A 57,671-nucleotide genomic window follows, 5' to 3' on the forward strand; every position below is an offset into this window, starting at 1 on the left:
CGCCGCGGGCCTGATCGCTTTCGGCGCCGGACTCCTGGTCTCGTCCCTGATCCCGGCCAGCGAGAAGGAACGCGAAGCCGCGGACCAACTCAAAACAGCCGCCGAACCCCTCACCAACCAACTCACCGACGCCGCCAAGGACATGGCCGAGGACCTCAAGCAACCCGCCCAGGACGCCATGGAAAGCCTCAAATCCACGGCCACCGACGCCGCCGAACACGTCAAAGCCGAAGGCCAAGGCGCCGTCGCAGACGTCAAGGACCGCAGCACCGAAGCCAAAGACAACGTCCAAAACGCCTGACGCACACCATGAAGCGCCGCGACAACGCGCCAGCCCCGACGCTGGCGTCGGTGCGCGCCAAAAACACCTCGACCGCCCCGGAAACGGACCTCCGATGGTCCGTTTTCTATCCGAAGTACAACATGGAGAACAACATGATCAGCAGTGAGAACCTTGCTTCCCTCAGCTCAGCTGGCGGCAACGTCATCGGATCCGACGGCGGCAAAATCGGCTCCATCGGTCAGATCTACGCGGACGATGAAACCAACGAACCCACCTGGGTGACCGTTAAAACCGGTTTCTTCGGAAGCAATGAATCCTTCGTCCCGCTGGACTCCGCCTCCCAGGACGGACACGACCTCGTCGTCCCCTACACCAAGGACAAGGTCAAAGACGCCCCGAACGTAGCACCCGACGGACACCTGACCCCCCAGGAAGAAGACGAGCTCTACAGCTATTACGAGCTCCCCTCCGGCGCAGGGTACACCGGCACCAATACCGATGCCCGCACCAACACCGGCAACAGCATTGACGCCGATGCCGGCACTGCCGACCGCGATGTGGTGGGCCATGACACCTCCGGCCCGACCACCGACGATGCCATGACCCGCTCCGAAGAGCAGCTGCACGTTGGCACCCGCACGGAAGAAACCGGCCGGGCACGACTGCGCAAATATGTTGTCACGGAGAATGTGACCACTACAGTTCCCGTGCAGCGCGAAGAGGTTCGCCTCGAACGCGAGCCCATCACCGATGCCAACGTTGGAGATGCCAAGGCCGGCCCGGCCATCAGCGAGGAAGAACACGAAGTCATACTCCACGAAGAGCGCCCCGTCGTGGAAAAGGAAACCGTGCCCGTCGAACGCGTGCGGCTCGAAAAGGACACCGTGACCGAACAGCACAACGTCACCAAGGAAGTACGCAAAGAAGAAATCGAACTCGACGACGACAGCTCCACCGAACGGCGCAACGACCGCTAACTCTGCGCTCCTTGGCCAGCGCCGGTCAGCCCGGCACCACACCGGAGGTCCGTCTCCCCATGGGGAGGCGGACCTCCGTTCGTACTGAACGGCGCGAAAGCCGGGAGGCCGGGGGGTGGGTGTTGCTATGGGGTGAGCCTGACGTCGTCACCCCGGAGAGTTGCGCGGAAGCCGTCGCTCTGGACAACAACGTCTTGGAGCCCGAGCCCATCCGGCAGGCCCTCGATGTTGTGTTCGATTGTGACGAGCCTTCGCACGACGGCAGCCGTAGCGGCGGAGAGAAAGTCCGGCCCGCCAACGTCGATGGAGCGTGGCTCAACAACGATCCTTCCGGCCTTCACCTCGACAGTGCCCGTTGCAACGACCCGCACTTCCCGGCCGAGGACCTCAACGTCGCGGACCACCGTGGCCTGCCCGTCGTCGGCGGCGCGAACCACTGTGCCATCCCCGAGTTCCCCGGCGACGACCTCGAACGGGACGGTCGCGTCGACATCGAGCCGGTCAGCAACCAGCCCATCCGGGCCGGTAACAACGCCCTGCCCCACGGCTTCGACATCCCTGAGCGTCGAACCGGCGGTCACTACGGTCCCCGCGTCAAGCGCAAGATCGGAGAACCACACGTCATCCTCCCGCAGGCCTGCGGGCGCCTCCCTGCCTGGCTGATGTGCCGAGCCCTTGGACGGCGACGTTTCGGGCCCGGACTGGCTCCCGCCGGCCGGGGAACTCACCACCCACCAGAGGATTACGGCTGCGACGCCGAGCATCAAAACCATACACACAGCACCGATGAACCAGTCTTTCGCGCGTTTCCACTCCATGGAAACATTCTGACGGCTGACCACCTCCACATGCGACGGCTTGTGAGGGCACTCGGCGCTGACTCCCCCGAACATGTACTAAGTTTGCTTAGTATGCGAGGTTTCGGCCTAGACTGGCACGATGGATTCGATATCGGCCATTGGCCTCGTGTTCCTTGCAGCCATCGTGTGGACGGGCATCACGGCAGTGCTCTTATGGGGCGGGGATCATCAAAAGCAACGCCTACAGGGGCTCACAGAAGGAGCCAAAGCCGGAATGCGTGCCACCCCGTGATCAGCGCTTAGCCGCCGTCCGCCGGCGTCGATCTGCTCAATCTCGTTGTTCGGTCCTTGCTGCGCCCACGCGAGTGCCGACGATCTGCGCCAGCAGGGATCGGCGATTGTGCGTGCGTGATTTCGCGAAAATGGTTTTGAGGTGGTCTTGCACGGTCAACTCTGAAAGCGTCATCGCCGCGGCAATCGTTTTCGTGTCGCTTCCCGCTACAAGCATTCCCAGGAGCTCCGCCTCGCGTGGGGTCATACCGTAGGCCAGGGCGTAGACCTCAAGCCGCTCGTCGGGAGCGGCAGCCTCCAGAGTCACAGCTATCTGCGAACCCATTCTTGCGGCGCGAACGGTGATCCACGTGCCCTCCATGAGATGCACACGCGCGCTGGCCTCGTGCGAGTCGACATCCTGTTCAACCGCAAGTAACTGCGCTGCAGCATTGTAGACACTCGCGGGCACCGGCGGCAGGGTGCCGGCAGTTGGCAGGAGTGTTCGAAGCCACTCTCCGGCCGCCCCGGTCTGGCTGACCACTTCGAGGTTCTCGCTGAGAATAAGGACTACGGGCCCTCTTCCGAGGCGCAGCGCCGGCGGAATCGTCGAAAATGTACCCGCCTGCCGCATCCGAAGCGCTCGTGTCAGCGACGGCGCGAGATCACTCAGAAACGCGAGTTCATGGCTGCCGAATGCCTTTGGACTCGTTCGCCATAGGTCAAGAAAACCCCAGCAACCATGGCTGTCTGCCATCACGATCGAGGCCACATCCTTGACCCGGTAATTTTGCAGCATTTCCGTCCAGAGAAGGCTTTCCGCTAGCTCTGCACCCGTCGCCTCGAGCAGCGACGCCGCCGCCACCCGGCGGGTGATCAAATCAGTCCATCGATTGACCTTGGTTAGGTACTTAAACTTGATAAGGGACGGCAGCTGACCGAATGCCGGGACATCCGCGTGCGGGTCAGAACCGACTGTGGTCACCGGATCCGTGAGCAGCCAAACGTGGGCATCGAAGTCGAGAGCACGATGCAATTCGCGAAGCGCGTCAGTTCGGAACGTTCTGGCATCTGAAGGCACTGCGCTGATGGACTCTATTCGCTCCCGAACGTTGGCCAGTGTCAGTTGCGTGACCATATCTCGACAGTACGCCCAAAAAGCCCCGTTCCTCCGCCTTGAGATTGCAGCTGCCCGCTGGAAGAAAGATCCCAGAAAGTTGGGATGGTTACCGAGAGCGACGAACCCTACGCTCAGGGCACACCCCAACGAGAAAGTACGGGACATGCCTATTCTCAGGATTGAACACCGCACTCACGACTTCGCGACATGGAAGGCCGCGTTCGACCGGGACCCGGCCGGGCGAGGCAAAGCAGGCGTGCAGAGGTACTCCATTTACCAGCCCGTCGATAACCCCCGGTATGTTCTGATCGACCTTGAGTTCCCGACGGTCTCCCAAGCCGAACGCCTCCTGGCGTCGATGAGACAGATCTGGAGTTCCGGGGCCGCAGGGCCCGCCTTCGGGGGCGAGCCACGGACGCAGATCCTCGACACCAAGGAAGTCGTTCAACTCGAAGCCTGACGGCGGGTATTTACGTGCGGCAATGCCCGGACAGTCATACAGCGGGCCAGCCGGGATTGGCGCTTACCCGCTGGCGGCCTAACCATCAGCTCAGAGATAATCACTGCCACGTTCACGGGCGATCTCCAGAAGGGTTGAATGGAAAGCTACCTCGGCGGGTGCGTATACCTTGTCTTGGCGTTGGGCCAGAAGAACCCGGCGCAGGGGGGCGTCAGCGCCGAGGCTTAGGACCCTGACATCGGGATGCTGCAAGGCCACTGCTGTTTTGGGGACCATCGCCACACCCATGCCCACGCTGACCATGGCTTGAGCCTCTTGGTAATCGTTGGCCAGGAACCCGATATTCGGCTCAAAGCCGGCGTCGTGGGCGGATCGTTGAAGTACCTCAACCACAGGGTGCGCCTCTGCACGGACTATCCACGACTCCTTTCGGAGGTCTTTCATGGACACTTCATCACGATCCGCCAAGGGGTGCCCCTTGGCCACAAGGACCACCGTGCTCTCCTGGAACACCTCCGTGATCCGAATGGATTCGTCGTTGAAGCGGTTCCAAGGGTAATCCCAGAGCAGGCACAGTCCAGTCACTCCGGACTCCAGGTCCGAAACCAGTTCATCGAAGCGGGCGCTGCGCACAGACAGGCCAATTGCCGGGTAGCGCTTCTTGAATGCGCGGATCACCAGCGGCAAAAATGAACCGGCCAACGTGGGAAACGTACCCACGGTCAACGAGCCCCGGCCCAACCCGGCAATCTGACCCAAGTCGGACCGGGCCGCACGCATCTGTCCTACGATCCTCCGTGCGTGTCCAGCCAGCACCTGACCGGCCTCCGTGGGAACCACCCCGCGGGATCGGCGATTGAGGAGGGGCTGCCCTACTTCCTGCTCCAACTTCCGCAACTGCTGGGAGACGGCAGACGGTGAGTACATCATGATGTCAGCCGCCGCCGTGATGGATCCTTGCTCAACCACCTCCACCAGGAGGGCGAGCCGCCGAATATCAAATAAATCCATGTTCTCATCGTTAAGCATTGCTTCAGCCTTCCCCGTATTTTGTTCATTCTACGCAGGACTGCGATTCCCGGTGCCTGCCGGAGGGTGATAATCCGGGACCAGGCAATTCTTCAGCTCCGCCTCGTCCTGCCGCAGCAATGAGTGAAGCATCCCTACACTCCCCTTCATATATCCAACATTGTCTTCATATGTGATTCGCATCATCCTCGTAACAGGCCGCAAAATTTGCAGGATGCCACGAGAGGCAGGGAAGCACAATGAAGATCGAAGCCGAATGGATGCGCGGAGGCACCAGCAAGTGCTGGGTCTTTGAAACCGAAGACCTGGACAGGGCCAACGCCAATCTGGACGATCTCCTGCCCCGACTCTTCGGAAGCCCGGATTCCCGGCAGATCGACGGCGTAGGCGGGGCCACTTCAACCACCAGCAAGGCAATGCTCCTAAGCCGCCCGGCGGACAAGGAAGTGGATGTCGAATTCACTTTCGCCCAGGTGGGCATCGAAGAAGCATCTGTTGACTGGGGCAGCAACTGCGGAAACTGCTCGGCGGTTGTGGGTCTTTATGCCATCGAGAAAGGGTGGGTAGTTCCTTCCGGCGACTCCACGCGGATCGTCACGCGGAACACCAACACGGGACAGATCATCATTCAGCGGGTTTCAACACCCGCCGGCGCCCTGCCGATCGTCCCGGACGCACAGATGCCCGGCGTTGTGTTTCCCGGCTACAGAGTGGGGCTCGGCTTCCAGAATCCGGCCGGCAAGACCACCGGACAACTGCTGCCCACGGGCTCGGCATCTGACACGATCGTTGCCGGCGGAACCCGCTGGACGGTTTCCATGGTGGACGCCGGCGCACCCGTAGTCATGGTGCGGGCTGAGGAACTTGGCCTGGATACTGCCCGCTACGACACATGGAAAGCCGAAGTTGAACTTCAACTCGACACACTGGACGTAATACGCCGCCAGGCTGCGGTCCGGATGGGAATGGCAGCAACTCCCGCCCAGGCCGCGCGGGCTGTTCCCAAACTTGCAATCGTCGGCCCGCCCGAAGGGCCTGACGCCGCAGGTGACGTAAACGTCATGATGCTCTCCATGGGGAAACCGCATCCCGCACTGGCGATCACCGGCAGCATCGCGCTGACGCTCGCTGCCCGTACGCCGGGCACCGTGCTGAACACCATCACCGGCAACACATCCATAGCAGTTCTGAAGCTCAGGACGCCCGCGGGCGTCATCGAAACCTGGAGCGAGGAACAAGACGGATCCCTGCTGGTCGGCGTCGACCGGACGGCGCGCACCATCGCCTCCAGCATCATCCACCTTCCGGAGACTCTCGGCAACGCCGTCGAAGCCTCACTAGCAACAGCCACTCGATGAGGAGAAAACACCATGGCTAAGACTATTTTCAAACCAGCTCCCGAGGCTGAGAGCGACATCCGGGAAGAACGTTCCCAGCAGCCCAACAACCGCCGCCGTATCCTGCTGGTAACGGTTGCCGCTTCTGCCATTCTGGGCCTGGTCGCCATCCTGTTCGGGGGTGCCCTCTTCAACCCGGCGGCCACCCCGGAATCGGAGCCGACCATGACCGCCACCCAGATCATCCCGCTGGTAATCCTCGTGGTGATGTTCGTTGTCGCCACCAAGTGGCCCTTGAACATCGGCGTCATGGGACTCGTGGCCTCCTTCGGCGTCGGCTACTTCATGCTCGGCATGACCGACAAGGAAATCCTTGCCGACTTCCCCGCCAATATCGTGATCACGATCATCGGAGTCACGTACTTCTTCAGCATGGCCCAGAGGAACGGGACCATCGACATCATCGTCCAGAACTGTGTGCGGCTGGTGCGGGGCAAGACAATGCTTCTGCCGTGGGTATTCTTCCTTCTGGCAGCATCGCTCACCGCGCTTGGAACCTTCTCCCCTGCCGCCGTCGCACTCCTGGCCCCCGCCGCCATCGGACTGGCCTACGAATCGCGCATCCACCCCGTGCTCATGGGCGCTTTCATCATCAACGGAGCTCACGCCGGCGGCTTCTCGCCGCTGTCCGTGGCAGGCGTCCTGGTCCATGACATCGCGGTGAAGAACGGCTTTCCGATCTCCCAAGGCGCGCTTTTCGGAGCGAGCTTTGCCCTGAATCTGATCCTGTCCGTGCTGACGGTAGTGGTGTTCGCCCTCCTGGGTAAGCTTCGCGACGGCGCTGCCGGCCAGCACGCCGACCTTGAGACCCGCACCACCCGGCCACGCGGCCAGCAAATCCTCACCTTGGGACTCATTGTGGCCATGCTCGTCTGCGCTTTGGGCTTCCACATGCCGATCGGCTTTGTCGCCCTCTCAGCAGGACTCCTGCTGGCACTGGTCAACATCAAGGAACACCAGACCTTCATCGGCGGAGTCTCCTGGTCAACTGTGCTGCTCGTCGCAGGGATGATCACCTACGTCTCCCTGCTCCAGCACGTCGGGGTCATCGATACCCTCGCCGAGCAGGCCCTGGCCCTTGGAGCACCGCTCCTCATCGCCCTCGTGCTCTGCTACGTCATCGGTGTCGGCTCAGCCTTCGCATCATCCACCGCACTGCTGACGGCCTTCATCCCCTTGGCTGGTCCCCTCCTGGCAACCAGCTCACTGAGCGCGTCGGGGACAGTGGCTGCCCTCGCCATCGCCGCGACTGTCGTGGATGTATCGCCCTTCTCCACCGACGGTGCCCTGGTGGTCGCCAACGCCCGCGAAGACGACCGCCAGCGCGTTTACAAGCAGCTGATGATGTACGCCGGCGGAGTAGTCCTGGTAGCACCCGCACTTGCCTGGGCCTTGCTGGTACCAACCGGCATCATGTAGGCCGCAAGGCCATGAAGACTGCCGGCATCAACGATCGGCCGGCGTGGGGATTGCGCCTTGCACACCATCGCAACAGGTAGCCCGAGAGACGGGCGCAAAAGCGCAAACCCCGTGCACCTGAGGCAGGGCCGCCACACCGGCGGGCCCTGCCTTAGGTTTTACAGTCCGGCCTTGTGCACTCCAGGCAGGAGCGGGCTACGGTGAGACCGCGATCTCACGGATGGTCAGGTCGCGGAACAAGGCCGCTCCTTCATGGGCGTACAGCCGGATACCGTCATCGCCTTCAAGGGGGAAGACCCGGTGCGAGTGCACCACGCGTCCATCTCCGACGAACATCTCCACGCTGGTGCGATCCACGAGGATACGAAGAGCGAGGCGGCCTGCGGAGGGGTCCACCGCGGTTTGGGTTTCACCGGCAGTGGGGTTGATCGTGGGGCCGCGGTTGACGTACGTGAACGGGCCACGCAGATAGGCGCCTGCGGCGACATGCCGGCCGCCACCCGGGGCGCGGCACACCTCAAGACCGAGATTGGCCGGTGGTGCGGCTGGGTCCCACACCACCTCGCACGACAGGTCATATGCCAGCGACCGGACCTTCAGATCCTTTGTACCCGTAACCGCCAGATCGCCCAGACGATGCGTGCGCTTCACGTGGTTACCCAGCGCAGACGTGGGCGCGGAGGTGAGGTAATAGGCACCGGTCCCACGTTTGAGCCGGACATCGCGCACGATCATGTCATCGCCGTTGTAACCGTCAGTTGCCAGGGTTGGCGTGTTGTGAGGGTAGTCCCAGAAGTTCGCCCATCCGATGGCCCGTCGGAGGCCAGGGTCTACAGCCCCCGATGCATCGTGATGTGGGTAGGTCACCGCGCCGTAGAAGTCGAAGCCGTAATCGAGCCATTCCGGTTCGGGATGGTCGGGCGTGAAGGAACTGCCGTCAAAAACCCCCGTCCAGTAGGCATACGTCGCGGGCAGTCCGCGGCCTTTGCCGTTCGCACTGGTGCCCAGGACCCAATGCGGGGTGCCGTCGTCGGCGGTCATCAGAAAGAGGTCAGGGCATTCCAGAAGCCCCAGGTCGCTCCGGACAAATTCGCCAACACGCTGCCAGGACTGCAGGTCAGGGGAGGCGTAAAAACCCAGCTTCTGCCCCTCCGCGTTGGCCATGAACCACCGCTGCCGGTCCTCATCCCAGATCACCTTGGGATCGCGGAAATCGTGCACACCAGGGTTGGGCAGCACCGGCTCCGTGCCGCCCGGCTGAAATGAGCGTCCCCGGTCCGTTGAGTACCAAAGATACTGGGCCTGGCGCCCTTCCGGCGCTTGGGTAACCAAGGCGATGACCGCACCGGCACCGTATCCCGAGGTGTTTCGCTCATCCACCACCAGGCATCCGGACCAGCAGTCGCCGTTGTTGTTGCTGAATTTCGGTATCGAGACACCGCGGTCCCGGAAGGCAACGTGATCGGTGGTGGTGGCACGGCGCCATGACGTGCCACCGCCGCCAGTGATGTAGTCGGCGTTGTACAAGTAGTAGTAGTGGTACTCGCCATCCAGGTAGATGGGCCGTTGGGGATCGTTCTTCCAGTTGTCGGCCACGCTGAAGTGATAGACGGGGCGCATCCTGGATGGTCCTTTCGAGGGGCTGCCTGCCGCGGACGCGGGGTTGGACTGCGCGATGGACCCACCCAACGCAACCGCGCCGGCGCCCGTCAGAAGTCCGCGGCGAGAGACTGAAGAGTTTTCCATGGGTTTCACTTCCGTTCCGGCAGGAGGCTACGGGTCTCGGTAAACACCCCAGCCATGGTCCACGCGTCGAGTGAAAGGAGCCGCACCGAGGCTTCACTGGCGGCCAGTCTCACGCGCTCGCCGCCCAGGGTGGGATAGACACGGGCCGTGAGCGGCTTGCCGTTGGCGAAAATTTCGACGGCGGACCGGTCCACCAGGACGCGCAGGCGGACTCGACCGTCGGTCATCGGAATGGCGCCGGACTTTTCCACCAGATCGACGGCGGGGTCGAGGCTGCTGCGGGTACGGTCGAGATGCAGCATGCCGGTGGGGGTGCCGTCAGCGGGCCGGCTAAGAACGATCACCGTCTCCTCAGCACCCTCCGCGGATCCAAGCAGTCCGAGCCGCAGCTCTGCACCGGCAGCAAGCTGCACGTCCAGCTCCAGGTCCAGCTGGTTGCCCGACACACCGGTATCCATTGATGTCCCGGCCACCAGCACCTGGGCAGGCACACCGGCATGTTTCCGGCGCAGCTTCTCAATCTCGGGAACGGGTTCGAACTCGAGGGTTCCGTCGTTCGCCAACGTGGTGACCCGCGGCAGGCTCATGACCCCGGACCAGCCGGCTTCCACCATCGCTGCGTCACTGCGGCCTTCCTGCATCCAGCCAAACATGACACGCCGGCCGGACTCATCCTGGAAGGACTGCGGTGCATAGAAGAAGCGGCCTCCGTAGTCCAAACGGTGCAGCGAATCCGGTTCAAAGGCGTCGCCGGCATACCGTCCGGTCCAATACAGCGGGTGCCGGGTTTCGCCGTCATTCCACGCGGAGAAGACCAGCACATCTGGTGAGCCGTCGGCAGGTGCAGACCCCAACGAGCCCTGCCCTGCACGGAACAGGTCAACGCATTCCCACATGGTTCCGGTCCAGTCAGAGTCCGTGGGATCTCCCAGGGAGGCATCCCCGATGAACAGGGGTCCGAGGTAGTCCCAGGACCGCAGATCCGAAGATTCATACAGGAAGGCCGTGCCGCCGACGTGCCGGATTCCTGAACCCACCAGCTGCCGCCATTTGCTTCCCTCTTGCCATACGCAATGATCCCGAAACGCGGTGGTGTTTACGCCGGCGGGCGGGGCGCCAATGACCGGATTCCCGGGATCTTTGGTCCAGTCCAGCAGGTCAGGGGTTCCTACGGCGACGCAGGGCAACTCCTTGTCCGCGAACCGGCCGGAGTACACCAAGGTGGGAGTGCCGCCGTCGTTAACCAGCACCCCGGACCAACAGCCCTCGGCGTCCGGTCCTGCGGAAGGTTCCAAGGCGACGGGCTGGTCACTCCAGGTGACCAGGTCGGTGCTGGTGGCGTGACCCCATTGGATGCGGTGGTGGAAAGCGCCCTCGGGGTTGTACTGATAGAAGAGGTGGTAGGTGCCGTTCCATTGGCTGACCCCGTTGGGATCGTTGAGCCAACCGGCCGGTGAGACAAAGTGGAAGCGCGGCCGCAGCGGATCGGCTTCCGCGCGGGCCACCAACTCATCCTGCGGAGTGGTGGCGAGCGGGTGGGTCAGTTCAGTCATGCGGAGGCCTCTTCTTGAGCGTTCGACGCCGGGTGGCCGGGTTGGATCGGTTCACTCGCCAGGGCATGGCCGCCGGCAGCAGCCCACGGGCGATAGAGGTGGCAGCGCACCCAGTGGCGGTTTTCGGGGTTGCCCACCCGGTGGCGGACAGGTTCTTCGGCCGAGCAGGCCTGGTTCGGGTCGCCGTCGAACGCGCAGTGCGTCGAGGCCATAACAGCCTGCCGCAGTTCAGCCCGGCGGACGGGATCGTACGAGCCTGCCCGGGAGGGATCCGGCACGGCCGAAACAAGGAGCTGCGTGTACGGGTGCGCCGGGGTGGCCAGGAGGTCCAAAGACTCGCCTTCCTCCACCAGTTCACCGGCAAACATCACCGCTGTACGGTCCGCCAGGTACCGTGCGGATGCGAGGTCGTGGGTGATGTAGAGCATGGAGATACCTTGCTCATCGCGGAGCTTGCGCATCAGGTTCAGCACGCCGATCCGAACGGAAACGTCCAGCATGGACGTCGGCTCATCGGCCAGGATGACCTGCGGTTCAACGGCTAGCGCCCGGGCAATCGCAATGCGTTGGCGCTGGCCGCCGGAGAGCTCGTGCGGGTACGAGTTCAGCATGTCGGCCTCCAGGCCAACAGTGGTCATAAGCTTTTCGAGCCGCTGCCGAGTCTCCTTCTCCGTACCGCCGGTCTTGCCGTGGATCGCCAAGGAACGCCGGAGGAAGTGCTCGACCCTGTGCGCCGGGTTCAATGAGCCGAAGGGGTCCTGGAAAACCATCTGCAGCTGGGACCGGAAGGCCCGGGATGCTTGGAAACGATCCCGCCTCAGCACATCGACGCCGTCAATGAGGATCTCCCCGGAGCTCGGCTTTTCGAGTCTGGCGACACAGCGGGCCAGGGTGCTTTTGCCGGAACCGGACTCCCCCACGAGGGCTACGATTTCGCCCCGGCCAATGGACAGATCGACGCCGTGCAAGGCGCGGACGGAATCGCGGGAGAAGAGCCCCCCAACGGCGAATGACTTGCCCAGGCCCCGGATTTCCAAGGCCGGACCGCCGGACGTGGTTCCCGGCTGCCGGGTCGTGACGGAGTGGCTCATGGCGTGGCTCCTTCCAGGTTTGCGGACTCAATAACTGGAGCATCGGCACCGAACGGTGCCACGAAGTGGCCGGGTGACACCTCGCTGAGGTCCGGGATGTTGCGGAATTTCACGCCGTCGGGCAGGCCCGTCAGCGGAACCCGGGGACCGGTGAGGGGCGGAAAAGCGCCCATCAGTGCCTGGGTGTAGGGGTGTCGGGGGGTGGCGTAAACGTCCTGGGCCTTCGCGGTTTCCACGATCCGCCCGCCGTACATCACTGCCATGCGGTGCGAGAGTTCCACCATGAGGGACATGTCGTGCGTGATGAAGAGGACGGAGAAGCCGAGCTCGCGCTGGAGCTCCTTGATTTGCGCCATGATCTCCTGCTGCACCACCACGTCCAGCGCGGTGGTGGGTTCATCCAGGATCAACAGTGAGGGCTTGAGTGCCACTGCCATGGCAATCACGGCACGTTGACGCATACCGCCCGAGAGTTGGTGCGGATACGACCTGAGGCGTGCGGGGTCGATCCTGACGAGTTCCAGCAGTTCACCGGCACGCCGCAGCGATTCCTTGCGGGAGTAGCCGGCGTGGGTGGTGAAGATGTCCACGATCTGCTCGCCGATGGTCAGCACCGGATTGAGCGAGTTCATGGCTGACTGGAAGACCATCGCCACGTCCTGCCAGCGGAAGCGCCGCAACTCCTCAGGGCTCATGGCCAGGACATCCTTGCCGCCGAAGGAAATGCTGCCGCCTGCGATCTTCGCTGGATCCTTCAGGAGCCTCATGATCGAGTTGGCGATAGTGGACTTCCCACAGCCGGACTCTCCCGCGAGCCCGAACACCTCGCCGGTGCCGATGCTGAAGGAAACGCGGTCGACGGCGGTGGTGGAGCGGGTGTCGCCGATGTATTTGACGGTGAGGTCCTTGACGTCCAGGACGGGTTCGTGGGAGCCGAAGGAAACTTGGGAGATTGTCACTTGGCAGCGCTCCTTTCGATGTCTTTCGGAGTTTTGATCTTCCGGAGCCGCGGGTTGGTGACCTCGTCCACGGCGTAGTTGATGAGGGCAAGGGCGAAGGCAACCAGCGCGATGCACAGGCCTGAGGGGACGAAGACCCACCAACTGCCCGTCAGCAGTGCACCTTCGTTGCCGGCCCAGAACAGGTTGTTGCCCCAGGAGACGGTGCTGACATCGCCCAGGCCAAGGAACTCGAGGCCCGCTTGGGCGCCGATACCGTAAATCACACAGGCCAGCAGGGTGCCCATGACGATTGAGGCCATGTTGGGCAGGATCTCGCGGAACATGATCCGGCCGGCCCGTTCGCCGGAGACCACGGCAGCGGCGACAAAGTCCTTGGAGCGGATGGACAAGGCTTGTGAGCGCAGGACGCGTGCTGAGCCGGCCCACCCTGTGACCACCAGGACCAGGATCACGGTGCCCAGGCCAGGCGGAAGGAAGGCAGCCAGGATGACCAGCAGCGGCAATCCGGGCAGTAGCAGGAACACGTTGGTGACCAGGGACAGCGCTTCGTCAATGAACTTGCCGAAGTACGCCGAGGCAAGTCCCACCAGGATTCCGATGAAGGTGGACAGCAAGCCCACGGTCAGCCCCACGAACAACGAACTGCGTGAGCCGTGGACAGTCAGCGCGAGGACGTCCTGTCCTTTGGCCGTGGTGCCAAGCCAGTGCTCAGCCGATGGTTCCAGGGACGCCAGGGCGGTGATCCTGGACGGGTCGCCCGGAAACAGTACCGGCGCCAGCAAGGCCAGGGCAATGAAGATGACCATCACGGCCATCCCCGTCAGCGCTTTTTTGTTGCTGGTGAGGCCGTGGATGAAGCTACGGTTTGGTTTGCGGGCAGCTGGTGTTGGCGTGGGCTGCTTCAGGAGTGCGGTTGTCATGATCGGTCCTCTAGTTGCTGCGCACGCGCGGGTCGAGGCGGACGTACAGGATGTCCACCAGGAAGTTGGCCAGCAGAACAGCGGCAGTGATGGTCAGGAACAGGCCCTGCATCAGTGGATAGTCGAGCCCTTGGACGGCGTTAAGGAGCTGGTAACCGACTCCGGGGTAGGCGAACACCACTTCCGTGAGCAGCGCACCACCCACAACGAATCCAAGGCCCATGCCGAAGCTCGTTACGGAGGGAAGCATGGCGTTGCGGGCGGCGTAGCGGAGCATGATGCGGCCCGGGCGGAGGCCCTTGGCTTCAGCCATGGTGATGTAATCCTCGGAGTTGGTGGCGATCATGGTGTTGCGCATACCGAGCATCCAGCCGCCGATCGAGACCAAGACAATCGTCAGCGCCGGCAGCACCAGGTGCGCACCGACGTCGCCGATGAATTCCCAGGTGAAGGCAGGCTCCAGACCGTCCGTGAATGCATGCCGGATCGGGAACCAGTCCAACACCACGCCGAACAGGTACAGCGCACCCATCGCAAGCCAGAAGTATGGAAATGAGCCAATAAAAACCAGCAGCGGCGGGAGCGCGGAGTCGATCGTTCCGCCGCGCCGCCAGGCGGCCAGGATTCCCAGCAGGTTACCCACGACGGCGGCAATCACCAGCGCGGTTCCCCCCAGCAGGAGTGTCCAGCCAATTTGGGATGAGATGACCTCGGTGACCGGGGTGGGGAAACGGGAGATGGAAACACCCATCTGCCCGGTGAAGACGTTGTGCAGGTAGTCGATGTATTGCTCCCAGATGGGCCGATCGTCAACACCCAGTAACTTGCGCAGGGCCTCGATCTGTTCGGGCTGCATCCGGTCCTGGGAACGGGCAAACATGCGGGACACGGGGTCCCCCGGCATGAACCGCGGGAGCATAAAATTCAAGGTGATGGATGCCATGAAGGCGATCAGGTAGAAACCCAGGCGGCGCAGGATGAAGCGCACGGTTTCCCTCCATTCGGGAATTGCGTAAAGGTGGGGCACGCCCGGCAGTATGGGCCGGTTCAGACGGTGTTCTGCCGGGCGTGCGGTGTGGGGGCGGCGGTGGTTGGGCCCACGCCGCCCGGGTTCCCTGGCCGAAGCGCAGCGAGGTTAGGGCGGCGGTGGTTGGGCCCACGCCGCCCGGGTTCCCTGGCCGAAGCGCAGCGAGGTAAGGGCGGCGGTGGTTGGGCCCACGCCGCCCGGGTTCCCTGGCCGAAGCGCAGCGAGGTTAGGGCGGCGGTGGGGACTACTTGCGCGGTTCCAGGGTGGTCAGGACGAGCACCGTTGTAGGTGACCGGACGGAGAGGGTGGCGTACGGGTTGTCCTCGGTGGGCCATCCGGTGAATCGGGTGTCGTTGAAGGCGCCCCATTCCGGGCCTGAGAACAGCGGCACGAGCGGTGCGGCGTCGTTGTACTCTTCCTGGAGCTTGTTGGCGATGTCCTTTTGTTTGGCTTCGTCAGCTTCAGCTGCGAAGTCGGCCAACAGCGCATCGGCTTTCGTGTCGCCGAAGCGGTGGTAGTTATCAAACGTTTTGGTGCCTACCGGCTTGACCGTGGCGCTGCCCATGGAGGTGTTGAAGTACTTGTAGGGGCTGGGATCGTTGGCGCTCCAGACGATGCCGGAGTCGAAGTCGCCGGTCTCGTACCCGGCCATCACTGCAGCCCAGTCAGGGGACTCCACCTTGGCAGTGACGCCCACCTCGGCCAGGTTCTGCGCGATCACGTTGGCCACGGACAGCCAATCAGAGGACGTCGCACCCACTGAGATCTTGAATTCGAAGGGTTTGCCGTCCTTGAGCGTGCGCTTCCCGTCGGCACCCTTGGGGTAGCCTGCCTTGTCCAGCAGGTCGTTGGCTTTTTGCACCTCGTGGTTGGTCCACGTGCAGTTGTCCTTGACCTGGCTGTTCTTCCAGGTTTCATAGTTGCCGGAGAGGCCGGTGCAGTCCGCCGGCTTGGCGTAGCCGCTCATGCCGATTTTGGTGACCTGGTCGCGGTCCACGGCCATGCTCAGTGCCTTGCGGACGTCAAGATCATTGAACGGCGCTTTGGTGGTATTGAGCTGCCAGTTGATCATGGCGCCGGTGGCAGGGAACCAGTACTGGCGGTGCTCCTTGTCCTTGGAAACAAACGTCTTCTCAATGTTGGGGATGTACTGCGGAGCCCAGTCAACGTCCCCGTTTGCTGCGGCAAGGTTGGCGCCGTCGTTCCCTGCGAAAGCGAGCATCTTGATGCCGGCAATCTTCTGCTTCCCAGGCTGCCAGTAGTTGGGGTTCTTCTTCAGGACGAAGGATTGGGCCTGGAACGTATCCACCTCGGTGTAGGGTCCGGTACCCACCGGCTTGGCGTTTGCGTCCTTTTCCGGGTCCGGCAAAGCAGACCAGATGTGCTTTGGCAGAATGATCAGTTGGCCCACGTCATGGAGAGCCGGCGACCAGGGCTTGTTGAAGTTGAACGTGACGTTATTCCCCTCGGCGGTCACGGTGTCCAGGTACTCAAAGCCGCCCTTGATCTTCTTCTGAAGTTCGAAAGTGAACGCAACGTCGTCAGCCACGAGAGGCTGCCCGTCGGACCACTTGACCCCGTCACGAAGCGTGAACGTTACTGATTTGCCGTCCTCTGCTGCCTTCCACTCGGTGGCCAGCCACGGCACTGTTTCTCCCTTTGCCGGGTTGAAGATCAGGAGCGATTCGTAGATGGACTGCTGAACCATCGGGTTGACCGTGGGGGCGAACGGGTTGAAGTTCTGCACGAACGTACCCATGTCCTCGCGTGGAATGGTGAGGAACGCGCTGGCGTTCGCTTCGGCGTCGGAGGTGCCTGTTTTGCCAACGTTGGCGGTGCAGCCGGTGAGAAGCATCGCGCCCATAGCAAGGCTTGCTGCCGTCATCCGGGCAGCCCGGAAGTATCGGGGTTGTGTCATGATGGTTGTCTCTTTCCTATCTTCATCAGCAAAGTGAAGGGGTGGGTAAGGGTTTGCTCTTCGACGTTGATTTCGCGGTCAGACCGAAGAGCGTTCTAGCAGCGGACAGCCGACCAATTGCTGGTTGGCAAGAATCGGCTGTCCGGCTGTAAGGGCAGCGAGCGTTTGGACGCCCAGGGCCCCCATTTTTTCGAAGGGCAACGCAACCGTGGTCAGTTTTGGCCGCAGGTAGGCCGCAATGAGTTCCTGGTTGTCGAAGCCGATCACGGCGATGTCGCCGGGGATGGTCAAGCCCCGTTCCTTGATGGCGTCGTAAGCACCCATCGCCATTCGGTCATTGAGACAGAACAGTGCGGTGGGCCGGTCAGCCGGTGGGTACCGGTCCAGGATCCGGCACGCGGCTTCGTAGCCACCATCGGCCGTTGCGTATCCGGACACCACCAGTTCCGGGTCCAACTCCAGTCCGGCAAGTGCGAGTGCTTCGCGGGCACCCTCCAATCGCCCCACTGCGGCGGGAATGTCCGGGTCGAGGTTGATCACTCCAATCCGGGTGTGGCCGGCCTGGAGCAGGCGTTCGACGGCGACGCGGCCACCGGCACGCTCGTCGGGGACGATCGACGGCAACTTTCCGTCCGCGTCAAAGCAATTGATCAGGACGGTGGGTACTTCCTTGGCGCTTTCCGGGACGTGGACACCCCGGTGAAAGGTGGCTGCGTAGAGAAGTCCCTCCACTCGTTGTTCCAGCAGCTTTTCAGTTGCAGCATCTTCCAGTCCGTCGTTGGGTCCTACGGCATCGGCCTGGTCGGAGGGCGCGATGAGCAGGAACCTGCGGTCAAGCCAGGCCTGGTCCTGGGCGCCTTTAATGATGTCGACGGCGAAGGGGGCCGTGACGATCTCCGTCACGATTCCGTACCAGTCGCTGCGCCGTGCTGCCAGCGCACGGGCGCCGGCATTAGGGCGGTAGCCCAGTTCCTGCACGGCGTCGCTAATGCGGGCGCGGGTTTCTTCGGAAATACTGGCGTTTTCGCGGTTACTCAGGACAAATGAGACTGCAGTCCGGGAAACGCCGGCGTGGTTGGCGACGTCCTTCATGGTGACTCCCCGCTGCCGCACAGGAACGGACTCGTCGGGGGTGGTTTTCGCCATTGAATACTCCGGGTGCTCTTGGTTGATGCAGGGATGTTGCCAGCGCCTCATTGTCTGGCAGCCCGGAGGCAACGCTGTTGGTAACGCGCGTTACCTGCCGGGCATGTGACTTAGGTTACCCGCGTTACTTCCCGTCTGTCAACAGCTCGGAACGGGCCGCCCGCCACCTTGCGGGGACGCGCGGCAGCGGGCTGCCTCGCCGGGCCCCGGGGGACGCAACGGTGCCAGGACTCCCCCGCCGTTGGAAGCCGGCGTTGTGGTTCGAATGACCGTGGACGGTATCGGGAGCATTTGAAATGCCCGGGTCCACGCCACGAGGCTGTAACCCGGGTCCCCGCCCGGAACAGGCCACGCAAGCATTCCGTCCCTAGGGAGATCCAGGCCTCGGGCTGATCCAGGAGCCTGCCGGTAGGTTCTGCAGGCAAACGCTTCCGGCCGGAGCCTGCCAGCACGTAGACTTCACCAATCGCGAGCGTCCCAATCTGTGGAGTGCTGCTGTAGAAAGGCCTGCCATGAAAGAAAACCTGCGGATCACTCCTGCCGACGTTTTTCCTGAGGACCTGGGAAAAATGAAAGACAAAAATTTGCAGGTTCTCGATAGCCAGGTTCAACGGCAACTGGACCATGAAATCGTCACTGATGGCGAAACAAACCCGGAAACCGACTCTCGCCACGAAGAGCTTGACCTGGAATTCGAACAGCGCGGCAACTAAGCCTGGCAGTGCCCAGGGCCTGCACTCACCGTGCAGGCCCTGGGCAGGCGGTTGAACTCCGCGGGCACTAGAGCAAAGGCCCCGCTCAGTCCTTAAACGCTCGGTAGGTGAAGTTCCGGAACCGCACTTCCCCTGTTCCGGCTGCAAACAGTGCCGGGCGCAGGCTGAGGAGTTCGTCAGCCGTATTTGTGTTGTAGCCCGCCACGTTGAAACGCAATCCATGCCTGGTCCAGTCGGTCCCGTTCAGGCTGTAGTACTGGGTGACTATGTGGTTGTCGTTGACAATGCGCAAATGCATTGTCCGGGCCGCAGGCGCAGCTTCACGCCAGTACGGGATGGCCCTGCCGGCGCGGTAGCTGGTCATGCGGTCACCGTCGTGGCCCATGCCGCAGAACAAGCGGTCGCTGTAGTACAGCAGCAGCCCGCCTTGGGCACCGTCGCGGACCTCCATCTCCACGGTGATCTCATATCGCCGGTCGCCAACGATGCACGTCAACGGTGAGCTGTCCGACGGGCCCGATCCCCGGGCCTGCAGGACCAGCCCGGCGTCAAAGGACGCCCGAAGATACTCGTTTCGGGACGGGGCGTGGAACGACCATTGGGTTCCAAAGCGCTCAGTTGAAAAATTGTCTGACAACGGCAAGCCATGGAACTGATTGGCTGCCTGGGACGCAGCGGGCAGGGGTGCCGGCAGCGGCGCCGAAAGGTCCTGCCCGACTGCCCTTGGCCAGCCGTCCCCGTCCCATTCGATGGGTTCCAGGAGCGTTTGCCGGCCCAGCGTGGCGAACCCGTTTTCGTAGCCGTGATAGATGCTCCACCATTGGCCGTTGGGGCCCTCAAACAAGGTGGCATGGCCCTTGCTCCACCATGGTTCGTCCGCGTTCCATGTCCTGATGATGGGATTGCGGGGACAGTCCTCCCACGGTCCGTCAATGGAGCGGGACCGGGCGACAACGACCATGTGCCCGGTGGGCGGACCGGAGGTGCCGCCAACCGCCGTCGTGAGATAAAACCATTCGCCGCGGCGGGTGAGCTTGGGCCCCTCCAGTGCGTAGGCCTCAACCACCCAGTCATCGGGGTAGCGCCAGCCGTCGTAGACGTGCTCCACTGGTCCGTCCGTAGCCAGTCCGTCGTCGGTGAGCCGGACGCGGCTGACTCCGCTGAGGAACAGATAGCGGCTGCCGTCCTCTCCCACCGCGTGCCCTGGATCGATATGCCCTTCGATGCCCAGATTGATGGGCTCACTCCAAGGTCCCGCCATGTTCTCGGCATGGATGACATAGGTCAGCACAGGCGCAGTTGGGTCCGGTGAGATGGCGGTGGGGATGATCGGTATGTAAATAAAGTACCGGCCGTCCACTTTGCACATGTCGACGGCAAACACGCAGCCGATGGGCGTGGAGAGGGCGGGCCCGAGCGGTTGCCAGTTCAAAAGATCCCGTGAGTGCCAGATGATGAGTCCGGGCGTGGACTCAAACGACGAGAAGGTCAAGTAGTAATCATCCCCGTCACGCAGGATGGCCGGGTCCGGGTGGTCCCCCGCAAACACCGGGTTCAGGTATGTTCCATCGCCGAGGTCGGACCGTCGCTGCCCCTCCTGGCTCACAGCGGCGGTCGTCGATTGGTGGTTCATACATCCAGTCCTTTCAATGGTGGAGTAGACGGGCGGCGGTGATGGACCAGGCTCAGTGGCCCCAACAATCCTGCCGGCAGGATTGCGGCTGCGTCGGTGAAGACGCCCGTCATGGGTGGGTAGAGCGTGCCGGTGGTGCTGCGGCCTTCACCAATCAGCCGGTTGCGCCACGGATTGGTGACACTGACTTCGATCCGGTTCCGTCCTGGCCTCAGTGCGCTGGTGGACACCCGGTATGGCGCAGTCCAGAGGATTCCCGCCTCCACACCGTTGACGCTGATCCTTGCGACATCAGCAATATCGGCGAATTGTATTGCGTGCGGCAGCTCGGGGCCGTCGAGCTGGATCTCAGCCACGTAGGTCGCCGTTCCGGAGAAGTGCTCGGCCCCGATTTCCGGGTCGGTCCAATGGGTGGCGTGGGTTAGCTGCAGCGGATCGGAGCCCGGGATGGTGAGTGTCCATTCACCGGCAACTTCGGTCAACCACTCCTTGTCGGGAAGTCGATCCGCCTCGCCCCTGAGAATAAAGAGCGAACCGTAAGGGGGAAGTCGCACGTCCAAGCCATCGCCACCCTCCGCGGGTACCAGGGCATGCCGTTGCAGTGTCACCGGGTCCCAGGCAACGAATCCGCCGTGCATGGTCGGCAGCGTCACGGTGGTGCGCAGCGTTTCGTTGACAGGGTTGGCGATAAAAAGCAGGGGCTGATCGCCGTCCACCCACCGGGCGATCCGCCGGACCCGTGAGTCCCCCACGATGATTCGTGGTGGGAAATGCCCCCGAAGCACGGCTGCCAGATCGGAGGTGGCGAAAACGGTGCCCGTTGGTCGATTGCCCCAGATCAAGTCGCAGAGACGTTGATGTTGCTGGTTGTCGTCAGCCTGTGAACGCCGTGCCGTTGGACGTTCGCCCACGACGGTTGCGCCCTGCTCCACCAATCGCAGAATGGCTTCGAGGGCTGCCGTGCTCATCCTCTGGCTGGCACCGCCCAGATAGAGCAGCCTGTATCGGGATGTGCCGGCCTGCAGCTCGCCCGCCTGAACGTTCAAGACGGTACCAAGCGCATCCGGGCCGATGTAGTCGTAGTCGTAGTCAGCGGGAACGTCGTCGTTGCATGCGTTGCCGAAAAGCGCGGTGACCGGCGCTTCCTCGCCGATGAAGTAGGCGATATCCACTGCTGGACGGCCAAGGGAAAGAAGATGAGAGCACCGGGCCAGATAGTCCACCCATGGCTTGGCAGTGGACGCCCAGGTCTCATTGCGGCTGAAGGATTGGCCGAGCGAGGGTGCCAGGGCCATTCCGGGCAGCGGAACCTGCGTGGGTTGGTGCGGGGAAGTATGGATGCAGAAACGCGTCACACCGAGTGCCAGCTGGAGGTCCGCGACGTGTTTCAGGGACTTCGGCGAATCAGACCAAGGGTTGCGCCCCGAAGTAAAGGCTTCAGAGCCGGTGTGGCTGCGCCCGTAGGCATGTGCCACGGACGAGGCACCTTTGAGGTCAGCGACGTAGGTGGGTGCGGGCCCCGCCCCAGGGCTGAACGTCCACATGGCCCCCATGGGGACGTCTGCATGCGAGCGCATGGCCAGATCGTCGCCAAGCTGCGGCCTGCGGTCCTCCAAGGCCTCCGCGTAGTAGGTCGCGCCGCGCTTACGTGCTTCTTCGGACAAGGTGCCGTAGTAGGACTCTGCGAAGACTTCGGCGAGTGTGCGCCGGAAATCGGCGAGGAAGAGGTCGCTGGTGGAAGCGTCCTCCACCAGGAAACCGGCTGTGGTGAGCATCCACGGGATCATGTCGTAACCCCGAAGACGGAAGAAGGCGTCGCTGAGGCGATCTGTGATGTTCTGCAGTCCGGCCTCAATGCTGTCGCTGAGCAGGCCGTCGATCGGTGCGTCACCGAACTGGGCCAGGTGGGTTGCAATGTAGCGGCGGACTCTTTCGCTGTCGAGTTTGTCCACCTCGAGTCCTGTTGCTTCGGGGAGGGCCGGGCCGTTGGTCTGCCCGGTAAGTGAGGCCCCAAAGCGAACGACTCGCCATTTGCCCTCAGGAAGCGGACTGATCAGCCTTCCTTTCGACAGCTGACTGCTGATGTCAAGGATGCTGGTCAGCGGCACAGCCGCGAATGCTGCGCATGGGTCTGTATCAAGCTGGTCGTAGTCGAGTGCGGTGGCGAAGCCGCTCTTGGCCTCCCTGTGCGCGGGCATACCGGCTTCATAGAGGGCGAATCCACTGACGGCATATTCGCTGAGCGGCCGAAATACCGGCGGGGGCACCACCCCTTTCTCGAACGCCGCCAGGATGGACGATATCCCGTCAGCCTCCAGCCGCAACCTGAAGTGCGTGCCGCTGACCGGGGCAAAAGACATGCTCCGCGAAGGGCATTGTGTCGCCGGCAGGGAGCAGACGGTGACGTAATCGCCGTCGTCGCCTTGGACCTGCAGCGTAGCCGCAGCTGGCGGCGCCGCGCCGAAACCATGCGGGCCGGGCAGCTCGATGACGCAGGAACGCACGGTCACAGGACTGGCAAAGGACTGTTCAATCCAGGCCACCGAGTGGTTGTCCGGGTCACGGGTCAACCGGAAGTGTTCGACGGCGGTCACACGGTTAACGGCCACCGCTTCAGTGGGCGAGTCGGAGGTGCGGACAAACGCCGGCTCCACAGCATCGTGGGTGTCGTGGAACGGGATGGCAAGGACGAAGAGGTCTTTGGCATCACCTGAACCTTCACGCGTCCCGGCTCCCCACGTGGGGATGTCCTGATACGGTCCCGCGACGTCGGGAAGCCTGTCGAGTCTTGCCAGTACACCGCCTTCGACCACAGTCTGCGACCACACCAACTTGCGCATGGCATCAGCCTTTTGCACCCACGGAGCTCCCGATGCGCTCCACCCCGCAGAAGTGGCAACAGTGAAGTCCAGGCCGAGGCCGTGGGCTGTCTCCACGGCAACGGCAATCGCTTCCCGCCACGGCTCGGTGCCGGGGATCACAGCCTCTTCCACAACAAGCGGATTACCCAGCGCACCGTCGAAGGCCTGAACGCCCCGGACGCCCACTGAATGGAGCCAGCGAAGGTCCGCGCGGATGCCTTCGAGGTCCACATTTCCGTCCATCCAGTGCCACCAGGCACGTGGCCGCGCCGAATCCGGAGGACTAACGAACTCGTTCCAGAGAACTTCGCTCGAATCCTTCATTCCGGCTGCTTCATTCACGTCGGCGCCTGGGGTGTCCATGTGGCTACTCACGTCAGGCTGAGCCCCGCACCATAGGGGTAGAGCGGATCTTCAGTGTTGTTGGGTACGTCTGGATGGGAGGCTTCGACGGCGGACATGGAGCGAGGGAGCTCGATTGGCAGCCGGCCCCGCGGAGGGATGGCACCAGTCAACGCATCGAACAGGGCAGCGTCAGATGCACCGAAATTCGCGGTGATGGCCGATGCGATGTCATCGAACGGGGTAAGGATTGCGGCCCGCTCAAGATAGATGTCCAGGATCACGGGAAGTTCTGCAGCGATTGCCTGCACCCGTTCGATCTCCTCGTCCGGGAAGTCGAGGCTTCCCTGGTGCGTCATGGCATCGAGGAAATACTCGTTGCGCGGCTCGTAAGGCGCCGTGATGCGGATAAGAGCCACGTCGGCGTCCTTTTTGTCATCGACGATGACCACCCTGTCGCCGACGACCGTTGCGTCGACTCCTTCCACGTAGACGCGGGTATCCGCTCGCAGAGGCAGCACTCCGTGGTTCTTAAGGACCGTAACGGATTCCGCCTGGGCGCGGTGTCCAGCCGTCCGGAAGGACTCAGAGCCCACAATGACCGCAACTTCGTTCTCGTCGACGTACGGATTATCGAACAGGCCAAGTTCGAATTTGACGTGCAACACTCTCAGGGCGGAGGCGTCCAGGCGCTCCTCGGATAGCCGTCCGCTGGTCAGCAGTTCGAGGACCAGGTCTGTGCAGGACTCGCCACCAAGCTGATCTGAACCGGCATCAAAGAGCTTCTCCACGCGCTCGATACGACTGAGATGCTCAACACCCCAAGCTTTTGCAGGAAACGGCAAGCCAAAGACTTCGAGGTCGGTGACCAGCTGCCAGTCCGTGAGTACCACACCATCGAAACCAAGCTCTTCGCGGAGAAGTGTCGTGATCAGGTACTTGTTGTACGCGAAACCCACCTCGTCCACCGCGACGCCGTCGATGACAAGGTCTTTCGCGAGCGAGTAGTAGGGCATGATGGCGCTTGTGCCGGCGGCGATGGCCGCGCGGAACGGCGCGAGGTGTTCATGAAAATTCCCCCCCGGGTAAATCTGGGCTTTCCCTTGAGGGAAGTGAGGGTCTTCCCCGTTTTCCTGGGCGCCGCCTCCGGGGAAGTGTTTCGCCGTACAGGCGACGCTTGTCGATGACAGCGTCTCGCCCTGCAGCCCGGATATGAGAAGTGAACCGTACAGCGACGTCACGTCGGGGTCGGAGCTGAAGCTCTGAAGCTGACGGGCCCAGCGTGGATCCGAGGCCAGATCGATCTGCGGGTGGATAGCTGCGCGGAGCCCCACAGCGACGTACTCGCTACGGGCCGTCTCGGCGAAGTCACTGACCACGGAAGTATCACCGATAGCCGCAAGACCCAGCGGTTCGGGCCACTGTGAGAACGAACCCGTCGAGAACACCATGCCATCGTTCTGCGCGAAACCGTGCCGTGGATCGGTAGCGAAAGTGATCGGGATCCCGTGGGGAGCTTGCTCGGCCAGTTCCTGCATAGCGTTCTGCCACCGGGCCATGTGTTCCGCCGAAGGAAAGCGCCCGATGTTGAAATGGTTGATGAATTGCCCAACCACGAAATCCCGGGGGGACTGCGGCCCAAACGGGCCGGCCGTATCGTGGTCACCGGGATCGCTTACATGCATCACAGTGTTGAAGAGCAGCCCGACCTTTTCCTCGATCGACAGGCGTCCGAGAAGGTCTTTGGCGCGCGTTTCAGCGTCTATACGCGGATCCTCGTACGGATCGAGTACTCCGTTTCCGTTGAGATCGCGGTACTGCACGCCATCTTCGGTCGTACTGATTGATCGTCGCATGACGCCTCCTTGTGTGATGAGTTTCATAGAGTTTATCCGATAGTCGGTAAAAGTACCTAGACTTCGGTGTGTGAAGTCTTTTTTGACAGATGATGGTTTGTGAAGACCCACCATCCACTGAGGTGGATTCATGCAGATCGTTGCTGTGGCATGGTCGCCGCAGAATGGCAGGGAGGAAATATCAATGGCCGCAGAGCGATACACGGGACTGGCATCGGTGCTGGAGACAATCCGCTGGCAGGATGGCATCACGCAGGCCGCCCTTACCGATCAGGTAGGACTGGGTCGAAGTGTCGTCGCGGAACGAGTAGCGGAACTCGAACAGATCGGGCTTGTCCACTCCCCAGGGCGCGCTCCCTCCACAGGGGGGCGGACGGCCCGGCTGCTTTCTCTCAATGCCGGGGCTGGCTTCGTTGTGGGCGTGGACATCGCCTCGAATGAACTGGTAGTTAGTGCTTCCGATCTCGCCGGCACCCTGCTCGGCACGAGGCACAGGGAGCTGTGTGACGTTGGCGAGGGGCCCGAGCGTGTACTCGCCCGCGCCAGCGCGATCATCGCGGAAGTCACCAAGGAGCAAGGCAACAACGCCATGCTGGGTATAGGAGTGGGCCTGCCCGCCCCTGTAAATTTCGACACCGGCGTGCCCGTCGGAGTACCGGTCCTGCCCGGGTGGGGTGACTATCCAGTACGGGAAGAGTTCACTGCGCGCTGGCCGGTTCCGGCCTGGGTGGACAACCGTATTAACCTACTGGCGCTGGCTGAAATTGTAGGGAATCCGCGGGCTGCACAAGCGAAACATCTTCTGTACTTCGGCGCGGGAGCAGGAGTTGGAGCGGCGCTCATTGCCGACGGCAGGCTCTACCGTGGCTCCCATGGCCTGGCCGGCTCAATCGGCCATGTAGCTGTACCCGAGGCCGGAGTGGTTGCCTGCAGGTGCGGGCGCACAGGCTGCCTTGAGGCAGTCACCAGCGGTTGGGCGATTGAGCGGGACGGCTTGATGCTGGCCGAAACGGGACGCAGCCCCTACCTCGCGCAAGTCCTCAAGGAGACCGGACGTGTTCGCGCCTATGACGTGACGCTGGCCGCTGAGCACGAAGATGCGGCCGCGAAGGAGCTACTCAGCCGAACAGCGGCACTCCTCGGAAGCAGCCTCGCAACACTGGTGAGTTTCTTCGCCCCTCACATGCTGGTTGTTGGCGGTGGCATTGCCCGGGCAAAAGACATCGTCCTGAAGCCCATCCAGCAGGCCGTCCTGGACCGGCTGCCATCCGCGGCCGCCCCTGACCTGATCGTCGAACTGTCGGCAATCGATGAGCAAGTGGGCGGAGTCGTTGGTGCCGCCCAGCTGGCGATAGGGGAGCTGCTTTCCAAACAGCATCTTTCTGTCCTCCTTTCGCGCCTCAACTCGCCTCGGATAGCGGCACAGGAAGTTAGGCCCGAATAAACCGGAAACCGGATTAAGTCTTGACTTCGTCCGGTGCCCGGATTATCGTTTTCCCAAGGGGTGTCGGCGCTCACACGCGGACACAGCCTCAACGACGAGGGGAGCACCAGATGAAAACACCCACAGCAGCGGTTATCCCCGTCCTTCTTCCGGGGCCGGTTACACTGCCGGCCCTGAAGCGAGGCGTACCCCGCACCCCGTCCGGCGTTCACCCCGCCACAACGCACCACTGATCCACCTCCGTTGCGTCGTCGCGCGGAGAATCATTCGAACGACTCAAAGCTGAGCGTTCGCCGCCATGTCTAGGAGAAACATGCGCAAAATGATCGGCACCGCCGCCGTTACGGCCGTATTGGCGCTCACCGCCTGTACCGGCGCTTCCCAAAATGATCCTGCCGCTACCGCCGAGCTGGACATCGCAGCCATCGGAACCCCCGAATCTTTTTCACCGGGAAACTTTGGTACCGGGCCAACGACAATGTTCCTCCAGCCGGTGTATGACACTTTGTTCCGCAACGACAATGAGGGCGAGCCCACCGAGAATATCGTGACGAAGTGGAGCTATGACGAAGCCCGGACGGCCTTGTCCCTGACCATTCGGGAGGGGGTCAAATTCACCGACGGCGCTTCCCTGGATGCAGAGGCTGTGAAGGCGAATCTGGACTCCGCTCGCAAGGGAACAGGCGAAGCTGGCGGGCAACTCCGCTTTATTCAAGATGTCGTGGTGAAGGACGCCACTAACCTCGTAGTTACCCTCTCAGCCCCGGATCCCTCGCTCGTACCCAATTTGGGCGGCACCGCAGGTGTACTTGCGAGCCCCAAGGCGCTGGGAACACCCGAGCTGGACAACACCCCTGTCGGTTCTGGTCCGTACGTCCTTGATGCCGCTAAGTCCCAGGCCGGCATCAAATACGCCTACACAAGAAACGCTGACTACTGGAACGCCGGAGATTTCCCCTTCGACACCATCGAAGTCACGGTCTTCAACGACAACAATGCAATCCTTAATGCGCTGCGTGCGGGCGAAACGGACTTCGCTGTGGTCACCGATAAAGACTCGGCCAGCCTCGAGTCTGCAGGCCTGAAGATCCAGTCAAACCCTGCCTACACCACCAGCGGACTTTACTTGTTTGACCGCGACGGAACGCTCGTCCCGGCGCTCAAAGAACCCAAGGTACGCCAGGCCATCAACATGGCACTGGATCGCGAGGCAATTTTTACCCAAGTTTTTGGGGGCAAGGGAAAAGCGACCAGCCAGGTATTCAGCGGTTCCAGCGACGCGTATGTACCTGACCTGGACAAGAAGTACCCCTTCGATGTCGCCGCCGCCAAGCGACTCCTCGCAGAGGCCGGCTACCCCAACGGGTTCGACCTCCCCATGCCTGATGTATCACCTGTCTACCCCGACCAGCAGGCGGCGGTGACCGAGGCATTGACAGCTATCGGAGTTAAGCCCCAGTATCAGCCTGTCAACGGCCAGTCGTTTATCTCGGACCTGCTGGCTGGCAAATACCCTGCAGCGATCTTCGGGCTCAACAGTCCCCGACCGTGGGACTTCGCCCAGCTCGCACTCACGCCCCAGTCACTGTGGAACCCGTTCCACGTTGCTGACCAGACCATTGTTGATCTTGTCAACAAGGCACAGGGCGAAACCGGCGAGGCGCAGGCAGCAACGTTCAAGGAACTCAATACCTACCTCGTCGACCAGGCATGGTTTGCGCCGTATATCCAGGCGGACAACGTCTTTGCAGGCAACGCCGATATCACTGTCACACCGCAGCGCTATGCGACGGTCCCCCCGATCTGGGGCTTCACACCGTCCAAGTGACCTGGTTGGGCTGGCCCATTTGCGGCCAGCCCAACTAGTCCTCGTTCCTTCATCACCGAAGCCAAAGGAGCTGCCGTGTTGATGTTTATCCTTCGCCGCCTGGCCGCAGGACTGGTGCTCATGTTTGTCATCTCGACAGCTACTTTCTTTCTCCTGAACCTCACCGGTCAGGATCCTGTTCGCCAGGTCCTTGGTCCGGTGGCTTCAGCCGAGCAGGTTGAGGCAAAGCGTCAGCAGCTCGGGCTGGATCAGCCGCTTTTCGCCCAGTACTTTGAGTGGCTTGGGTCTGCAGTCCAAGGAGACCTTGGCCGGTCCTGGTTCACTAACCAGCCAGTCGGAGAACTACTCGGCGCGGCGCTCCCCCCGACTCTCTCAATGGTGGTCGGTTCGCTGCTCCTGGCTTGTTTCTTTGGGACTGTCATCGGAATCATTGCGGCTGTGCGACGCGGCGCTCTTGACCGTGGCCTTCAAGCAATCTCGACCTTTGTCCAGGCTGTACCCGGGTTCCTGGTTGCACTCGTTCTGGCACTGGTCTTCGCAGTGCAGCTCCGCATGTTGCCCGCCACGGGGTTCACGTCGTTCAACGACTCCCCTGTCCGCTGGCTCGCCTCCATCACCCTCCCGGTTATCGCTCTGGCGGTAGGATCACTTGCCTCAATTGCGTTGCAGGTGCGCGGTTCGGTGATCGACGTGCTTCAGCAGGATTTTGTCCGCACACTCCGCAGTCGTGGTCTTCCTGACCAGAGCATCGTGGTCAAGCATGTTTTGCGGAACGCAGCGGGACCGACGCTGACAACCGTATCGCTGATGTTCATTGTGGCCATCTCAAGTTCAGTGATCGTTGAGAAAGTTTTTAATATCCCAGGGATCGGGACACAGGCAAACAACGCCGCCAGCCGAGGTGACCTGCCCGTTGTGCTCGGAATCGTCCTGGTCACCGTGGTGCTCGTCGTCGTCGTCAATCTTCTCGTCGATCTGGCACAAGGCTGGATCAATCCGAAAGTTCGTGTCTCATGACCGATAACCTTGTCACCGGCACCCGCAAGTCACTGGAGGTGGTCAGCTCCGCACCCCAGGGCGACAGGCTGATCAAGAAGTTCCTTCGTGAACCGGCCGCAGTGATGTCGCTCGTGTTCCTTGGCTTGCTCGTTGTGGTGGCGGTCCTCGCGCCCTTCATCTCCTCCTACGACCCCACTGCCACCCGCCTCGCTGATGTCCTGGCACCCCCCTTCACAGCTGAGCATCCGCTGGGCGCAGACGGAGTGGGCCGCGACGTGCTGGCAAACCTCGTATACGGCGCCCAAACCAGCCTTTCCAGCGCCGCGATCGTCATCGCAGTGAGCCTGCTTATTGGTGTTCCTACCGGGCTCCTGGCAGGTTACCGCCAGGGCTGGATCGACGGCGTCAGCATGTGGATCAGTGGCGCCCTGCTGTCGCTGCCGGCAATAGTTGTGCTCCTTGTAGTGCTGGCCCGGGTAGGACGCAGTACCTCCCTTGCGCTGGTGGTGTTCGGCATCCTGATCGCCCCGTCGGTTTTTCTTCTCATCCGCGGCTCGGTCCGGGCAGTGCGGGAGGAGCTGTACGTGGACGCAGCCCGGGTCTCCGGCTTGAACGATATCCGCATCATGGCTCGCCATATCCTTCCGGTGGTCATCACCCCCACCATCATCCAGGCGGCACTGCTGGCAGGTGCCGGCATCGGAATCGAAGCAGGCATCGCCTTCCTTGGTCTTGGCTCGTCCGACAAAGCCAGCTGGGGCCTGATGCTCAACGACGCATCGCAAAACATCTTCAACGCACCCGGACTGCTCATCTGGCCAAGCGCTGCACTGGTCTTGACGGTCATGGCCTGCACCTTGGTTGGTAACGGCGTCCGGGACGCGCTGGCGAACTACGGATCCTCTGCCGGCCCCGCCCGGAAAGTAAAAGCTGCAAAGCACGCCAGTACAACTCCTGAACCTGCACGGCCAATGCAGAAAGTGCTTGTGGATCCCAGCGACGCACTCCTGGTCATCGACGACCTCAGGGTTTCCTACCCCCGCCCCAACGGTGAGAAGTCCGACGTCGTCAAAGGCATTTCCCTGAAAGTGGAACGGGGCCAGATCCTTGGCCTGGTAGGGGAATCCGGTTCGGGCAAATCGCAAACCGCGTTCTCGGTGCTGGGCCTCCTGCCGGGGCAAGCCGAAATGACTGCCGGCACCCTCAGTTTCGCGGGCGTGGATCTGCTCGGCATGAGTCCAAAGGAGCGCAATCGACTGCGTGGCGCCCGGATCGGCTACATCCCCCAGGAGCCCATGAGCAACCTCGATCCCGCGTTCCGCATCGGGTCCCAGCTCACCGAACCCATGCGGCACCATCTGGGAATCCCGGCGAAGGCTGCAAGGGATGAAGCCCTCAAGCTCCTCGCCCGTGTGGGCATCCCTGATCCTGAGAGGGTGTTCAATTCCTACCCGCACCAGGTCTCAGGCGGCATGGCGCAGCGCGTGCTGATTGCCGGGGCAGTCTCCTGCAACCCGGAACTTCTTATCGCCGACGAACCCACCACCGCCCTGGACGTCACCGTTCAGGCCGACGTGCTGGACCTCATCCGCAGCCTCCAGGCCGAACGCGGCATGGGTGTCGTCCTGGTGACCCACAACTTCGGCGTCGTTGCGGATCTTTGCGACCAAGTGGCCGTGATGCGCGACGGAGAAATTGTGGAGGTAGCTGCCGTGAATGACCTGTTCACGAACCCCCGGGACGAATACACACGGCTCCTCCTGGACTCTGCGCTGGATTCAACCGCGAAAACACCGGCCAACCGCGTCGGCTCTGACATGGACACTGAGACAGAAGGTGCACAATGACTTCCGTCAACCAGACCCCCTCGCCCGAATCAGAGCCCCTCCTGCGGATCTCTGACCTGACGGTCGACTACAGGATTGGCGGCGGCTTGGGCCGAAAACGGTCGTTTCGGGCCTTGCAGGGTGTCAGCCTTGAGATCAAGGCTGGCGAAACCCTGGGACTCGTGGGCGAGTCCGGTTCTGGAAAATCAACCATCGGCCGTGCCGTGCTTGGTCTCGCCCCGGTGACCGGCGGCGATATCCGGTTCGATGGCAGGTCAATCACCAAGCTCAGCAAGAAGGAGCGAAGGGCGCTGAGCAGCGACCTTCAGGTGGTTTTTCAGGACCCTTACACCTCCCTGAATCCGTCCATGACCATCAGCGACATTCTGTCTGAGCCGATGCAGGTATCGGGCACATCCCGGTCTGATGCCCAACGCCGGGTCCGGGAGCTCCTCGATGTAGTCAACCTGCCCGCCAACGCCAGCACCCGCTACCCTCGCGAGTTCTCCGGAGGCCAGCGGCAACGCATCGCCATTGCCCGTTCCCTCTGCAGGAATCCCAAGCTCATTGTGTGTGACGAGCCGGTCAGTGCCTTGGACTTGTCCACCCAGGCGCGGGTCCTCCAACTGTTCTCCGACATACAGGAGCAAACCGGCGTTTCGCTCCTGTTCGTCACCCACGATCTGGATGTGGTGCGGCACATCAGCCAGCGCGTGGCAGTCATGCGACGCGGAGAAATCGTGGAAACAGGCATCACGGAACAGGTTATTGCCAAGCCGCACCATGCCTACACCAAGGCGCTTCTCCTGGCCTCCCCTATCGCCAACCCGGCGCTGCAGGCCGAACGGCGCCGGGAACGACGACTTTTTCTTGACGCTCAACCCGCACTGTCCACAGCCGCCAGCTGAGCAAACCACCAGGGCATTAGGCCCTCCCTTCCACAGACTCCCGGAGACCAGCATGACCACCACAGCAGTACCTTCAGCGCGCCCTTATCCGGCCGCCGTTGACGTCGCCATCATCGGCAGCGGCCCCGCCGGCGCCACCTATGCACGGATACTTTCCGAACTCAGCCCCCAGGCGAACATTGCCATCTTCGAGGCCGGACCGACCATCAGTGATCCGCCCGGTTCCCACGTGAAAAACATCGCTGGTGTGCAGGACCGCGAAGTTGCCCAGCGCCGTTCGGAGGGAAAAGTGAGCGCTCTGCCAACCGGCGGGAACCTCGCAGAGTACGCACGCGACGTCGCCCGCCCGGTCCGGCCCGGCACCTTCCTGCTCGATGACGGTTGGCAGCAGCCCGGCGAGGCTGGACTGCCGGGTCTTGCCTTCTCCAGCAATGTTGGCGGGATGGCGGCCCACTGGACCGGAGCCTGCCCGCGTCCAGGTGGCAGCGAGCGCATCGCGTTCCTTCCGGACATGGATGAGCTTCTGAGCGAGGCCGAACGCCTACTCTCCGTCAGCGCGGAGGCCCTGGCTGACGCTCCCCTGGCCGACCTGGTCCGCTCACGCCTGGCGACGGCGCTCGACGGCGGCCGGGCACCTGACCGCCGTGTCCAGCCCATGCCGCTGGCGGTCCGCCGCACTGGCGACGGCCGCTTCATTTGGTCCGGAGCTGACGTGGTGTTCGGTGACGAGACGCGGAACAACCCCCGGGCCCGCCTGTTCGACGAAAGCGTGGTGGTTCGGGTGCTGACCGACGGAGATCGGGTCAGCGGTGTGCGGGTGCGGGACGACAGGACGGGTGACGAGCACAAAATTGCGGCCCGGTACGTCGTCGTTGCCGCCGACGCCCTCCGCGGTCCGCAGCTGCTCTTCGCGTCCGGTATCCGCCCCGAAGCACTCGGCCGGTACCTGAACGACCAGCCTCAGATCGTCCACGCCGTCCGGTTGACCGGCGTCGCGGATGATGTTCCCGCTGCCTCGTCACACGACACCACCATCACCGCCCAAAGCGGTGTGAGCTGGGTGCCCTTCACCGACGAGCAGCCCTTTCATGGACAGGTCATGCAACTCGATGCGTCGCCGGTACCCATTTCAGGGGACGTCATCCCTGGTTCGATCGTGGGGCTGGGGTGGTTCTGCGCCAAGGACCTCCAAGCGTCGGACCGCGTTGTCTTCTCCGAAGACACCACGGATGCCTATGGGCTGCCGGCAATGAACATCCACTACACCTTCACCGAACGTGACGAGCAGACACTGTCCGCAGCGCGCCAATCAGTGGTTGCCGCTGCCCGGTCCTTGGGCGAGCCACTGGGCGATGAACCGCTCACCTTCCCTGCTGGCGCCTCACTGCACTACCAAGGCACCCTGCGGATGGGGACATCCAACGACGGCACCGCTGTGTGCGATCCCACCGGACAGGTGTGGGACGTCAGCGGGTTGTTCGTTGCCGGAAACGGTGTTATTCCCACCCCTACAGCCTGCAACCCCACGTTGACCGGGGTGGCCCTGGCCGTCGCCGGTGCACGCCACATCGCAGAATCAATCAACTCCACGTCCACAGAGAAGTGAGGAAAAAATGGTCCTCGAACGAGAACTGATCCAAAGCCGGGGCTTTCGCAACGTCCAGGAAGGAGCCGACACTGTCGGTTTCGAGATAGCCCTGCGCATGCCCAACTACCGAGGCGTCTGGGGAAGCCTCATCGATGGGGTGGCTGTCACCGTGGACGGTCAGGAATGGACCCGGGAAGTACCCCGCTGGACACTCCAGGGACGCACTTTCAGCATCCAGGAACTGCGCCAATCCACCAATGTCCGCTGGCAGCTCGATGAAGTGGCCACCGTCATGGTGCCGCTTGCAGGTGGCCTGGCCGTAGGTGTCCATGATGTCCGCGTTGATATTGCGCTGCACGCACCCTACATTCCGGCTGAATTCCAACCGTCCATTTTCACGTCCCAGCGAAAGGTCACGGTCCTCGCATGAGCAACCTCAAGTACGGCGTCTCCCTCTACAGCTACACCGGTGATATCAACACCGTCCTCACCCTCGAAGACGCCATGGCACAAATAGCTGACATCGGCGCCACCGGGATTGAGATCCTGGGTGAAGGTCATGTGCCCAACTATCCGGAACCGTCCACGGCATGGATCGACCAATGGTACGGGCTGCTCGAAAAATACCAGCTGGAGCCCACCAACTACGGGTCGTGGATCGACTCGAGCATGTGGCGTGACCGCGACCTCACCGCCGATGAGGGCACCGGGATGCTGGCCCGTGACCTTCGCCTGGCCCATCGCCTTGGATTCACCTCAATCCGCCCCAAGATCGGTGTGGTGTCCATGGACCTGCGCCCCCACCCGATCTGGGAGGAAGTGATCGAGCGCAACCTCGATCTCGCAGCCGAGCTGGATCTCATCATTTGCCCGGAAATCCATGCGCCCACTCCCATCAAGCACCCGGTGGTGGACGAGTACATCGCTTTCATCGAGCGAACCGGATCAAAGAACTTCCGCCTGCTCATCGACACCGGTATCTTCCAAAAGGCAATCACCACCGCCAAGCACGACGGCCTCAGCGAAGAAGCCCAGGAAGAAGGCTGGCGTAAACCCCTCGCCGTTCCCATGTCGGACCTGGTGGATGTCCTCCCCTACGTGTCCTTCATTCAGGCCAAGTTCTTCGACATCGACGATGACCTTGTTGACGGCCAGATACCCTGGCGCGAGATCCTTCAAACCCTGAAGAAGAACGAATGGTCGGGTTACCTTTCCAGCGAATACGAGGGCGATCGACTGCCTTACCGATCCATCGAACAGGTGCGCCGGCAGCATGCTCTCCTGCATCGCCTGGAGGCCGAGATCGCCGGGACGCTGTGACCCAAGCCCTCCACAGCGGAACGGTCCCGGTTTCTCCCGCCCGCCTCCGGCTCCTCATGGCAGCACTCCTGGCGGTCTCGTTCCTTGGCGCCCTCGACCACACCATCGTTTCGACATCACTGGCAACTGTCGCCGGCGAACTGGGAGCCCTCCAGCACATGAGCTGGGTGGTGGTGGGTTACACACTCGCCAGTACCGTCCTGCTCCCGGTCCTCGGAGGGCTGGGCGACCGGGTCGGTCCGCGGATGGTCTTTCTTATTGCGCTCGTCGGATTTGTTGCAGCCTCGTTCGGGTGTGGCCTCGCGCAGGACATGACCCAGCTCGTTGTTGCGCGGGTCGTCCAGGGGATGAGCGCGGCGGGTCTGCAACTGATGTCGCAGACGATCGTTGCCGAGGTCACCACGCCGCGGCAGCGTCCGCAGTACCTGTCACTCATCGGGGCCGCCTTTCCGGTCGCGATTCTGATCGGGCCGCTCCTGGGGGGCCTGATCACAGACCACTGGGGGTGGCCCTGGGTCTTTTGGATCAACGTCCCGGTGGGGCTGGCCGCGCTTCTCCTGGCGGTCATCGCCGTTCCGCACATCGAACCAGCGGGCAGAAAACGGTTCGACGTCGTTGGAGCACTGCTGCTCACCGCTGTCCTTGTGGCGGTGGTGCTGGCAGTTGCGTGGTTCAGTTCAGCAAGCTCAACAGCGTGGATAGCCGTGGGAGCCGGCGCAGCGGCGCTGGGCGGACTTGTCGCCGTCGAGCGGGGGCAACAGAACCCCATCATCCCGGTTCAGCTGTTCCGCAACCGGACCTTCAGTGCAGGCGTGGGACTTTCAGCAGTCATGGGTGCAGGGCTCATCTCAGCTACGGCGTACCTGCCAACGTATTTCCAAATGGCATTTGGCGTCAGTGCCACCATCTCAGGACTGGTACCCATCGCAACCGTGCTGGGAATGTTGGTGGGCAACCTCGTGACGGGCTGGCTCGCTTCGCGGACAGGCCGCTACCGCGTGTTTCCGATCGTCGGCACGGTGATGGGAGCACTCGGGCTCGGAGCCATGTCTTTGCTCCCGGAGGGTGTGCCGCTGTGGCTCCCGGCGCTGATCATGGCGGTCGTCGGCCTCGGCACGGGAGCGTTCATGAGCCTCGCCATTGCCATCGTGCAAAGCGCTGCACCCCGCAGTGAACTCGGCACCGCCACCGCAACCGCCGGGCTGAGCGGCCAGGTCGGATCCACCATCGGCTCAGCCGTAGTGGGCGGCGTGGTGGGGTTCGGCGTCGCGTCCCTGTTGCCAGCCGGACTCGATTCCCGCACCCTCACACCTGCTGTGGTCCACGCCGCCGGCCCGGCCTTGCAGGCAGAAATCGCCGCGATCTACCACAACGTGTTTTCCCCCGTTTTCCTGGCACTGGCCGGGGTCTACCTTCTGGGATTCATTGCGGCGTTAATGCTGCCCGACGGACGCCTTTCGGATGAAGCCAGCGCCCCCGCAGAGGACACTGCCGATCCCGATACCCAGGCCAACCCTGCCAATCTTGTACTGCAAGCAGAGGATTAATTATGCCCAACGAAATTACCGCCGATTTCCTCCCAGCGTTCCTTCCACCGGAGGCACTGGTGGACCCGCCGCGCAACGCGGTCGCCCACAGAGGGCTGATCTATGCCTCTATCGACGGCTACCGGGCCCTGGAACTCGACCTCTACCTGCCAGCGGACGCCTCCGCCCCTGCGCCGCTGGTCGTCTGGATCCACGGCGGCGCATGGATTTTCGGTGCGCGGAGCCAACCCCCCGGCGACTGGGACCCCAACCTCGTCTTCCAATCGGCAATCGACGCTGGCATGGCCGTAGCAACCATCGACTACCGGCATTCGCGCGAAGCGCCCTTCCCAGCGCAACTGCACGACTCGAAAGCCGCCGTCCGCTACCTGCGGACGTTCGCACCCCAACTCGGCATCGATCCCGACCGCATCGCGGTCTGGGGCGAATCCTCCGGCGGGCACCTCGCGGCGCTCGTGGCCCTCGTCAACGACCCTGAACTTGAGGGGAATGTCGGAGCCACCGATGTGCCGAGCCATGTCAGCGCCGCTGTGTGCTTCTATCCCATAACGGATGCTGTCGCGATGCCGTCGTTCTCTGAGTCCCTGGCCGAAGGTGTCCGGCTTCCATCTCCGATCGAAATGATTCTCGAAGGATCACCCTGGCCGTATGAGGAAGGGCTCCGGCAGATGTCCCCGGTGTCCTATGTCCGTTCCGACGCACCCCCGATGCTCCTCATCCACGGGGAGGCGGACCGGCTGGTACCAGTCAGCCAAAGTCAGCAGCTGGCTCGGGCCCTCGAACAAGTGAACGCAGACGTACACCTGATTACTGTTCCTGGACTTCACCATGTCTTCTACGCGGGCGATCCTGAAGTCCACGTTGGCACGGCAATCGAGTTCCTGGCCCGGATACTCAAGGCGCCGTCTCCGGCTTTGGGGACGAAGTGACTGCACCAGCCGTCAGGTGGGGGCTTGCAGGCACGGGAACAATTGCCAGGGAATTCGTACGGGCAATAGGTGAAGTACCCGGTGCCTCGATCGCCGCTGCCGCGTCCCGTACCGTCGCAGCCTCGGGCAAGTTCTGTTCCGACTTCGACATACCCAAACAACTCCTGTCGTTCCAGGACCTTGCCAGTGACGACGGGATAGACGCCGTCTACCTTTCCACGCCGGCAGGACTGCATCACGAGCACGCAAAGCTCTTCCTGGAGGCGGGCAAACACGTCCTGGTCGAAAAACCCTTTACTTCCAACCACGCCGAGGCCCTCGACCTGGCTCGAACCGCCCAAAGCAAGGGCGCGGTCCTGATGGAGGCCATGTGGTCCAGGTTCCTTCCCGCCTACGTTGAGCTGAAGCGTCTGGTGGATGACGGTGCCATCGGCGAGGTGCGGAAAGTCGAAGCGTCCTTCGGTTTCCCGATACCGGAGTCAGGTCCGGGCGCACGGCCAGCACTCTATGACCCCGCGCTGGGCGGAGGAAGCGTCCTGGAGCTTGGCGTGTATCCCGTTCAGCTCTCGCACTGGCTCCTCGGCAGCGAGCCAACCGTCGCCGCGTTCGGCAGCATCAGTTCCAGCGGTGTGGACCTGGACACAACGGCGCTCCTGCTTTTCGGTGACGGGGGCACCGGAACCATCAGCTCCTCCATACGAACAGTTCTGCCCAACGACGCACGGATACTGGGAACGGAAGGCTACATCCAGTTGCAGGCCCCGCACCATTGTCCAAACGGGCTGGCCGTTTCACGCTACAACCCGTCGGGGCCCGGAACGATGGAGCCCCACATCATCCGGGCGCCCATAATCGGCGGCGGGCTCAAATACGAAATTCTCGAGTTTCACCGCCTTATTGAAACCGGCAGGTTGCAGAGCTCCGTGATGCCACTGAGCGACACCCTCGCCATCATGCGAACGCTTGACCTGATACGAGGCGAAGTCCGCGTCAACCAGGCCCGGACAGCAACCCTGGAAGGAACACTCAGTTGAAACCACTGTCAACTCCGGAGCAGATCCTGGCAGCCATGACCTATGCAGAGAAGCTGGCTCAGCTCCAGATCGTCTGGCGGCCGGACTCCACCGAAGCGGGCGCCCTTGCCCGTAACGGTGCCGGTGCCCTTTTCTGGCCTGCAACGGCGAAGGCCACCAATGCACTTCAGCGGACCGCAGTTGAGGAAAGCCCACACGGCATCCCCCTCCTGATCGGCCTCGACGTAGTCCACGGCCAATTCACCATCTTCCCCACTCCCCTGGCACAAGCCGCCAGCTTCGACACGGAGGTGGCGGCGGCCGATGCCCGCCTCTCAGCCAGGGAAGCCCGGTCCACCGGAGTCAACTGGACCTTCTCGCCCATGATCGATGTGTCCCGGGACCCGCGCTGGGGACGCGTGGTGGAAGGGTTCGGTGAGGACCCATACCTCAACGCCGTCTTCGGGGAGGCCAAGATCCGCGGCTACCAAGGCGATGACCTCTCCTCGCGCACGTCTATCGCCGCCTGCGCCAAGCACTTTGTTGGCTACAGTGCCGCTGAGGGAGGCCGCGATTACAACAGCACAGACATTTCCATCCAACGGCTTCGCAACATCTACCTGGAGCCCTTCAAGGTGGCGGTCACAGCAGGGGTCGCCAGCGTGATGGCAAGCTTCAACGCAGTCTCCGGCGTGCCCATGCACGCCAACCGGGAGATGCTCACCGATGTCCTCAAGAATGAGTGGGGACATAACGGCATCGTCGTCGCAGATGCCGGTGGGGTGGGAGAACTTGTGGAGCATGGCGTCGCCGCCAACGCGTCCGACGCCGGGCGGTTGGCTCTGTCAGCAGGGCTCGACGTCGAAATGGGCGGCTCTTTGCTCAGCGGAAATGAACCCATCATCCGTGAGGGCGTGCTGGACCCTGCACGCCTGGACGACGCCGTACTTCGTGTGCTCCGTCTTAAGCAGGCACTGGGCCTGTTCGAAAACCCTTATGTGGACGAGTCGGCAGCCGCTACCGGCCCTGATGAAGCCTCGCTGTCAGCGGCAAGGGCCACTGCCGCACGCTGCGCTGTCCTGCTGAAGAACGAGGCAGCCGTCCTGCCGCTGAAGCCACGGGGACAACGCGTTCTGGTGGTGGGTCCCTATGCTGAAAGCAAGGACCACCTCGGCGCCTGGGTACAGTATTTCGCCTCGCCCACCACCACCTCAATTGTCGAATCCCTCACCGCGGCCCTGCCTGGCTCTGTGGTGACGGCACTTCCCGGCGCCACCTTTTTTGACTCCGATCCTGGCCTCCAGGCTGAAGCCGCTGCCGCCGCGGCGGAAGCGGATCTTGTGATTGTGGCCGTAGGGGAACCCAGTACCCTCTCCGGGGAGGCAAGCTCACGAAGTTCATTGAACCTCCCCGGAGACCAGGAAGAACTGATCAGGGCCATTGCTGGTTCAGGCACCCCTTTTGCCGTAGTGCTCATGACAGGCCGGCCGCTGGTGGTCAGCGAATGGATTGATCAGTGTCCTGCCCTCCTGGTGGCATGGCACCTGGGCACTGAGGCGGGAAAAGCGATCTCTGACGTCCTCACCGGCATTGTCAACCCCGGCGGCAAGCTGCCCATGTCCTTTCCGCGTTCGGTGGGTCAGGTACCCATCTACTACAACCACGAGTCAACCGGGAGGCCCGCCCGCACAGGAGGATCCCTTGCCCACCAGCGGCCGGACGTTGGACTGACCGGCCCCAACAACACCGATGATTACTTCAAGTCGAAGTATCTGGACTTGGAGCTGGGGCCGCAGTTCGGTTTCGGCTACGGGCTCAGCTACACCTCCTTTGAGCTGGAATCATCGCAGGACCAGGCACTGTCGGTCGCCTTGGACGGGCTCAGAGCTGGAACAAGGCTTTCTTTCACCACGATCGTTCGCAACACCGGAACGAGGGACGGGGATGAAGTTGTCCAGTTGTATGTCTCTGACCTTCTGGCAAGTGTGACCCGGCCTGTCAGGCAGTTGCGGGGCTTCCACCGCGTGTTCGTGCCGGCTGGCGAAGAGCGGCGGGTAACACTGACCGTCGGCTTCGATGACCTGGGATTCTGGACCAACGATGCCCAGGCCGGTTACATCGTGGAGCCAGGCGAATTCCGGATCCGGGTCGGCGACGGTCTGTCCTTCCAGGAATTCAGGCTGAAGGTCACTCCCCCTTCCTCCTAAGACACCGAAACCACGCCCAACAAGCAATGAGGACCATTACCATGCCACACCAGAACTTCCCGCGGCTCGAGCGGACAGGCAACCACACCCGGCTCATCGTTGAAGACAGGCCATTCCTCTGCGTTGGAGGCGAGCTGCACAATTCGAGTGCTTCGAACCGGAATTACATGTCGCCCATCTGGGACAAGCTGGTAAAGGCGGGGATCAATACTGTCATCGCTCCTGTGTCATGGGAACAAGTGGAACCGGTCGAGGGGCACCTCGACTTTTCGATCGTGGACGGATTGTTGGAAGACGCCCGGTCCGCGGGAGTCCGCCTGGTGATGATCTGGTTTGGCGCATTCAAGAACGCTTCCTCCACCTATGCCCCCAGCTGGGTCCGCGCCGATCGCCAACGGTTTCCACGCGCGGACAGGGGCACCAAACCTCTGAAGACCCCCTTCTCCTATCCCGGATCAATGCCGCGGCCAAGCCTGTCCGTCTTCTCGGACAATCTTTTCGAAGCGGACCGGACTGCCTACGCTGCCTTGTTGAAGCACGTCGCCCTGATCGATCCAGACCATACGGTCATCATGGTCCAGGTTGAGAATGAAGTGGGACTGCTGGGCGCAGGAAGGGACCACAGCGCAGTGGCGGAAGCCGCTTGGAATGCACCCCTCCCACAGCAGTTGATTACTGCGGTTTCCGAGGAACCGGATTCCTTCGCCCTTGGGTTTGTGCAGGCTCTCGGCACGAATCCGGACCGCACCATGAGTTGGGGGGACCACTTCGGCGATGACAACCCCCTTGCTGAGGAAACTTTTATGGCGTGGGGGTTCGCATCCTTTGTGGGCGGTTTGGCGGCTGCGGGAAAAGAGGTACTGCCGCTCCCCGCTTACGCCAACGCCTGGATCGGGCCACAACGTGGGCAGGACCTCCCCGGCCAATACCCAAGTGGTGGGCCGACGGCCGGCATGATCCCGGTATGGAGGGCCGCGGCGCCGGCCATCGACTTCCTGGCGCCGGATATCTATGTTCCCAACACGGCAGAAGTCATGCGCCAGTACGCCTCGGATTCGAACCCCTTGTTCATTCCTGAAGCACGTTTCCGCGCCGGGGATGCGTTTTTGGCAATTGGCGGCTTTGGAGGTTTCGGCTACAGCGTCTTCGGGGTGGAGGAGGGCAGGGAAGGCAACCAATTCAGCACAGCGTGCAACATCATTAACTGCCTTACTCCCGAGATAGTGGACGCGCAGCGAGACGGTCGAATTTTTGGGTTCGCCCTTGAACAGGACGAGGAATCCTTCAGCAACGACCTGGTGGGTACGACAATTACTGTTCGGAATTCCAGGAAGCTCCTCGAGGGTATGCTCCTGGACGCAGGCGTGCGGGTTCCGCCGGCCCCGGAACTCGCGGAAGAAACGGTTGCCGCCACCCACGGCCCTACACCAGGAGACGTCCGTCCTTTCGGGATGGTGCTGGCGATCAACCCCGCGGAGTTCATCGTTGTGGGCCAGGGGGCGCAAGTGGACTTCCACAAGCCCGGCTGTGACGTTGAGCTGGATTCGGTGAGGGAGTTGGTGGTGACCGATGCGGGGTTGCGGGAGGGACGATTCATCAATGGGGACGAGCGACTTGAGATCCTTTCAGATAAGCACATCACTGCCGTGAGGGTCCGGCTCCTCATCACCGCCAGCTGAAGGCCGTTAACCTCGAAAGGAACCCAGTGCCGTTTCACCCCGACATCGCCGTCCGGCTGCCCTTGCTGGCGGGCATTCCGTCCCTGGAAGCAGGCCTTAGCGAGCCGCTCATGAGGGCACAGATGGAAGCATTTGATGCCTACCCGGACGCTCCTCCCCCGCCGGCTGCCGCCACCCGTATGGTGTCAGTGCCCGGCCCGCATGGCCCGGTACCGCTGCGCATTTACACCCCTGTAGAACCGAACAAGGAAGCCGATTCCCCGCACGCTTTGGTGTGGATGCACGGCGGAGCCTTCCAGTTCGGAGATCTGGACACGAAAGAGGCCGACTGGACTGCCCGGCAGTTGGTTCAGCGGGCGTCGGCAACAATCGTGAGTGTGGACTACCGGCTGGCCGTCAACGGTGTGCAGTACCCGGTACCCCTTGACGACGTCGTTGCCGCTATCCGGTGGGTGCAGGCAAACATGCTGGAGTTGGGCATCACATCGGTTTCTGCGGGTGGCGTCAGCGCTGGTGCAAATCTGGCCGCTGCCGCCGCGCTGCGGCTCCGGGACGAGGACGGATGGGTGCCGGACCAGCTGGTGCTGGTCTATCCGATGATGCACGCCGAACCTCCTCATCCTTCGGAGTCACTCCGGCGCGCATTGACGGAACTGCCGGATGCCATGAGGCTGACACCGCAGATGATCCGGTCGGCAACAGAGAACTACGTGGGATCTTCAAGCGGCGTTCCCATTTCGGGATACGCGATGCCCGCCAACGCAGAACTGGCCGGCCTCGGGCCAACACTGGTACTGAATGCCGAATACGACGAGTTGCGAGCCTCAGGCGAAGCATTCAGCGCCTTGCTCGCAGCCCGCGGTGTTGATGTCAAGCAGGTCACTGTTCAGGGAATGCTTCATGGTTTCCTGAACCTGCCCGCAACCTTGGCTCCCGTCAACGACGCACTGGAGCGCATCGCAGTGAGGCTACGGCCGAAGATTTCCTGACCACCAAAGGCTGCGCTAATGATGCCCGTCAGGGCCGGCACCTGGGGTACTTCTGCCAGCACCCCACACCAGTCTCCCCCGGCTGATAGTCTGTAATTAATAAGTAGCCTTCCTTCTTGGCGGGTGCTGCCGGAATTGAGATGATCCCCGAAGCAGGCGCCAGTACCAACTGCTGCCACCGCCTAAGGCCAGTCCTCAGGCTTCTCCGGGAACCCAGACCATCGAACGCGACAACGCCCGGGCCTGCGCACGCCGGCATTGTTATACGGAGATCCCTTGACAGGTGTGATGCCACCAACCGACAGCAGGCAGTTGCTGGGCGGCCGGTTCCGGTTGCGCGAGCTGGTGGGCCGGGGGGCTGCCGCCGCGGTGTACAGGGGCGTGGACGAGTCGCTGGGGCGGGAGGTGGCCCTGAAAGTCTTCACCCGCGACGGCGGGGATCCTGAACTGCTCGCCCGTCAGGACGCTGAGATACGGATCCTCGCTTCCCTGGCCCACCCAGGGCTGGTGACGTTGTTCGACGCCGGCAGCGACGCCGTCGCGAACCGCAGCTACGTGGTGATGGAGTATGTCTCCGGTCCCGACCTTCGCCGGCAGCTGCGCGAGGGCGCCTTGGAACCGGAGGATATTGCCCGCGTGGGAGCAGACCTGGCCTCGGCGTTGTCATATGTCCACCACCGCGGCGTGATCCATCGGGACATCAAACCCGGCAACATCCTGCTTTACCAGCCCGGCAATGGAGCGTTGGGCAAGTGCTGGCGGGCCAAGCTCGCGGATTTCGGCATTGCCCGCGTGATGGAGGAAAACCGGCTGACCGGCACCGGCCGGACCGTCGGGACCGCAGCGTATCTCAGCCCCGAGCAGGCCCTCGGCGGAGAACTGACGGGCGCTAGCGACGTCTACTCATTGGGCCTGGTCCTTCTTGAGTGCCTCACCGGCTATGTGGAGTTTCCCGGCACCCCGATCGAGTCCGGTGTTGCCCGCCTCAACCGCGACCCGGCCATCCCCACGGGCATCAGTCCGGATTGGGCGGCACTGCTGGCTGCGATGACCTCCCGGCATCCCCGGGACCGGCCGGACGCCGCCCAGGCCACCATTTCCCTGCGGCGCCTGGCTCTGGCGGGCGGAACCCCTACAGCTCCGCAAACCCCGCTACTGCCACCACGACCGGATCGTGCCCCCACGGGCTCACCGGAACCATTACCGGCACCGCGGACGAGGCGCCGCAGGGCCATCGCTGCCGTATGCCTGGCAGCAGTTCTTGTTGCCGGAGCCACCGCAGCCACGCCGCAGGGCGGCAGCGGTACCGAGCAACAAACCACATCAGCAACACCCGCAATGCAACCACAAAACAATCCCCTGGACTTCCATCTCGACCAACTCCAATCCGCCATCGAATCATCCGATAGGCTCCTGACAATCCTCGGGCACGTCCGGCAAGCGGTAGCCGCCAATGATCAGCAGGCGGCCCTGGCCTACGTGGAAGAACTCGAAAAGACCGCAGTTGACGAAGCACTTCGCAGCGGGATGACGCTTGAAAACTACCGGGCAATCACCGAAGCCATCCGGCTGGTCCGGACCGACCTGCAATCCCTGACACCCGCCGCGGCTGATTCAACGGCCGAAGCGCTCCCGGAAGGCAGCCCCGACCCGGCACCGTTGCCCGCCGTCGAACCTTTAACACCCGCGCCGGCTGCCGTTCCGCTCACCGTACCTGCAGCCGCGGAACTCGAGTCCAACGGCGCTGCACCGCAGCAACGGGACCGCATCCCGGCCACGTCGGGACGTGGCGCCGGAAATGATGCCGCCGGTAACAACGGCAAATCAGGTAGTGCGCCGGGGCATAACAAGCCCTGAAAGCACGACGGCGGCACTTGAGTCAGCCATGTCCCCGGGTGTTCACCGGCTTGGCATTCAGCGGCGGTTCGCCAACCTCTTCGATGGTGTGGCCGGTGCATGCGGTGGTGGTGACGCTGGCCCGCTCGATGCGCGAAACGGTGAACCACCGTATCGCGTCGCGAAGCCGGCACCACCCGACGAGGTACCACTGGCCGTTGGTGGAGGCGAACAATACCGGTTCCACGTCGCGGGTGGTTGTGCTGTGTTCCGCCGATGTGTAGCGGATGCGGATCACCCGCTGCTCGGCCATCCCTTGCTCCAGAGCCGACCTGGTTGCCCGCGAGGATGAGGGGACCGCGTTGACCCAGATGCGCCGGGCCAGCCTGTCCGCCCGCATCCGGGTGGCGGGATCAAGAACGTCCAGGATTTTTTGGTTACCTGCTGCTGCCAGGTCTGCGTACGGGGCATCGCGTGCGGCGGAAACGGCCGCCATGAGCGCCACGGCCTGGGACGGGGAAAGAGTGACGGGCGGCAGGGTGACGCCTGCCGCCAATCCGTAGCCACCGCCCGGACCGGGGCGCGCCCAAATCGGCACACCGCTGGTTTCCAGCGAGTCGAGGTCCCTTTTAATGGTGCGCACGGACACCTCGAGCTCCCTCGCCAGCCGTTCGCCCGAAATGCCGCGCTTGCCGCTGCGGCGCAGCATCTCGGACAAAGCAAGAAGGCGCTCCACACGCTTCACGGTTCAAACCTGGTCCAATTCATGACACAAATAGTGACATACCCTTGTCCGTACCGCCTGCGAGGGTTGTGCCATGACACCGACTGCAAACAGCACGAACATTGTTCTTATCGCCGGCCACTGGCTTGGTGCATGGGCGTGGGATGAAGTACTGAGGGAGCTCGAGGCTGACCAGTCCCGCGCGACGGCCGTGACACTGCCGGGCCTTGACGGCAACGATCCTGAACGCAAAACGAAGACCCTCGAGGATCAGGCGACGGCGATCCTGCAAGCCATCACCAATCTCGGCGCCACCGCGGCTCAACCGGTTACGCTCGTTGCGCACAGCGGAGCGAATGCCCCCGTCAGCATGGTCCTTGACCGGCGCCCGGAGGTAATCCACGCAGTGGTGTGGGTTGACTCCGGCCCCGTGGCGGCGGGAAGTGCCTTTGCCTCGGATTTCCCGGAGAGCGTGGAGGAGTTTCCGCTGCCGCCCTTCGATGTGCTCGCGCAGCAGGCGAGCCTCGAAGGTCTGAGCTCGGAAGTCCTGGCGCGATTCCGGTCACGGGCTGTCCCTGAACCCGGGCCAGTGCTCCGCCAGCCAGTCGAGCTCACGAACGAGGCCCGCCGCAAGGTCCACACCACCCTGGTGTGCTGCTCGATTCCGGGTGCGAAGGTGCTCGATCTGGCACGGACCGGCCACCCCATGTTTGCAGAAGTCAAGAACATCGAACACTTGGACGTCATCGACCTTCCAACGGGGCATTGGCCCATGTGGAGCCGCCCGAAAGAGCTTGCCCGCATTATCCGCTCAGTGGCTTCCCGAACCAGGGCGCCGGAATTCCCACCGGCGATTCCGCCACTCGGATCCCGGCAGGTGGATCCACCTGCCGATCAGGCAGCGCCTGCTGAATGACCCATTCTTTGCTTGGCTGTGTGCGTTCCCTTACCGATCGGGACCTGTGCGGTGGCTTTCGCCAGCCCGAAGAGCGGCATTCCGCTGTAGATCGTCTCAATCCCGCTCGCCGGGGCCTGGTACGTTTCGTGCCAGATTCCGATGTCCCCGCTTCCGGACAGTTCCTTCATAAAGTGCCGCCAGGGCTCCAGGTGCGGGGCGTCCCGGTCTGCGGCGAACTTCCGCAGGTGGTCGGGGCTCCGCCAATAGGTGACCATCATCGTGGTCCGCCCAAACCATTGTTCAACCCCGAGCATGCCGGCGTCAGGATTCCGGGCAAGGTGGCGCAGCATGCGTGGCATTGCCGCGGCAACGTGGGCAACCTTGCCGATTTTCCACCAGCGGTTGGCACGCATCCCAATCAGGAAAACCGTCACCGAGTCTTGCCCGGGGTCAGCCGTGTACCGGCCGGGATAGATGTGTTGCCCCATGATGCGCCTTCCAAAGTGACCATTTTTCGTTTTGTAACGTTGTTACGAAACAAGGTTATGGCAGAGTTGTGGGCATGGCAAGACCTGTGGTGCATACCAGTTCCCTTCGTAATGAGCTGCTGCTGGCCACTGCCGAGTTGGTGGACCGGAGTGGCCCGGCAAAAGTCACGTTGCGGGATGTGGCAGCGGCAGCAGGAACGTCAACGACGGCCGTCTACTCGCTGTTTGGCGGGAAATCCGAGTTGCTCACCGCGGTTGTGGACGAGGCGTTTCGCTCCTTCGGCAGTTCCCAGGCGGCGGCGCTTGAGGGCGGGCTGCGTGGGCTGGGTACCGCATACAGGCACTGGGCACTGAGTCATCCGGCAATGTACCGACTGATGTTCGGCGGCGCATTGGCCTCCTTCGCCGAGTGCCTGCCCAGCCCGGACACCACCACCGATGCCATGGGACCCCTCAAGGAAGCTGTGACTGCCGCACAACAGGCTGGCGGATGGCGCCAGGAACCTGCCGACATCGTTGCTGCGGCAATATGGGGCCAGGTTCATGGCCTGGTCAGCCTGGAACTTGCCCAGGTTGGACCGCCCGGCATGGACTGGGCCGCAGCCTACAACGCTGCCCTCGAAGCGATTGCCCGCAGTTGGGCCGTACCGGCGACGTCCGGGCCAGCGTCAAGCTGACCGGAAAGCTGGTGCAGGCGCGTGGACGCCATTAGGAACGTTCCCCACCGGCAAGCCCGCATTCGGCAGTCGTCCGCCCTGTCAGCTGGCCAGATGCCACCATGACGCCTTGAAACTATAATTGTCTCGCAAATGAGAAATAGTTCTTGACTCTGGATCAGCCCCGCCGTAGGCTCGAGGGGTGCGCTGAAGCACCGCAAGATCCGCAGTGAACGTCGAGAAGAGGCACTTCCATGGACCATCCGTCACCCTTTGACCTGACCGGGCGAACTGCCCTGATTACGGGATCAAGCCGGGGTATCGGAAAGGCCTTGGCGAGCGGCCTGGCCCGGGCAGGAGCGGCCGTGGTGCTCCACGGCCTGGACCCGGCCCGGCTGGAAGCCACCAGGAAAGAGCTGGCTGGAAACTTCGGTGCGGACAAGGTGGGTGCGGTCTCCTTCGACATCACCGACGAGGCTGCCGTGGCCGCGGGAGTAGCGGATGCCGAAGCCACCTACGGTCCGTTGGACATCCTGGTGAACAACGCCGGTGTCCAGCACCGCGTAGCCTTGCTGGAACTTGACGCCGCCGACTGGAACAGGGTGCTCGCCACCGACCTGACCAGCGCTTTCCTGGTGGGCCGCGAAGCCGCCCGCCGGATGCTGGAGCGCCGGAGCGGCAAGATCATCAACATCGGCTCCGTCCAGTCAGACCTCGCCCGGCCCACGATCGGCGCGTACACCGCGGCGAAGGGCGGACTGCGCAACCTCACCCGGGCCATGACCGCCGAGTGGGCGGGCCAGGGCCTGCAGATCAACGGCATCGCCCCCGGCTACATCCACACCGAAATGACCCAGCCACTCGTCGACGACCCCGCTTTCAACTCGTGGATCCTGGGCCGGACCCCGGCGGGCCGCTGGGGAACCGTGGATGACCTGTCCGGGCCGGTCACCTGGCTCGCCTCGGACGCATCCAACTACGTGAACGGGCAAACAATCTTCATCGACGGCGGAATGACAGTGGTGGTTTGACATGGCAACTACAACAACGAATCTGTTAACGGGCCCGGCCGTCGTCGTCCACGGCGTCGGGGACCTCCGGATCGAAGCCCTCGCGCATGCCGCACCCGAACCCCACGAGGCCGTAGTGGACATCGCCTATGGCGGCATCTGCGGCTCCGACCTGCACTACTGGCTCCACGGCGCGGCCGGCGAATCCATCCTGCGTGCTCCACTGGTGCTGGGCCACGAAGTGGTGGGCACTGTAGTCCAGGCGGCTGCCGGCGGCTCGGGCCCGGCAGCAGGCACCGACGTTGCCGTCCACCCCGCCACGCCGGGCGGAGCCGGCGTCCGCTATCCCGCCGACAGGCCCAACCTCTCCCCCGGCTGCACCTACCTGGGCAGCGCCGCCCGCGTCCCGCATACCCAGGGCGCCTTCAGCCGGTATGCCGTCCTGCCCGCCCGGATGCTCCGGCCGCTTCCTGCCGGGCTGCAGCTGCGCGCGGCCGCCCTCGCCGAACCCGCAAGCGTAGCCTGGCACGCTGTTTCCCAGGCAGGCGACCTCACCGGCAAGCGGGTCCTCGTCATCGGCAGCGGCCCGATCGGCAGCCTCATCGTGGCAGTGGCCAAGCGCGCCGGAGCAGCCGAAATCGTCGCCGTCGACGTGCACGAAGCTCCCCTCCAGATCGCCAAGGCGGTCGGCGCGACGGGAACCATTCTGGCCACTGATGCCGACGCGATCGAGGCGGTTCAGGCCGACGTCGTACTGGAATCCTCCGGCAACCACCGCGGCCTGGCCTCCGCCCTCCGCGGCGCCATGCGCGGCGGCAAAGTGGTCATGGTGGGGCTCCTGCCCAGCGGCGATCAGCCCGTCCCGATCTCGCTGGCCATCACCCGTGAACTGGAACTCCTCGGTTCGTTCCGCTTCAACAACGAGATCGACGACGTGCTTACTGCCCTCGCGGACGGCTCACTGTATGTGGACCCGGTGGTCACCCACGAATTCCCCTCTACGGAGGCGCTGGCGGCCTTCGACCTTGCCAAGGACCCCACCCGGTCCGGCAAGGTGCTCATCTCGTTCCGCGACCAATAACGACGCACCCCAGGCATCAGGAGCAAAGAAAATGATCCAGTCTGTCAAAGCACCCACCCTGCGCTGCCGGCCCCTCCGGGCTATGACGGCGGTCACCGGCACGCACTGCCCGGCCAGCGGCCGGTGGAGCCCCAATGGCGAAGCACAGAAAGGCCAGGTGTTCTTCGAGGGCAGCCTTATGCCTTCCTTTGGCGGCGCGGCGGTGGTTTGGGTGCTGGCCCCGGAAGCGGACACGCACTAGCGTGGCCGTCCAGCCGCTGCGGGCAGGCCGGCGCCGCCGGTTCGAACCCATCGACCAGGAGACGCTCCGCCACGAACTGGCACTGAACCGCCAGCAGGTGGCGCAGGCGGACAGCAGCGTACGCGGCGCCCTTAGGCTGCGGAACGACACCGTCGCCCAGGCCCTGGCCGACGGCGTATCGGTGGCCAAAATCGCCGACGCCGCGGGCGTCGGCAAAGTGGACGTTCGACGGCGGATCGGCGCCGGCTACACGGAGCTGCAACCGGCGGGCTGGCCGGCCGGGACTCACCTCGAAGCGATCCGCGGCTGTACGAAGGCCCTGGCTGCCGCCGTCGAGCGTAAGAGCGCGCTGGAAGTACGACGCCGGTCCCTTACCGTGATGGCGCTGAAGACAGGCCAGCTGGACCTCTTCGAAGTCGCATCCCTGGCCGCCGTTCCGCCCGAGAGGATCCGCCGCGAAATGCGCGGGATAACCCTCCGGAGCGTGCGGCTGGCGAACTAGGCCCAGGGTTCAGTTCAGTCCGTGGCCGCGGACTTGTTCCCGTCCCAGCCAACCAGGGCGCCCCGAAGCGCGGCCACCAGCCGCTCAGTGGCTTGCTTCTTATTCAAGCCAACGGTGTTGATCAGGTCGAGGATTTCGCGGGGATCAAACAGGATGTTCCAGAGGAACATTGCCTCGTCCCCCAGCGGGCTCAGTCCCAGCTCGGCGCAGGCTTCCTCCAGCGGGCGCTGCAGTGCCTCGGCCTGGACGGTGAGGTAGAAAGCCCCGGTCCGGAGCCGGGCGAGGTATCCCTCGCCCGAACGCGTGTAGAGCATGGCCCCGCCGTGTTTGACCACCAGGTCCACCCATTTGCGGCTGACCGCTTCGAGCAGCTCAAGGCCGCTGGTGGTCTGCTTCAAGCTGTAGTCCCGCAGCTTGTGGCCCACGTTGAAGCGGTACTCGGCCAGGACATCCTCAACGGACGCAAAATGCCGGTATGCCGTGGCCGTGGAGATCTCGGCGTGCTTGGCGATGTCCGTCATGTTGATGGTCCCCCGCCGGGCGGCAAACAGTGCACCGGCCGCGTTGACCAGTTCCCTGCGGTTACGTTGGGTATCGCTTCGCATTCCCGGGCCCCTTTCTGTTGCGTACCAAGCTTATTGCCTCGGCCCGCCGATCGGGCCGCACCAGCCCTTCAAGGCCCCCACCAGCGTGGCTGCCAGCCGCCGGGCGGTCTCCTCGGGGCCCAATCCCAGCGTCTCGATCAGGTCGAAGATTTCGCGCGGATCGAACAGAACGTTCCACAGGAACATGGCCTCATCGCCTGGGTCATCCACGCCGAGTTCAAGGCAGGTGTCCCGAAGCGCCGCGCCCAGGGCGTCAGCCTGGACGGTCAGGTGCGTGGCACCTGTACGCAGCCGCGCCAGGTAGCCTTCGCCGGACCGGGTGTGGACCATCGCGCGGCCGTGGGTCACCACCAGGGTGACCCACTTGGTGCTGACAAGGCGCAGCAGCTCCAGCCCCGTCGCCTGCTGCTGCTGGCTGAACTCCAGCAGTTCGCTGCCCACCTCGAACCGGAAGCGGGCCAGGACCTCATCGACGGAGGCAAAATGCCGGTACGCGGTGGCGGTCGAGACCTCGGCGGCCCGGGCAATGTCCGCCATGGTGGCCTGGTGGCCTTCGGCGAACAGTTTTCCGGCAGAACGGATGATGAGCTTCCGGTTGCGGAGCGTGTCGCTGCGCAGTCCGGGAACTGCGGCAGTGGTGGCCAAGTGCGCTACTTCAAGTCGGCGAGGCCGGCCGCAAGCCGTTCGACGCCGGCGTTGATGGCTTCGGCACTGGCGGCGTAGGAGAGCCGCAGGTGGAATTCGCCGTTGCGGCCGAACTCGCTGCCGGGACGGACTGCCACGCCGTGGTTGCGCAGGTGCGCCACCATTTCCGAGGCCGGCAGGTCGGCGTCGTACTTCGGGAAGAGGTAGAACGCGCCCTCCGGTGAGCTGACCGTGAGCCCCTGGATGTCCTTCAGGCCGTTGTACATCAGCTCGCGGCGGGCCGCGTAAGAGGCGTGCATCCGCTCGATGTCCGGCCCGCAGGTCTGCAGGGCGGTGAGCGCGGCCAGCTGGACCGCTGTGTTCATGGAGCCATTGAACGTGTTGTGGACCCTCGCTGCGGAGGCGATGACGTCCGCGGGACCCCACAGGTAGCCCACCCGCCAGCCGGTCATGGCGTAGCTCTTCGAGAAGGTCTGGCAGTAGATGGTGCGGCCCGCGAGGCCCTCGATTTCCAGGGCGGACGTGAACGGCTCAGGCGTGTAGACCAGGTCGCTGTAGGCCTCATCGGAGAGGATCAGGATGTCGGTGCCGGCGACCATCAGGGCCAGTGCCTCGAGCTCCGCGCGGGAGTGGACAATTCCGGTGGGGTTGGACGGGTTGCAGAAGACAAACATCTTCGCCCCGTCGAGGGCGCCCGCCAGCGCTTCCAGGTCCCAGTGCAGGTTCCCGGCGAGGGGCACCGGAACGATCGTGCCGCCGGCCATGCTGACCAGGTCTGCGTAGAGGGAGTAGGTGGGATCCGGGATGACTACCTTGTCGCCCGGGTTGACGGTGCCAAGGATCGCGGCGGCCAGCCCTGCCGTGCCGCCCTGGGTGATCAGCACATCGTTGGTGCTGACAGCGGATCCCAGCAGGGCGCCGATCCGCACGGCCAGTTCGTCGCGGAGGACCGGTTCGCCGAGCAGCGGCGAGTAGTGGGTGTAGCCGTCCTGCAGGGCCTTCGCCGCGGCGTCGCGGACCTGCTGCGGGGTATCAAAGTCGGGTTCGCCCATGGCCAGGGACACCAGGTCTCCGCTGGACTGCGGCTGCTGGACGCGCAGCGACGTCCGGAGCACGCGCTGGACGGCGTCGGAAGGAGGGAAGCTGAGGATACTGGGTGCTGCTGGTGTGGTCACGACGGTGTCCTTTCAGACAGGGAGGCAGAGAGTAGTCAGGGGCGGCGGAAGGGTCCCGGCCGCGTTTTGTTTAGGGATTGCGCTATTTACTGCCCTGTGGGAGATCGGTTGCGGGGGCGCCGGTCCAGCGGCTGATCTCGATGTCGCCAGAGGTGTCCCGCTGCACGGTGGGGGCGATGACCAGTTCCTGGACCACCGTGCGCTGCGGCAGTGTTGCCACCAGGTGGATGGCCCGGGCCACATCCTCCGGCTGGACCATGGCGTCCCGTTCCTCCTGGCGCGGCGGGCGGGCCCGGTTGTCCAGGATGGGCGTCGCGGTCTCACCCGGCAGGATGGTCACGGCACGCAGCCCCTCGTTGCGGAATGTGGTGTGCAGGTACGTCATGAAGTTCCGGACCGCCGCCTTGGCAGCGCCGTACGCTGCACCGCCCAACAGGTTCGGGGTCACAGCCGCCAGTGAGGAGACGGTGATGATGGAGCCGGTGTTGCGGCCGAGCATGTCCGGCAGCACCGCCTGGGTGAGCAGGAAGACGGCGTTCAGGTTCACGTCCAGGACCTGGTTCCATTCCTCTTCTGCGATCCACCGCACGTTCAGGACCTTGCTGGCGCTGCCGGCATTGTTGATGAGAATGTCCACCAGGCCGACGTTTTGGTGGATCCAGTCCACCAGGGCATCCACCTCGGCCTTGCTGGCGATGTCGGCGGTGCGGACGCAGGACTTGCCGCCGCTTGCTGAAATCTCGTTGGAGAGTTTGTCCAGCACGTCCTGCCGCCGCCCTACCAGCACCACGGTGGCACCTTCGGCGGCCAGCAGCTTGGCCGTTTCGCGGCCCATGCCGGTGCCGGCGCCGGTGATGATGGCAACCTTGCCATTCAGAAGCTCCATGATGCATCTCTTTCGTCCGGCACGCTGCGGGAGGCAGCGCGGCAGTGGCAACCGGGTAAACCGGATAAAACAAGAACCAAATTGGATATGAGAATAGTTTCTCATTTGAAACTGGGGGCGTCAACCCTTTTCAGGCGGCGCGGGTGCTGGACGGCGTGCCGGGATCCGCGGCCTCCGCGGCCTCCGCGACGGGAAGCCCGACGGCGGCGAACAGGTTGTGCACCCGCTCCGCCAGCGCGCCGAGCAGCCGCTGCTGCTCCCGCCAGCGTTCGACGGCGGCCTCCTGGCTGACCCAGCGGAAGGTCATCTTCCGGCCCGGGCTGGCTTGGCCCAGGAGCGGCAGCGAAGCCTTCGTCGCCACCGCCACAATGGGGTAGCCCGCGGTCAGCGTACGTGAGCGGCCCAGGATGATCAGTTCGTCGCCGTGCGGGATCTCGAAAGCGCCGATCGGGACGCCGTGCGACACGATCTCACCCAGCCCTTCGGGATGGATGACCGGGCCGTCCAGGCGGAGGCCCACATGGTCGGATTTGCCGCCCACGGTGTAAATGCTGCTGCTCAGGAGCTCCCGGATGCCCGGGGTCCTGTCCGTTTCCGGCCCTTCCACCACCTCAACCGTCCAGACGTCGGGGCTGAAGTCGGGCACCGGTACCGGCAGCCTGAACAGCGGCTGGCCAAGGTAGGGCTGGCTGAAGCCCCGGTACCGGCTGGCAAGTGCTATCTGCTGGCCCGCGACGATCCGCTGCGCAAACCCCATCCGGGATTCCGGCGCAGCGCTGCCCATAAACCGCGGAGTGTCCAGGTCGCCGCTGAAGGCCAGGTAGTTGCGCATGCCTCCAGTGGCCTTGGAGATGACCACCTTGGTCCGGGCCGGCACGCAGACCGGCTGCCACATGGGCACCGGAACCCCGCCGACGGTTACTTCTGCCGGCGTGCCGGTGATGGTGATGAAAATGTCATGCGACGGGGTGAACGCGAAGCGTCCGCCCATGATTTCCAGCAGCGCGGCGCCGCGCCGGTTGCCCACAAGGATGTTGGCTGCAGCCGCGGAATGCTGGTCGGCGGCGCCCCCGCAGGGCACGCCCATGAACTCGGAGTCCACGCGTCCCAGGTCCTGGAACGTGGACAGCCAGCCGGCCTCGCTGATCGAAAGGGTGACCGCCTGCTCAGGCTTCGCTGCCACGCCTGCCGCCTTCCTGCTGGTCTGCGGGCGCTACGGGCCGGAGGAACCGGCCTTCGAGCTCCGCCCAGCCGCTTTCCGGTATGACCTTGAAGGTGACCCTGTCCCCCGGCCGGTAGGACGTTGCCGGATCCTCGCGGATATCGCAGACGGTCAGGGGCGTGCGGCCGATCACCTTCCAGCCCGTGGGTCCCGGGAACGGCTGGATGATGGCGCTGGTGCCGGCCACCATCACCGAACCCGGAGCAACGTCCGTCCGGGGTTCGGCGCAGCGGCTTACCTGGCCCGGGAACTGAACCCCGGCCATCATTGGGGCCATCGCGGCCGCCAACAGGTTAATCGTGAGCACCGACGTGGTGAGCGCTTCAAGTGTGGCTTCCTGGCTGAGTCCCAGCTCCTCGGCCACCCCGGGAAGGTCGGGCGCAAACTCGTCGCTGACCACCATGGGGACCACAAAGTCCCTCGCGCCCAGGGCCGGCCCGGCGTCCTGCAGCCCCAGCCCGGCCACTGCGAGCCTGACCGTCTGGGCGAGCTGTCCGTGGCTGACCGCCAGGCAATCGAACTCCACCAGCAGCGATTCCGCGCCCGCCACCAGGTTCAGCACCCCGTACGGCCGGACCTCGAGCAGGACGTCCCGCAACCGCCTGGCACCGGTCCGCCTGACCTCGGGGTCGTCGTCGGCGATGCCCAGCATCAGGGCTGAGTCTCCAAACGGGTGCGCCTCAAGGCCGGGCGACCGGCTGGGGTTCGCGGCTGGCGGTGGTTGCGGGGTCATATGTCCTGCTCGGTGGTGTGACGGCGGTCTGGGGCGGGGGCAATGGAGGCCGCGGTCAGGCCGCGGCCGCCGCTTTGGCTTTCTCGGCAAGGACTTCCTGCAGCCCGGCCGCCTTGACCCCGGCCTTCTCCAGAGCCGCGCGGAGGGCGGTGCCGCTCTCAAGGACCTGCGGGTGGTCGCCGTGGAGGAGGACGACGTCGGCATCGTGGCCCAGGGGAACCACCTTGCCGGTGACGGCGCGGACCGTTCCCTCGGTCACCACCTGGACAACCCGGCGGCCGATCTCGTCGGGGTCGTGCAGCAGGGCGCCTTCGGTGTTGCGGGAGACGGGCATGCCGTCCTCGCCGTAGCCGCGGTCCGCCAGGAAAACGTAGCCCACTTCGAGGCCGCGCTTCCGGGATTCGTCGGCCAGCAGGCCGTTCTGGCAGATCACGATGTAAGACGGGTCGTAGGCCTTGATGGCGTCGGTGATGGCCCGGGCGTGCTTGGCGTCCGTCTGGGCAATGCTGCCCATCCGGCCGTGCGGGGCCACGTGGCTGATCTTGCCGCCGTGGATCCGGGCGAACGCGTCCAGGGCACCGATCTGGTAGAGGACGTCCGTGCGGATTTCCTCTTCGCTGGCCTCGATCAGGCGCCGGCCGAAGCCCACCAGGTCGGGGTAGCCGGGGTGGGCGCCGAGCTCGATGCCTCGCTCCACGCACGACTTCACCGTGGCGTCCATAACGCGCGGGTCCCCGGCGTGGAAGCCGCAGGCGATGTTCGACGCCGTGACCAGGCCCAGGAGGGCCTCATCGTCACCGATGCTGTAATTTCCGTAGCTCTCGCCGAGGTCTGCAACGACGGCGACTGAATTGATGCCCAAGGTGACTCCCAATGGTTCTGGTTGAGGTGGTTCCGGTCCGGCCACGGCGACCTGCCGGCAATGGCGGCAGGCCGCCGTCGTACGTGTTTTGTTAATGGGTGGCCAGCGGCTGGCCCTTCGTTTCCTTCAGGAAGTAGACCGACGTGAGCGTGATGACGGCGGTGCCCATCGCGGCGTAGGCCGGGACCATGCTGTTGCCGGTTGCCTTGATGATTTCGGTCATCACCAGCGGGGCGCTGCCGCCGAAGATGATGGTGCTGATGCTGAAGCCGATGCTGTAGGCGCTGTAGCGGACCGTGGTGGGGAA

General features: G+C 63.4%; 50 protein-coding genes and 1 pseudogene (1 of these 51 running past the window's edge). 27 read left to right on the top strand and 24 right to left on the bottom strand.

Annotation, left to right across the window (positions count from 1 at the left end; genetic code table 11):
- A pseudogene (locus ASF72_RS20650) lies at window positions 1-301 on the top strand (DUF3618 domain-containing protein); the annotation flags it as partial.
- A 134-nt stretch (window positions 302-435) separates the two neighbouring features.
- Entirely contained in the window at window positions 436-1,260 is an 825-nt protein-coding gene (locus ASF72_RS17760; RefSeq protein ID WP_056601163.1) for a DUF2382 domain-containing protein, read from the top strand.
- A 125-nt stretch (window positions 1,261-1,385) separates the two neighbouring features.
- On the opposite strand, the gene ASF72_RS17765 is transcribed toward ASF72_RS17760, so the two are convergent.
- Both ASF72_RS17765 and ASF72_RS17770 read right to left on the bottom strand, forming a co-directional pair.
- The gene (locus tag ASF72_RS17765) at window positions 1,386-2,078 is read right to left on the bottom strand and encodes an LmeA family phospholipid-binding protein (RefSeq protein ID WP_056601164.1); all 693 of its coding nucleotides are present in this window, start codon (window positions 2,076-2,078) and stop codon (window positions 1,386-1,388) included.
- Between the two features lie 310 nt (window positions 2,079-2,388).
- On the bottom strand, window positions 2,389-3,468 hold the full coding sequence (locus ASF72_RS17770) for a helix-turn-helix transcriptional regulator (protein ID WP_056601094.1): 1,080 nt from the start codon (window positions 3,466-3,468) through the stop codon (window positions 2,389-2,391).
- Window positions 3,469-3,706: 238 nt separating this feature from the next.
- Between ASF72_RS17770 and ASF72_RS17775 the strand changes: the two genes are divergently transcribed.
- Window positions 3,707-3,910, top strand: a complete 204-nt coding sequence (locus ASF72_RS17775; protein WP_231685999.1) for a hypothetical protein — start codon at window positions 3,707-3,709, stop codon at window positions 3,908-3,910.
- 90 nt (window positions 3,911-4,000) lie between these two features.
- Here ASF72_RS17775 and ASF72_RS17780 read toward each other — a convergent pair whose 3' ends face one another.
- Window positions 4,001-4,939 carry a LysR family transcriptional regulator gene (locus ASF72_RS17780; protein ID WP_050684324.1) on the bottom strand — a complete coding sequence of 313 codons (939 nt, stop codon included), beginning with the start codon at window positions 4,937-4,939 and terminating at the stop codon, window positions 4,001-4,003.
- A gap of 239 nt (window positions 4,940-5,178) precedes the next feature.
- Here ASF72_RS17780 and ASF72_RS17785 point away from each other — a divergent pair, with 239 nt between their 5' ends.
- Entirely contained in the window at window positions 5,179-6,297 is a 1,119-nt protein-coding gene (locus ASF72_RS17785) for a PrpF domain-containing protein (RefSeq protein ID WP_050684323.1), read from the top strand.
- A 12-nt stretch (window positions 6,298-6,309) separates the two neighbouring features.
- On the top strand, window positions 6,310-7,755 hold the full coding sequence (locus ASF72_RS17790; RefSeq protein WP_056601095.1) for an SLC13 family permease: 1,446 nt from the start codon (window positions 6,310-6,312) through the stop codon (window positions 7,753-7,755).
- Between the two features lie 195 nt (window positions 7,756-7,950).
- Here the strand turns inward: ASF72_RS17790 and ASF72_RS17795 are convergent, their stop codons facing one another.
- The 8 genes from ASF72_RS17795 to ASF72_RS17830 all read right to left on the bottom strand — a co-directional run bounded on the left by ASF72_RS17795 (window position 7,951) and on the right by ASF72_RS17830 (window position 18,118).
- Complete coding sequence (locus ASF72_RS17795) at window positions 7,951-9,375, bottom strand: glycoside hydrolase family 32 protein (protein ID WP_056601096.1); 1,425 nt, start codon at window positions 9,373-9,375, stop codon at window positions 7,951-7,953.
- Between the two features lie 131 nt (window positions 9,376-9,506).
- Window positions 9,507-11,054, bottom strand: a complete 1,548-nt coding sequence (locus ASF72_RS17800; protein ID WP_056601098.1) for a glycoside hydrolase family 32 protein — start codon at window positions 11,052-11,054, stop codon at window positions 9,507-9,509.
- Window positions 11,051-12,145, bottom strand: a complete 1,095-nt coding sequence (locus tag ASF72_RS17805) for an ATP-binding cassette domain-containing protein (RefSeq protein WP_056601101.1) — start codon at window positions 12,143-12,145, stop codon at window positions 11,051-11,053. Before ASF72_RS17805 ends, ASF72_RS17800 begins: the two co-directional genes overlap by 4 nt.
- Complete coding sequence (locus ASF72_RS17810) at window positions 12,142-13,104, bottom strand: ABC transporter ATP-binding protein (protein WP_056601102.1); 963 nt, start codon at window positions 13,102-13,104, stop codon at window positions 12,142-12,144. Before ASF72_RS17810 ends, ASF72_RS17805 begins: the two co-directional genes overlap by 4 nt.
- On the bottom strand, window positions 13,101-14,027 hold the full coding sequence (locus tag ASF72_RS17815; RefSeq protein ID WP_056601103.1) for an ABC transporter permease: 927 nt from the start codon (window positions 14,025-14,027) through the stop codon (window positions 13,101-13,103). The genes ASF72_RS17810 and ASF72_RS17815 overlap by 4 nt, the downstream gene beginning before the upstream one ends.
- Before the next feature lie 10 nt (window positions 14,028-14,037).
- The gene (locus tag ASF72_RS17820; RefSeq protein WP_050684316.1) at window positions 14,038-15,015 is read right to left on the bottom strand and encodes an ABC transporter permease; all 978 of its coding nucleotides are present in this window, start codon (window positions 15,013-15,015) and stop codon (window positions 14,038-14,040) included.
- A gap of 283 nt (window positions 15,016-15,298) precedes the next feature.
- The gene (locus tag ASF72_RS17825; protein WP_056601104.1) at window positions 15,299-16,972 is read right to left on the bottom strand and encodes an ABC transporter substrate-binding protein; all 1,674 of its coding nucleotides are present in this window, start codon (window positions 16,970-16,972) and stop codon (window positions 15,299-15,301) included.
- Between the two features lie 78 nt (window positions 16,973-17,050).
- Window positions 17,051-18,118 carry a LacI family DNA-binding transcriptional regulator gene (locus ASF72_RS17830; RefSeq protein ID WP_056601106.1) on the bottom strand — a complete coding sequence of 356 codons (1,068 nt, stop codon included), beginning with the start codon at window positions 18,116-18,118 and terminating at the stop codon, window positions 17,051-17,053.
- A 512-nt stretch (window positions 18,119-18,630) separates the two neighbouring features.
- Here ASF72_RS17830 and ASF72_RS17835 point away from each other — a divergent pair.
- Window positions 18,631-18,831: a hypothetical protein gene (locus ASF72_RS17835; protein WP_050684313.1), complete on the top strand. Its 201-nt coding sequence runs from the start codon at window positions 18,631-18,633 to the stop codon at window positions 18,829-18,831.
- An 85-nt stretch (window positions 18,832-18,916) separates the two neighbouring features.
- Here the strand turns inward: ASF72_RS17835 and ASF72_RS17840 are convergent, their stop codons facing one another.
- From ASF72_RS17840 to ASF72_RS17850, 3 genes are read right to left on the bottom strand one after another with little or no spacing between them, the layout of a single operon-like run.
- Window positions 18,917-20,464, bottom strand: a complete 1,548-nt coding sequence (locus tag ASF72_RS17840; protein ID WP_056601107.1) for a family 43 glycosylhydrolase — start codon at window positions 20,462-20,464, stop codon at window positions 18,917-18,919.
- Window positions 20,461-23,667 (bottom strand): glycosyl hydrolase, encoded by a 3,207-nt coding sequence (locus tag ASF72_RS17845; RefSeq protein WP_235504780.1) that lies wholly within the window; start codon window positions 23,665-23,667, stop codon window positions 20,461-20,463. Before ASF72_RS17845 ends, ASF72_RS17840 begins: the two co-directional genes overlap by 4 nt.
- Window positions 23,668-23,696: 29 nt before the next feature.
- Window positions 23,697-25,523, bottom strand: a complete 1,827-nt coding sequence (locus ASF72_RS17850) for a glycoside hydrolase family 3 protein (RefSeq protein ID WP_056601108.1) — start codon at window positions 25,521-25,523, stop codon at window positions 23,697-23,699.
- A 130-nt stretch (window positions 25,524-25,653) separates the two neighbouring features.
- Here ASF72_RS17850 and ASF72_RS17855 point away from each other — a divergent pair, with 130 nt between their 5' ends.
- From ASF72_RS17855 to ASF72_RS17925, 15 genes are all read left to right on the top strand, one after another.
- The gene (locus ASF72_RS17855; protein WP_082484508.1) at window positions 25,654-26,967 is read left to right on the top strand and encodes an ROK family transcriptional regulator; all 1,314 of its coding nucleotides are present in this window, start codon (window positions 25,654-25,656) and stop codon (window positions 26,965-26,967) included.
- A gap of 313 nt (window positions 26,968-27,280) precedes the next feature.
- Window positions 27,281-28,795 (top strand): ABC transporter substrate-binding protein, encoded by a 1,515-nt coding sequence (locus ASF72_RS17860; protein ID WP_056601114.1) that lies wholly within the window; start codon window positions 27,281-27,283, stop codon window positions 28,793-28,795.
- Window positions 28,796-28,876: 81 nt separating this feature from the next.
- A complete protein-coding gene (locus ASF72_RS17865) occupies window positions 28,877-29,812 on the top strand; it encodes an ABC transporter permease (protein WP_235504785.1) in 936 nt (311 codons plus the stop codon).
- The gene (locus ASF72_RS17870; RefSeq protein ID WP_056601116.1) at window positions 29,809-31,641 is read left to right on the top strand and encodes an ATP-binding cassette domain-containing protein; all 1,833 of its coding nucleotides are present in this window, start codon (window positions 29,809-29,811) and stop codon (window positions 31,639-31,641) included. Before ASF72_RS17865 ends, ASF72_RS17870 begins: the two co-directional genes overlap by 4 nt.
- Complete coding sequence (locus tag ASF72_RS17875) at window positions 31,638-32,528, top strand: ATP-binding cassette domain-containing protein (protein WP_056601117.1); 891 nt, start codon at window positions 31,638-31,640, stop codon at window positions 32,526-32,528. The genes ASF72_RS17870 and ASF72_RS17875 overlap by 4 nt, the downstream gene beginning before the upstream one ends.
- Window positions 32,529-32,580: 52 nt before the next feature.
- Window positions 32,581-34,134 (top strand): GMC oxidoreductase, encoded by a 1,554-nt coding sequence (locus ASF72_RS17880; RefSeq protein WP_056601118.1) that lies wholly within the window; start codon window positions 32,581-32,583, stop codon window positions 34,132-34,134.
- Between the two features lie 7 nt (window positions 34,135-34,141).
- Window positions 34,142-34,546: a C-glycoside deglycosidase beta subunit domain-containing protein gene (locus tag ASF72_RS21150; RefSeq protein ID WP_056601119.1), complete on the top strand. Its 405-nt coding sequence runs from the start codon at window positions 34,142-34,144 to the stop codon at window positions 34,544-34,546.
- Complete coding sequence (locus ASF72_RS17890) at window positions 34,543-35,436, top strand: sugar phosphate isomerase/epimerase family protein (protein ID WP_056601120.1); 894 nt, start codon at window positions 34,543-34,545, stop codon at window positions 35,434-35,436. Before ASF72_RS21150 ends, ASF72_RS17890 begins: the two co-directional genes overlap by 4 nt.
- Window positions 35,433-36,983 (top strand): MDR family MFS transporter, encoded by a 1,551-nt coding sequence (locus tag ASF72_RS17895; protein WP_235504781.1) that lies wholly within the window; start codon window positions 35,433-35,435, stop codon window positions 36,981-36,983. The genes ASF72_RS17890 and ASF72_RS17895 overlap by 4 nt, the downstream gene beginning before the upstream one ends.
- A gap of 2 nt (window positions 36,984-36,985) precedes the next feature.
- The gene (locus tag ASF72_RS17900; protein ID WP_056601121.1) at window positions 36,986-37,912 is read left to right on the top strand and encodes an alpha/beta hydrolase; all 927 of its coding nucleotides are present in this window, start codon (window positions 36,986-36,988) and stop codon (window positions 37,910-37,912) included.
- Window positions 37,909-38,946 carry a Gfo/Idh/MocA family protein gene (locus ASF72_RS17905; RefSeq protein ID WP_056601122.1) on the top strand — a complete coding sequence of 346 codons (1,038 nt, stop codon included), beginning with the start codon at window positions 37,909-37,911 and terminating at the stop codon, window positions 38,944-38,946. Before ASF72_RS17900 ends, ASF72_RS17905 begins: the two co-directional genes overlap by 4 nt.
- Window positions 38,943-41,132, top strand: coding sequence for a glycoside hydrolase family 3 N-terminal domain-containing protein (locus ASF72_RS17910; RefSeq protein WP_235504782.1), 2,190 nt, complete (start codon window positions 38,943-38,945; stop codon window positions 41,130-41,132). The genes ASF72_RS17905 and ASF72_RS17910 overlap by 4 nt, the downstream gene beginning before the upstream one ends.
- A 41-nt stretch (window positions 41,133-41,173) precedes the next feature.
- Complete coding sequence (locus ASF72_RS17915) at window positions 41,174-42,811, top strand: DUF5597 domain-containing protein (protein WP_162242822.1); 1,638 nt, start codon at window positions 41,174-41,176, stop codon at window positions 42,809-42,811.
- A gap of 188 nt (window positions 42,812-42,999) precedes the next feature.
- On the top strand, window positions 43,000-43,800 hold the full coding sequence (locus ASF72_RS17920; RefSeq protein WP_200933676.1) for an alpha/beta hydrolase: 801 nt from the start codon (window positions 43,000-43,002) through the stop codon (window positions 43,798-43,800).
- A gap of 288 nt (window positions 43,801-44,088) precedes the next feature.
- On the top strand, window positions 44,089-45,657 hold the full coding sequence (locus tag ASF72_RS17925; RefSeq protein ID WP_056601126.1) for a serine/threonine-protein kinase: 1,569 nt from the start codon (window positions 44,089-44,091) through the stop codon (window positions 45,655-45,657).
- 22 nt (window positions 45,658-45,679) lie between these two features.
- On the opposite strand, the gene ASF72_RS17930 is transcribed toward ASF72_RS17925, so the two are convergent.
- On the bottom strand, window positions 45,680-46,381 hold the full coding sequence (locus ASF72_RS17930; protein ID WP_082484513.1) for a helix-turn-helix transcriptional regulator: 702 nt from the start codon (window positions 46,379-46,381) through the stop codon (window positions 45,680-45,682).
- A gap of 73 nt (window positions 46,382-46,454) precedes the next feature.
- Between ASF72_RS17930 and ASF72_RS17935 the strand changes: the two genes are divergently transcribed.
- Window positions 46,455-47,276, top strand: a complete 822-nt coding sequence (locus ASF72_RS17935; protein WP_082484516.1) for an alpha/beta fold hydrolase — start codon at window positions 46,455-46,457, stop codon at window positions 47,274-47,276.
- Here ASF72_RS17935 and ASF72_RS17940 read toward each other — a convergent pair.
- Window positions 47,255-47,746, bottom strand: coding sequence for a DUF4188 domain-containing protein (locus tag ASF72_RS17940; protein ID WP_056601130.1), 492 nt, complete (start codon window positions 47,744-47,746; stop codon window positions 47,255-47,257). The genes ASF72_RS17935 and ASF72_RS17940 overlap by 22 nt on opposite strands.
- 74 nt (window positions 47,747-47,820) lie before the next feature.
- On the opposite strand from ASF72_RS17940, the gene ASF72_RS17945 reads away from it, so the two are divergent.
- From ASF72_RS17945 to ASF72_RS17965, 5 genes are all read left to right on the top strand, one after another.
- Entirely contained in the window at window positions 47,821-48,423 is a 603-nt protein-coding gene (locus ASF72_RS17945) for a TetR-like C-terminal domain-containing protein (RefSeq protein ID WP_056601169.1), read from the top strand.
- A 233-nt stretch (window positions 48,424-48,656) separates the two neighbouring features.
- Complete coding sequence (locus tag ASF72_RS17950; RefSeq protein ID WP_056601132.1) at window positions 48,657-49,433, top strand: SDR family oxidoreductase; 777 nt, start codon at window positions 48,657-48,659, stop codon at window positions 49,431-49,433.
- 1 nt (window position 49,434) lies between these two features.
- Window positions 49,435-50,493, top strand: a complete 1,059-nt coding sequence (locus tag ASF72_RS17955; protein ID WP_056601135.1) for an L-idonate 5-dehydrogenase — start codon at window positions 49,435-49,437, stop codon at window positions 50,491-50,493.
- A gap of 31 nt (window positions 50,494-50,524) precedes the next feature.
- Window positions 50,525-50,734 carry a hypothetical protein gene (locus ASF72_RS17960; RefSeq protein ID WP_056601137.1) on the top strand — a complete coding sequence of 70 codons (210 nt, stop codon included), beginning with the start codon at window positions 50,525-50,527 and terminating at the stop codon, window positions 50,732-50,734.
- A gap of 1 nt (window position 50,735) precedes the next feature.
- Entirely contained in the window at window positions 50,736-51,236 is a 501-nt protein-coding gene (locus tag ASF72_RS17965; protein WP_056601138.1) for a hypothetical protein, read from the top strand.
- Window positions 51,237-51,250: 14 nt separating this feature from the next.
- On the opposite strand, the gene ASF72_RS17970 is transcribed toward ASF72_RS17965, so the two are convergent.
- From ASF72_RS17970 to ASF72_RS18005, 8 genes are all read right to left on the bottom strand, one after another.
- Complete coding sequence (locus ASF72_RS17970) at window positions 51,251-51,841, bottom strand: TetR/AcrR family transcriptional regulator (protein ID WP_056601140.1); 591 nt, start codon at window positions 51,839-51,841, stop codon at window positions 51,251-51,253.
- A 30-nt stretch (window positions 51,842-51,871) separates the two neighbouring features.
- Entirely contained in the window at window positions 51,872-52,486 is a 615-nt protein-coding gene (locus ASF72_RS17975) for a TetR/AcrR family transcriptional regulator (RefSeq protein WP_235504783.1), read from the bottom strand.
- 5 nt (window positions 52,487-52,491) lie between these two features.
- Window positions 52,492-53,661: a pyridoxal phosphate-dependent aminotransferase gene (locus ASF72_RS17980; RefSeq protein ID WP_082484518.1), complete on the bottom strand. Its 1,170-nt coding sequence runs from the start codon at window positions 53,659-53,661 to the stop codon at window positions 52,492-52,494.
- Between the two features lie 82 nt (window positions 53,662-53,743).
- Entirely contained in the window at window positions 53,744-54,547 is an 804-nt protein-coding gene (locus ASF72_RS17985) for an SDR family oxidoreductase (protein WP_056601142.1), read from the bottom strand.
- A 130-nt stretch (window positions 54,548-54,677) separates the two neighbouring features.
- Entirely contained in the window at window positions 54,678-55,730 is a 1,053-nt protein-coding gene (locus ASF72_RS17990) for a biotin-dependent carboxyltransferase family protein (protein WP_056601144.1), read from the bottom strand.
- Window positions 55,714-56,502, bottom strand: coding sequence for a carboxyltransferase domain-containing protein (locus tag ASF72_RS17995; RefSeq protein ID WP_082484520.1), 789 nt, complete (start codon window positions 56,500-56,502; stop codon window positions 55,714-55,716). Before ASF72_RS17995 ends, ASF72_RS17990 begins: the two co-directional genes overlap by 17 nt.
- 55 nt (window positions 56,503-56,557) lie before the next feature.
- Window positions 56,558-57,364, bottom strand: a complete 807-nt coding sequence (locus ASF72_RS18000; protein ID WP_056601146.1) for a LamB/YcsF family protein — start codon at window positions 57,362-57,364, stop codon at window positions 56,558-56,560.
- A 91-nt stretch (window positions 57,365-57,455) separates the two neighbouring features.
- Window positions 57,456-57,671, bottom strand: partial view of an MFS transporter gene (locus tag ASF72_RS18005; RefSeq protein WP_056601148.1) — the final stretch only. It continues 1,134 nt past the right edge of the window; 216 of the gene's 1,350 nt are visible here — the last part of the coding sequence; the start codon falls outside the window, past its right edge; the stop codon is at window positions 57,456-57,458.

The sequence above is a fragment of the Arthrobacter sp. Leaf141 genome (assembly GCF_001424565.1).
In the GTDB taxonomy this organism is placed as follows: Bacteria; Actinomycetota; Actinomycetes; order Actinomycetales; family Micrococcaceae; genus Arthrobacter.

Coding starts and splice junctions, on each gene's coding strand:
- ASF72_RS17760 (WP_056601163.1), top strand. CDS start 436: ATGATCAGCAGTGAGAACCTTGCTTCCCTCAGCTCAGCTGGCGGCAAC.
- ASF72_RS17765 (WP_056601164.1), bottom strand. CDS start 2,078: ATGGAGTGGAAACGCGCGAAAGACTGGTTCATCGGTGCTGTGTGTATG.
- ASF72_RS17770 (WP_056601094.1), bottom strand. CDS start 3,468: ATGGTCACGCAACTGACACTGGCCAACGTTCGGGAGCGAATAGAGTCC.
- ASF72_RS17780 (WP_050684324.1), bottom strand. CDS start 4,939: ATGCTTAACGATGAGAACATGGATTTATTTGATATTCGGCGGCTCGCC.
- ASF72_RS17785 (WP_050684323.1), top strand. CDS start 5,179: ATGAAGATCGAAGCCGAATGGATGCGCGGAGGCACCAGCAAGTGCTGG.
- ASF72_RS17790 (WP_056601095.1), top strand. CDS start 6,310: ATGGCTAAGACTATTTTCAAACCAGCTCCCGAGGCTGAGAGCGACATC.
- ASF72_RS17795 (WP_056601096.1), bottom strand. CDS start 9,375: ATGCGCCCCGTCTATCACTTCAGCGTGGCCGACAACTGGAAGAACGAT.
- ASF72_RS17800 (WP_056601098.1), bottom strand. CDS start 11,054: ATGACTGAACTGACCCACCCGCTCGCCACCACTCCGCAGGATGAGTTG.
- ASF72_RS17805 (WP_056601101.1), bottom strand. CDS start 12,145: ATGAGCCACTCCGTCACGACCCGGCAGCCGGGAACCACGTCCGGCGGT.
- ASF72_RS17815 (WP_056601103.1), bottom strand. CDS start 14,027: ATGACAACCGCACTCCTGAAGCAGCCCACGCCAACACCAGCTGCCCGC.
- ASF72_RS17825 (WP_056601104.1), bottom strand. CDS start 16,972: ATGACACAACCCCGATACTTCCGGGCTGCCCGGATGACGGCAGCAAGC.
- ASF72_RS17830 (WP_056601106.1), bottom strand. CDS start 18,118: ATGGCGAAAACCACCCCCGACGAGTCCGTTCCTGTGCGGCAGCGGGGA.
- ASF72_RS17835 (WP_050684313.1), top strand. CDS start 18,631: ATGAAAGAAAACCTGCGGATCACTCCTGCCGACGTTTTTCCTGAGGAC.
- ASF72_RS17840 (WP_056601107.1), bottom strand. CDS start 20,464: ATGAACCACCAATCGACGACCGCCGCTGTGAGCCAGGAGGGGCAGCGA.
- ASF72_RS17850 (WP_056601108.1), bottom strand. CDS start 25,523: ATGCGACGATCAATCAGTACGACCGAAGATGGCGTGCAGTACCGCGAT.
- ASF72_RS17855 (WP_082484508.1), top strand. CDS start 25,654: ATGCAGATCGTTGCTGTGGCATGGTCGCCGCAGAATGGCAGGGAGGAA.
- ASF72_RS17860 (WP_056601114.1), top strand. CDS start 27,281: ATGCGCAAAATGATCGGCACCGCCGCCGTTACGGCCGTATTGGCGCTC.
- ASF72_RS17865 (WP_235504785.1), top strand. CDS start 28,877: ATGTTTATCCTTCGCCGCCTGGCCGCAGGACTGGTGCTCATGTTTGTC.
- ASF72_RS17870 (WP_056601116.1), top strand. CDS start 29,809: ATGACCGATAACCTTGTCACCGGCACCCGCAAGTCACTGGAGGTGGTC.
- ASF72_RS17875 (WP_056601117.1), top strand. CDS start 31,638: ATGACTTCCGTCAACCAGACCCCCTCGCCCGAATCAGAGCCCCTCCTG.
- ASF72_RS17880 (WP_056601118.1), top strand. CDS start 32,581: ATGACCACCACAGCAGTACCTTCAGCGCGCCCTTATCCGGCCGCCGTT.
- ASF72_RS21150 (WP_056601119.1), top strand. CDS start 34,142: ATGGTCCTCGAACGAGAACTGATCCAAAGCCGGGGCTTTCGCAACGTC.
- ASF72_RS17890 (WP_056601120.1), top strand. CDS start 34,543: ATGAGCAACCTCAAGTACGGCGTCTCCCTCTACAGCTACACCGGTGAT.
- ASF72_RS17900 (WP_056601121.1), top strand. CDS start 36,986: ATGCCCAACGAAATTACCGCCGATTTCCTCCCAGCGTTCCTTCCACCG.
- ASF72_RS17915 (WP_162242822.1), top strand. CDS start 41,174: ATGCCACACCAGAACTTCCCGCGGCTCGAGCGGACAGGCAACCACACC.
- ASF72_RS17925 (WP_056601126.1), top strand. CDS start 44,089: ATGCCACCAACCGACAGCAGGCAGTTGCTGGGCGGCCGGTTCCGGTTG.
- ASF72_RS17935 (WP_082484516.1), top strand. CDS start 46,455: ATGACACCGACTGCAAACAGCACGAACATTGTTCTTATCGCCGGCCAC.
- ASF72_RS17940 (WP_056601130.1), bottom strand. CDS start 47,746: ATGGGGCAACACATCTATCCCGGCCGGTACACGGCTGACCCCGGGCAA.
- ASF72_RS17945 (WP_056601169.1), top strand. CDS start 47,821: ATGGCAAGACCTGTGGTGCATACCAGTTCCCTTCGTAATGAGCTGCTG.
- ASF72_RS17950 (WP_056601132.1), top strand. CDS start 48,657: ATGGACCATCCGTCACCCTTTGACCTGACCGGGCGAACTGCCCTGATT.
- ASF72_RS17955 (WP_056601135.1), top strand. CDS start 49,435: ATGGCAACTACAACAACGAATCTGTTAACGGGCCCGGCCGTCGTCGTC.
- ASF72_RS17960 (WP_056601137.1), top strand. CDS start 50,525: ATGATCCAGTCTGTCAAAGCACCCACCCTGCGCTGCCGGCCCCTCCGG.
- ASF72_RS17970 (WP_056601140.1), bottom strand. CDS start 51,841: ATGCGAAGCGATACCCAACGTAACCGCAGGGAACTGGTCAACGCGGCC.
- ASF72_RS17985 (WP_056601142.1), bottom strand. CDS start 54,547: ATGGAGCTTCTGAATGGCAAGGTTGCCATCATCACCGGCGCCGGCACC.
- ASF72_RS17995 (WP_082484520.1), bottom strand. CDS start 56,502: ATGACCCCGCAACCACCGCCAGCCGCGAACCCCAGCCGGTCGCCCGGC.